Origin of the sequence: Pseudoalteromonas sp. SWYJZ19 (assembly GCF_015864375.1) — a bacterium.
GTDB lineage: Bacteria > Pseudomonadota > Gammaproteobacteria > Enterobacterales > Alteromonadaceae > Pseudoalteromonas > Pseudoalteromonas arctica.
On record NZ_JADYXI010000010.1, the window covers coordinates 115,343 to 173,013 of the forward strand.

47 protein-coding genes and 1 tRNA gene (2 of these 48 running past the window's edge) are annotated in these 57,671 nt (G+C 41.2%); 39 read left to right on the forward strand and 9 right to left on the reverse strand.

Annotated elements, in window-relative coordinates; genetic code table 11:
- The 12 genes from I6F45_RS11735 to I6F45_RS11790 all read left to right on the forward strand — a co-directional run.
- Positions 1-572: the 3' portion of a hypothetical protein gene (locus I6F45_RS11735; protein WP_197160592.1), read on the forward strand. The gene continues 6,154 nt to the left of window position 1, outside the view; only the last 572 of its 6,726 coding nucleotides appear in the window; the start codon falls outside the window, past its left edge; it ends in the stop codon at positions 570-572.
- A gap of 51 nt (positions 573-623) precedes the next feature.
- Entirely contained in the window at positions 624-998 is a 375-nt protein-coding gene (locus tag I6F45_RS11740; protein WP_165735024.1) for a D-Ala-D-Ala carboxypeptidase family metallohydrolase, read from the forward strand.
- Entirely contained in the window at positions 998-2,815 is a 1,818-nt protein-coding gene (locus I6F45_RS11745) for a hypothetical protein (protein WP_197160593.1), read from the forward strand. Before I6F45_RS11740 ends, I6F45_RS11745 begins: the two co-directional genes overlap by 1 nt.
- Before the next feature lie 92 nt (positions 2,816-2,907).
- A complete protein-coding gene (locus tag I6F45_RS11750) occupies positions 2,908-4,761 on the forward strand; it encodes a phage tail tip fiber protein (protein WP_197160595.1) in 1,854 nt (617 codons plus the stop codon).
- Positions 4,758-5,141, forward strand: a complete 384-nt coding sequence (locus tag I6F45_RS11755) for a hypothetical protein (protein WP_165735021.1) — start codon at positions 4,758-4,760, stop codon at positions 5,139-5,141. Before I6F45_RS11750 ends, I6F45_RS11755 begins: the two co-directional genes overlap by 4 nt.
- A gap of 12 nt (positions 5,142-5,153) precedes the next feature.
- Positions 5,154-14,486: a hypothetical protein gene (locus I6F45_RS11760; protein WP_197160597.1), complete on the forward strand. Its 9,333-nt coding sequence runs from the start codon at positions 5,154-5,156 to the stop codon at positions 14,484-14,486.
- Complete coding sequence (locus I6F45_RS11765; RefSeq protein ID WP_197160599.1) at positions 14,486-14,845, forward strand: hypothetical protein; 360 nt, start codon at positions 14,486-14,488, stop codon at positions 14,843-14,845. The genes I6F45_RS11760 and I6F45_RS11765 overlap by 1 nt, the downstream gene beginning before the upstream one ends.
- A 77-nt stretch (positions 14,846-14,922) precedes the next feature.
- On the forward strand, positions 14,923-15,276 hold the full coding sequence (locus tag I6F45_RS11770; protein WP_165735018.1) for a hypothetical protein: 354 nt from the start codon (positions 14,923-14,925) through the stop codon (positions 15,274-15,276).
- A 2-nt stretch (positions 15,277-15,278) separates the two neighbouring features.
- Entirely contained in the window at positions 15,279-15,470 is a 192-nt protein-coding gene (locus I6F45_RS11775) for a hypothetical protein (RefSeq protein WP_197160601.1), read from the forward strand.
- Complete coding sequence (locus I6F45_RS11780; RefSeq protein WP_197160603.1) at positions 15,460-15,615, forward strand: hypothetical protein; 156 nt, start codon at positions 15,460-15,462, stop codon at positions 15,613-15,615. Before I6F45_RS11775 ends, I6F45_RS11780 begins: the two co-directional genes overlap by 11 nt.
- Before the next feature lie 124 nt (positions 15,616-15,739).
- Positions 15,740-16,921 carry a site-specific integrase gene (locus I6F45_RS11785; RefSeq protein ID WP_197160611.1) on the forward strand — a complete coding sequence of 394 codons (1,182 nt, stop codon included), beginning with the start codon at positions 15,740-15,742 and terminating at the stop codon, positions 16,919-16,921.
- Between the two features lie 210 nt (positions 16,922-17,131).
- Positions 17,132-18,157 (forward strand): energy transducer TonB, encoded by a 1,026-nt coding sequence (locus tag I6F45_RS11790; protein ID WP_165742269.1) that lies wholly within the window; start codon positions 17,132-17,134, stop codon positions 18,155-18,157.
- Positions 18,158-18,264: 107 nt separating this feature from the next.
- On the opposite strand, the gene I6F45_RS11795 is transcribed toward I6F45_RS11790, so the two are convergent.
- Entirely contained in the window at positions 18,265-18,681 is a 417-nt protein-coding gene (locus I6F45_RS11795) for an MgtC/SapB family protein (protein WP_024590122.1), read from the reverse strand.
- A gap of 213 nt (positions 18,682-18,894) precedes the next feature.
- Between I6F45_RS11795 and I6F45_RS11800 the strand changes: the two genes are divergently transcribed.
- Together I6F45_RS11800 and I6F45_RS11805 are read left to right on the forward strand one after the other, a co-directional pair.
- Positions 18,895-20,412, forward strand: a complete 1,518-nt coding sequence (locus I6F45_RS11800) for a BCCT family transporter (RefSeq protein ID WP_331458694.1) — start codon at positions 18,895-18,897, stop codon at positions 20,410-20,412.
- Positions 20,413-20,484: 72 nt separating this feature from the next.
- Positions 20,485-20,823, forward strand: coding sequence for a hypothetical protein (locus tag I6F45_RS11805; protein ID WP_165727437.1), 339 nt, complete (start codon positions 20,485-20,487; stop codon positions 20,821-20,823).
- Here the strand turns inward: I6F45_RS11805 and fghA are convergent.
- Positions 20,777-21,619 (reverse strand): S-formylglutathione hydrolase, encoded by an 843-nt coding sequence (fghA, locus tag I6F45_RS11810; RefSeq protein ID WP_197119184.1) that lies wholly within the window; start codon positions 21,617-21,619, stop codon positions 20,777-20,779. The genes I6F45_RS11805 and fghA overlap by 47 nt on opposite strands.
- Before the next feature lie 72 nt (positions 21,620-21,691).
- Entirely contained in the window at positions 21,692-22,813 is a 1,122-nt protein-coding gene (locus I6F45_RS11815) for an S-(hydroxymethyl)glutathione dehydrogenase/class III alcohol dehydrogenase (protein ID WP_007375333.1), read from the reverse strand.
- 134 nt (positions 22,814-22,947) lie between these two features.
- On the opposite strand from I6F45_RS11815, the gene I6F45_RS11820 reads away from it, so the two are divergent.
- The 7 genes from I6F45_RS11820 (at position 22,948) to hflX (ending at position 30,975) form a co-directional block, all read left to right on the forward strand.
- Complete coding sequence (locus tag I6F45_RS11820) at positions 22,948-23,820, forward strand: LysR family transcriptional regulator (RefSeq protein ID WP_197119183.1); 873 nt, start codon at positions 22,948-22,950, stop codon at positions 23,818-23,820.
- A 147-nt stretch (positions 23,821-23,967) separates the two neighbouring features.
- Complete coding sequence (locus tag I6F45_RS11825; protein WP_165727440.1) at positions 23,968-25,185, forward strand: lipoprotein-releasing ABC transporter permease subunit; 1,218 nt, start codon at positions 23,968-23,970, stop codon at positions 25,183-25,185.
- On the forward strand, positions 25,178-25,876 hold the full coding sequence (gene lolD, locus I6F45_RS11830; RefSeq protein ID WP_165727441.1) for a lipoprotein-releasing ABC transporter ATP-binding protein LolD: 699 nt from the start codon (positions 25,178-25,180) through the stop codon (positions 25,874-25,876). The genes I6F45_RS11825 and lolD overlap by 8 nt, the downstream gene beginning before the upstream one ends.
- Positions 25,866-27,110 carry a lipoprotein-releasing ABC transporter permease subunit gene (locus I6F45_RS11835; RefSeq protein ID WP_165727442.1) on the forward strand — a complete coding sequence of 415 codons (1,245 nt, stop codon included), beginning with the start codon at positions 25,866-25,868 and terminating at the stop codon, positions 27,108-27,110. Before lolD ends, I6F45_RS11835 begins: the two co-directional genes overlap by 11 nt.
- Positions 27,111-27,227: 117 nt before the next feature.
- Complete coding sequence (locus I6F45_RS11840) at positions 27,228-27,701, forward strand: DUF1456 family protein (protein WP_002960721.1); 474 nt, start codon at positions 27,228-27,230, stop codon at positions 27,699-27,701.
- 373 nt (positions 27,702-28,074) lie between these two features.
- Positions 28,075-29,427 (forward strand): NADP-specific glutamate dehydrogenase, encoded by a 1,353-nt coding sequence (gene gdhA / locus I6F45_RS11845; protein ID WP_165741898.1) that lies wholly within the window; start codon positions 28,075-28,077, stop codon positions 29,425-29,427.
- A gap of 198 nt (positions 29,428-29,625) precedes the next feature.
- The gene (hflX, locus tag I6F45_RS11850; protein WP_010554468.1) at positions 29,626-30,975 is read left to right on the forward strand and encodes a GTPase HflX; all 1,350 of its coding nucleotides are present in this window, start codon (positions 29,626-29,628) and stop codon (positions 30,973-30,975) included.
- Positions 30,976-31,075: 100 nt separating this feature from the next.
- Here hflX and I6F45_RS11855 read toward each other — a convergent pair whose 3' ends face one another.
- Positions 31,076-32,809 (reverse strand): AMP-binding protein, encoded by a 1,734-nt coding sequence (locus I6F45_RS11855; protein ID WP_165741330.1) that lies wholly within the window; start codon positions 32,807-32,809, stop codon positions 31,076-31,078.
- A 185-nt stretch (positions 32,810-32,994) separates the two neighbouring features.
- The gene (locus tag I6F45_RS11860) at positions 32,995-33,441 is read right to left on the reverse strand and encodes a DUF3010 family protein (RefSeq protein ID WP_007582681.1); all 447 of its coding nucleotides are present in this window, start codon (positions 33,439-33,441) and stop codon (positions 32,995-32,997) included.
- A 355-nt stretch (positions 33,442-33,796) separates the two neighbouring features.
- Between I6F45_RS11860 and thrS the strand changes: the two genes are divergently transcribed.
- The 10 genes from thrS (at position 33,797) to I6F45_RS11910 (ending at position 44,459) form a co-directional block, all read left to right on the forward strand.
- On the forward strand, positions 33,797-35,707 hold the full coding sequence (gene thrS, locus I6F45_RS11865; protein ID WP_197119182.1) for a threonine--tRNA ligase: 1,911 nt from the start codon (positions 33,797-33,799) through the stop codon (positions 35,705-35,707).
- A 59-nt stretch (positions 35,708-35,766) separates the two neighbouring features.
- Positions 35,767-36,327, forward strand: coding sequence for a translation initiation factor IF-3 (gene infC / locus I6F45_RS11870; RefSeq protein ID WP_002960714.1), 561 nt, complete (start codon positions 35,767-35,769; stop codon positions 36,325-36,327).
- A 212-nt stretch (positions 36,328-36,539) separates the two neighbouring features.
- Positions 36,540-36,740 (forward strand): 50S ribosomal protein L35, encoded by a 201-nt coding sequence (gene rpmI, locus I6F45_RS11875; protein ID WP_002960713.1) that lies wholly within the window; start codon positions 36,540-36,542, stop codon positions 36,738-36,740.
- Between the two features lie 15 nt (positions 36,741-36,755).
- The gene (gene rplT / locus I6F45_RS11880) at positions 36,756-37,115 is read left to right on the forward strand and encodes a 50S ribosomal protein L20 (RefSeq protein ID WP_002960711.1); all 360 of its coding nucleotides are present in this window, start codon (positions 36,756-36,758) and stop codon (positions 37,113-37,115) included.
- 487 nt (positions 37,116-37,602) lie between these two features.
- Entirely contained in the window at positions 37,603-39,420 is a 1,818-nt protein-coding gene (locus I6F45_RS11885) for a M14 family metallopeptidase (RefSeq protein WP_165727445.1), read from the forward strand.
- A 1-nt stretch (position 39,421) separates the two neighbouring features.
- Positions 39,422-40,063, forward strand: a complete 642-nt coding sequence (locus I6F45_RS11890) for an MBL fold metallo-hydrolase (protein ID WP_024592375.1) — start codon at positions 39,422-39,424, stop codon at positions 40,061-40,063.
- Positions 40,064-40,170: 107 nt separating this feature from the next.
- Positions 40,171-40,629: an Lrp/AsnC family transcriptional regulator gene (locus I6F45_RS11895; RefSeq protein ID WP_007375323.1), complete on the forward strand. Its 459-nt coding sequence runs from the start codon at positions 40,171-40,173 to the stop codon at positions 40,627-40,629.
- 128 nt (positions 40,630-40,757) lie between these two features.
- On the forward strand, positions 40,758-42,314 hold the full coding sequence (locus I6F45_RS11900) for a SulP family inorganic anion transporter (protein ID WP_010554472.1): 1,557 nt from the start codon (positions 40,758-40,760) through the stop codon (positions 42,312-42,314).
- A 251-nt stretch (positions 42,315-42,565) separates the two neighbouring features.
- Positions 42,566-43,642: a sensor histidine kinase gene (locus I6F45_RS11905; protein ID WP_007582687.1), complete on the forward strand. Its 1,077-nt coding sequence runs from the start codon at positions 42,566-42,568 to the stop codon at positions 43,640-43,642.
- Positions 43,635-44,459, forward strand: a complete 825-nt coding sequence (locus I6F45_RS11910) for a LytR/AlgR family response regulator transcription factor (protein WP_197160613.1) — start codon at positions 43,635-43,637, stop codon at positions 44,457-44,459. The genes I6F45_RS11905 and I6F45_RS11910 overlap by 8 nt, the downstream gene beginning before the upstream one ends.
- A gap of 68 nt (positions 44,460-44,527) precedes the next feature.
- On the opposite strand, the gene pyk is transcribed toward I6F45_RS11910, so the two are convergent.
- Entirely contained in the window at positions 44,528-45,964 is a 1,437-nt protein-coding gene (gene pyk, locus I6F45_RS11915) for a pyruvate kinase (RefSeq protein ID WP_007582689.1), read from the reverse strand.
- Positions 45,965-46,341: 377 nt separating this feature from the next.
- On the opposite strand from pyk, the gene gndA reads away from it, so the two are divergent.
- Positions 46,342-47,715, forward strand: coding sequence for an NADP-dependent phosphogluconate dehydrogenase (gene gndA / locus I6F45_RS11920; protein WP_165740831.1), 1,374 nt, complete (start codon positions 46,342-46,344; stop codon positions 47,713-47,715).
- A 69-nt stretch (positions 47,716-47,784) separates the two neighbouring features.
- Here gndA and ansA read toward each other — a convergent pair whose 3' ends face one another.
- Positions 47,785-48,795, reverse strand: coding sequence for an asparaginase (gene ansA / locus I6F45_RS11925; protein ID WP_007582693.1), 1,011 nt, complete (start codon positions 48,793-48,795; stop codon positions 47,785-47,787).
- Positions 48,796-48,877: 82 nt separating this feature from the next.
- Entirely contained in the window at positions 48,878-50,743 is a 1,866-nt protein-coding gene (sppA, locus tag I6F45_RS11930; protein ID WP_197160615.1) for a signal peptide peptidase SppA, read from the reverse strand.
- Positions 50,744-50,962: 219 nt separating this feature from the next.
- On the opposite strand from sppA, the gene I6F45_RS11935 reads away from it, so the two are divergent.
- From I6F45_RS11935 to I6F45_RS11965, 7 genes are all read left to right on the forward strand, one after another.
- Complete coding sequence (locus I6F45_RS11935; protein WP_197119180.1) at positions 50,963-52,924, forward strand: oxidoreductase; 1,962 nt, start codon at positions 50,963-50,965, stop codon at positions 52,922-52,924.
- 93 nt (positions 52,925-53,017) lie between these two features.
- Positions 53,018-53,701 carry an HvfX family Cu-binding RiPP maturation protein gene (locus I6F45_RS11940; RefSeq protein WP_007582701.1) on the forward strand — a complete coding sequence of 228 codons (684 nt, stop codon included), beginning with the start codon at positions 53,018-53,020 and terminating at the stop codon, positions 53,699-53,701.
- A gap of 130 nt (positions 53,702-53,831) precedes the next feature.
- Complete coding sequence (locus tag I6F45_RS11945) at positions 53,832-54,380, forward strand: NAD(P)H nitroreductase (RefSeq protein WP_007582703.1); 549 nt, start codon at positions 53,832-53,834, stop codon at positions 54,378-54,380.
- Positions 54,381-54,583: 203 nt separating this feature from the next.
- Complete coding sequence (locus I6F45_RS11950; RefSeq protein WP_007582705.1) at positions 54,584-54,961, forward strand: hypothetical protein; 378 nt, start codon at positions 54,584-54,586, stop codon at positions 54,959-54,961.
- A gap of 158 nt (positions 54,962-55,119) precedes the next feature.
- Positions 55,120-55,210: transfer RNA gene (locus I6F45_RS11955), tRNA-Ser, on the forward strand.
- A 53-nt stretch (positions 55,211-55,263) separates the two neighbouring features.
- On the forward strand, positions 55,264-55,650 hold the full coding sequence (locus I6F45_RS11960; RefSeq protein WP_024590139.1) for a hypothetical protein: 387 nt from the start codon (positions 55,264-55,266) through the stop codon (positions 55,648-55,650).
- A gap of 69 nt (positions 55,651-55,719) precedes the next feature.
- Complete coding sequence (locus I6F45_RS11965) at positions 55,720-56,340, forward strand: FKBP-type peptidyl-prolyl cis-trans isomerase (RefSeq protein ID WP_165727452.1); 621 nt, start codon at positions 55,720-55,722, stop codon at positions 56,338-56,340.
- Positions 56,341-56,708: 368 nt separating this feature from the next.
- Here the strand turns inward: I6F45_RS11965 and I6F45_RS11970 are convergent, their stop codons facing one another.
- On the reverse strand, positions 56,709-57,671 hold the final stretch of the coding sequence (locus I6F45_RS11970) for a TonB-dependent receptor (RefSeq protein ID WP_165727453.1). 1,407 nt of this gene lie beyond the right edge of the window; the window shows 963 of its 2,370 coding nt (coding positions 1,408-2,370); its start codon lies beyond the right edge, outside the window; it ends in the stop codon at positions 56,709-56,711.

Here is a 57,671-nt window from a genome sequence, read left to right on the forward strand (position 1 = left end):
CAGCGGGTAAACGCTATCGTGATGCTGTTCACCAATTTGTGAATGAGGCTGTTACGAATCCGCGTGCTACTCAGCTCCCATTAGTGGCGAATGACCCACGTTTCCTGCTTGTCACCACACTTAAGAAGTTCTTCTATGGCTTCTACGATAACGTGCACAAGTCATTAGCAAAAGGCTTCAAGGACAAGGACAGCAGTGTCAATCCTATGATGGCTGTTGCTGTAACCGCTGCGGTTGCCGTGCCTCTTGCGTTGGTTGCAGAGACTATCCGTGAACAGATTCGATACCCGTTTGGTCGTCCTAAATGGCAGGGCGAACGTAACATAGGGGATTGGGGCGGCGCTGTCTTTGCGGCTACTGGACTTCTCGGTCCTGCGACAATGGCAGAGTCAATATATGCGGGCACTACATATGGTAATCACCCCGTTGTGGCGGCAGCAGGGCCGAGTGCCCAATTCGCTGTGGACGTTGCTACGCTTGAAATGCAGCCGAGCCGTATTGTCCCGCTTGCTAACCAAATCCCTTGGCTTGCGCAACCAATCAATGAGGGGGTCAAGAATTTGATTAAATAAAGTAGTAATACTGTTACAATGCCCTAATAGTAATACTAATAGGGCATTATCGTGGCAGAACCAAAAACAAAACATTTCGCAGCTAGCGAACTACGATGCACGTGCGACATTTGTAAGGGTGAAATACCTAATGAATGTGACCCGTTTGCACTCAGTATGCTGCAAAAAATACGTGAAGATGTAGGCGCATTGGGCTTGTCTAGTGCGTTCCGATGCGCGCAGCACCCAGACGAAGCTCGAAAGGCTAAGCCTGGTCAACATTTTAATGGCGTGGCATTCGACATTCGCGTGGGATGGGGTGTTAAACGTATGCGTATTGTTGCGCTTGCACTTAAGCTTGGCGCTAAGGGCTTCGGCTTTGGCAACTCCTTTCTACATATTGATTGGCGCTTGTCGGCTGAACCAGTGTCGTGGACGTATAGCTAATGAAAATCCTCTTCAATGCGTTCTTGGGCACTGCACCAAAGTTTGATGATGAACAAGTGCCCGACGGTTACGCTACCGTATCGCATAATACTAAATCTGAGCGGGGCATTCTTGAGCCGTGGGCAATGCCTGTGTCGCTTGGGCAGTATGGCCGCAGCAATGCTAAGTCTATGTTCAAGTACCGCAATGAATGGTTCTCTTGGCCGCAAGTTACATACGCGGTTAAAGCGCCTCTTAAGAATGATGCGTACGACTTTGTTGTTATAGCTTCAAAAGATACTGACCCACAAGTCGCATACAACTTGGACGCAGAAGAAGGGGGAGGGCCATACCCAGCGGCCTCTTATCCGCTCAATGTTCCAGTGCCTTTATCTATTGTCGGAGTGACAACGGGTGATGCTGAAAAGTGGGTATCAGAAGCGGTGGCGAATGGTGATGGCGGTGAAGAAATGCCGCCTGACTTTGAAGAAGGAACGGACAGCAATGGCGATGGAATCATTGGCGTTCGTCCTTTCACTGACCCTGAGGTTAGCGAGTATGACCTGTCAGAAGTTGTATACGCTATTTGTTATGTTGATGCGTGGGGCAGATTAAGTGCGCTGTCTGCCCCGACCGATTTAGTGACTATCCGTGAGTGGGAATATATAAACACAACAGCGGTTACGCTTACGTTGCCAGATGTTCCAGACTCTTTACTTTCGGCTGATCCACTTCGCAAGACAACAGCTAAAACCCGTATCTACCGAACCAACTTGGGCACATCGGGCAAGAGTGTGTTCCAGTTCGTTGCTGAAATTCCTAGCACACAGTTAACGTATGTGGATAGCGCTTACAGTGGCGACTTACTTGATGCCCCTATCAACGAGGATTGGGTGGGCGCACCTGACACCAATACTGCGCTTTTCCCTAGTGGCGCAATGGAAAAGATTGCAGTCATGGGCGCGGATATACTTGTCGGCCATAACAAACGAATCTTATGTTTTGCAGAGCCAGAAGCTTTCTACGCGTGGCCTGTGAAGTATTACAAAGTGTTCCAAGAAGACATTGTGACTATCCAACCATCGGGTTCAAACCTTGTTGTGTTAACTACGGGCGTTCCCTACATAATTCAAGGCGTTCACCCTGAGTCAATGGACGCGGCTAGACTTGCTGATCCAGTTCCTTGCTCAAGTCCACACGGCTCGACTGAGGTGGCGGGGGCTGTTTACTTCGCGAGTGAGGTCGGCCTATTCCGTATTGAAAGCTATTCAATGGCTAACGTTAGCACGGGCTTTATCGAGTCTGACGAATGGCGCGCGCTTGACCCATCTACCATGCGATTAGCGAACTCAGATAACAAGGTGTTTGTTCATTGCCCAACGGTCGGCAAAACGTTTGTGTTTGATGCGATTGATCCAAATGCGGGCATACGAACCGTTGACATCAGCGCTGAATCATTCGTTGAGCTTGAGGAAACAAACGACCTTGCTTACATCGACACTGATAGCCGAGAGCTTATGTTGTTCGATTCTAGTAGCGATGCTGTTATGCCTGTCGAGTGGACTTCAAAAACGTATGTGTTCAATGACCCAACGTGTTTCAACATTGCAAAAGTACGTGCGAACCAATACCCCGTGCGTCTTCGTGTTGAGTATGACCATGCACTTACAGGCGAGATTGTTAGCTACACGAAAGAGGTTGCTAGTCCTACGTTCTTCTACTTGCCATTCAATAGCCGTGCGTTCAGATGGCGTGTGGGTGTTGATCCAATTAGCCAAGCTGTCCCGCTAGAAATACGTGATATTCAATTAGCCCAAGCGCCAGAGGAACTTGTATGAGCCGTGCTTTACCCCCTGTTCCGCGCGACGCATCCCGCTCTGTCCAACAGTTCCTTTCGGCGCTGCGTGAAACTGTACAGATTCAAGCGGGCATGGGGCGTGGCAACTCTTTAGATAAAGCGGTTACGTTCCGTGACTTTAAACAGGCTGTTGGCACAGTGGATATGCGCCAGCTAATGACCAAGACTGAATCGGGTGTCGTCACAGCATTCAATGACCCTCGACCTAGCATACCGACTAATGTTGAAGTGTTCGGCATGTTCAACATGGTAGGCCTCGAATGGGATAGGCCTAGTGCTTCGTGGTATGCGTTCACAGAGGTTTATCGTGTAGACCTAGCAAATGCTATTGATGATACGCCTGTGTTCGCTGACGCGGTGTTTGTTGGCTCGTCATCGACAGGCTTTTACTCAGATATGGTAGAACCTTCTAAATCGTTCATCTATTGGGTTCGACATGTTAACCGTGATTACGTAACAGGCGATGTGCATTCACCTGAGGGCACAAAAGGCACTACGTCCGATACCCCTGAACAGGTATTGATTAATTACAGCAATGAGATTGCACAGGGCGAAAACTTCAAATGGTTGCGCAGTGACTTAAGTGTGTTGGACACCCTAAACAGATCGCTTCAAGGCACTGGCCTAGGTGACTCGAATCTGTCGGCATTGCTAGGCGATAGCGCGTCAGTTAGCGATATGTTGGCCGAACAAGCGCTCAGTGGTGCAATTTCAAAACATGTGCAAAGTGAGACTATTCAGCAACAATTCGCCAAGAACTATGCTCGCCTATCGGGGGGCATTCATGCAGCGGTAAATGCAGACGAAGCCTATGTTCTTCGTATCCAAGAGCTTGAATCTAAGTGGGAAAACGACCTAGGCAAATCAATATCGGCAAAGATTACTGAGTTCGATACCGTACTGTCCAGTAGCACGGGCGGCATTGCACAGTCTCTACGCAACTTCACTGTTGATTACAACGGTACGAACGTAACGCTAGACCAACTTGCAACGGCCTCCGCTTCTGAGGGCAACAAGTACAACGCGCAATGGGGCGTTAAAACTAAGGTTGGCGACCTACAAGGCGGTGTGGGGTTCTTGAACGATGGGAACAAGACTAGCTTCGTCGTTGATGCTCAGTCATTTACGGTAACGGGCGGTGGGTCAAAGCTATTCCCGTTCATCATTAAAGATGGCAAAACGATAATCGACAAAGCATTTATTCAAGATGCTGAGATATATAATCTGTTGGCAGCGAACATCACCGCAGAGCGCGTAAAAGTTGGCCTGTCGTTTAGCTCGCCTAAGATTAAGGGTGGCTCAATCGAAGGTGCTAGCCTAAGTATCGGTAGCCGATTTAGCGTAACGCAAGAAGGTGTAATGCGCGCTAAAGACGGGTTCTTTGAGGGCAACTTGGCTGCGACAAATGGCTACATGAAGAACGTCCGCATTGATGAGTCTTGCACCATTGAAGGGACGTTGAAAGCCAAGAACATCGAGGGCGATATTGTAGACCGTACAGTTGTTGTTATCCAAGATGATTTCACAGTACATAGAAACGAGAAGTTCGCCCTTATCTCAGGAAAAGTGTCGCCCGGTGTAATAGGTGCTGAAAGTGATCGGGTTCTTGTTGTAAGCGGCATAGCACTTGACCATCAAGGCGGTGGCGGTTCATCAAGTAACTTTGACGTATACCTGTTGCTCGATGGCTCAGTAGTCCAAAAATTCCATTCACATAACGCGAACGAAGAAGGTTCGGTAACGGTTCAGCTGGGCTGCAATATTCCTGCAAGTACCGCAGAACATACGTTCGCCGTTGTTCTTGTTCCAGACGTAAACGACAACATTCTAGTCCAGCAGTCAGCGATTGTTGCGGACGTATTCAAATCGGGTAACACGTTCAATAGCGTGAAAGGCCTTTACATGTATGAGGTAGATTTTCTATGAGCACTAGCAGATGGTACAGAACGGGTGTTATCACAATGACGAAAGACAGCGATGTGGTAAAGGGTGTTGGGACGTATTGGAAATCAGCGGCAAATAGACCTGTTGAGGGCGATATGTTTTCACTCGATAACCGTGTCTACGAAGTGACCGAAGTCATTGATGATTCTACAATTCGTATTGATAGACCGTACAACTTAATTACTAAATCGAACATGTTGTATGGTATTATGCGCAGTGTGTCAGCAACCACAAACACTCGACTTGCAGCACAAGTCAGTGACACATTAGAGAAGCTAGGGAATCGAGTCACCGTTTCCACCACTGCGCCGAGTGCGGGGCAGGGTAAAGATGGTGACATTTGGATTGTCGCAGCTCCCTAATGGAAATCTTCAATGTCGGCTATAAAAGTAAATGGGACTTGGCAACAAGTCGCATCGGTAAAAGTTAAGAGAAACGCGGTATGGGTTGACCATACGGCGTTTTATTCTAGGTTAGAGGGTGCTTGGCACGTAATCGACCTGAATGCAGAGGCCGTAGGCCCCGCTTACCATGTGTGGAAAGCCTACGCTGATGATGAACAAGGTAACGGCATAAGCCTATTGCCAGAGGGCAAAGAATATATAGGCTTTGCAGTAGGCCAAACTACTGAACAACCCAAACTAGCTGACCCAAGTATTTTCGATTGGTCGCTAATCAAAGGTACTGACGGTGAAGACGTTGATCCAGAAGTCCTCAATGAAATACTCACCAAACAAGATGACATTGCCGTTGCGGTCGATGATGTAGAGTCACGCCTTAAGGCCGCAGATGGTGGCTTAGCCTCGGCACTTGCGACTGCGGAACACAACTTCACTGTATCGCTAAATAAGGCTAATGCCCTTATTGTAACTACTGACGAGCGCATTACAGATGGCGTATCTCGCATTGATACGGCTGTCGAAGGGCTGGACGCAACTATTAAGTCTACGGACACTCGTCTTACGTCTAATATTGCATTGGCTGATTCTAAAATTGCATCGGCTGCTACCGCAATCGGTAACGTTCAGAACGACATTACAGGTCTTTCATCATTAACGGGTTCGCACGGTTCGGCTATCACTGACCTTGAGACGACTACGGATGAACAAGCCCAACGTGTAAGCGTTCTTGAGACTAGCGATGGTGTGAGCAAAGCACGTGTTACTACGCTTGAAAAAACCAGCGTAGGCCATGCATCGCGTTTATCTAATGTTGAAACCAAATCAACTACCGCAGTAGATAAAGCAGATGCCGCGCAAGGCTCAGCAAACGCAGCAAATACGAGAGTGACAACTATAGCGAACAGTGTCACAGGCCTTGAAGAAACTAGCGAAGGTCATGCATCACGTTTAACTAATGTTGAAACCAAATCAACGAGCGCAGTCACTAAAGCAGATGCCGCACAAGGCTCAGCAAATGCGGCGAACACTAAGGTAGCAACCGTAACGAGTCGTGTCACAGGTCTTGAAGAAACCAGCACAGGCCATGCGTCACGTTTAACTAACGTTGAAACCAAATCAACGAGTGCCGTTACTAAAGCAGATGCCGCTCAGTCCACGGCAGATAGTGGTGTATTTAAGGCCGATACGGCACAAGGCACAGCGAACTCAGCTACAGCAAAAGTATCGTCAGTAACGAATCGTGTGGGTACGCTTGAAGAAACTAGCACAGGCCATGCGTCACGTTTAACTAATGTTGAGACCACATCGACTACCGCAGAGTCTAAAGCAGATGATGCTCAAGATGCGGCAGACTTGGCACAGGCCACGGCTGATAGTGGTGTTCTAGACGCTGGTGCTGCGCAGGGTACAGCCAACGCGGCGACTACTAAAGTAACCTCTGTAACGAATCGTGTTGGAACGCTTGAAGAAACCAGCACAGGTCATGCGTCACGTTTAACCAATGTGGAAACCACGGCAACGACGGCAACCACCAAAGCAGATGATGCGCAGGACACGGCGGATAGTGGTGTTAGTAAAGCGAACGCGGCACAAGGCACAGCTAACTTAGGTGTTAGTAAAGCAAATACGGCACAAGCCAAAGCTAACTCGGTTGATACGAAGGTTACGACTGTAACGAATCGTGTCGGAACACTTGAAGAAACTAGCACAGGCCATGCGTCACGTTTAACTAATGTTGAGACCAAATCAACTAGCGCAGTTACTAAAGCGGGTGACGCACAGGACACAGCAGATAGTGGTGTTAGTAAAGCGAATGCGGCACAGGCCAAAGCCAATGCGGCAACCACTATCGCAACAGCAGCTACGAACCGTGTATCTACGTTAGAAGAAACCAGCGAAGGTCATGCGTCCCGTTTATCTACAGTAGAAACCACAGCAATTACAGCGGTTACTAAGGCTGATGATGCACAAGACACAGCGGATTCGGGTGTCGGTAAAGCAGCGGCGGCTCAGTCTACTGCGAACAGTGGTGTCAGCAAAGCGAATGCTGCACAGGCAAAAGCTAATTCGGCAACGACTAAAGTAACGGCAGTAACGAATCGTGTTGGAACGCTTGAAGAAACTAGCACAGGTCATGCGTCACGTTTAACTAATGTTGAAACGACGGCAACCACTGCAACCACTAAAGCAGATGATGCACAAGACACGGCAGACAGCGGCGTGGGTAAAGCGAATGCAGCACAGGCCAAAGCGAACTCGGCTGATGGTAAAGTAAATACAGTCACGAACCGTGTCTCATCGCTTGAAGAAACGAGCGAAGACTACGCAACACGTTTCACTAGTGTTGAAACCACTTCGGAGAGTGGCGTAAGTAAAGCAAATGTGGCGCAAAGTACCGCTAACAGTGGTGTGAGTAAGGCAAATGCAGCACAAGTTACAGCAAACAGTGGTGTTTCTAAAGCGAACGCAGCTAAAGGCCTAGCAGATGAGGCGCAAGACACTGCGGACAGTGGTGTAAGTAAAGCAAATGCAGCGCAGGCCAAAGCAAACTCGGCTGATAGTAAAGTAAATAAAGTCACGAACCGTGTTGGTACTCTTGAAGAAACTAGCACAGGCCATGCATCACGTTTAAGCACTGTAGAAACGAAAGCGACTACTGGTGTTAGTAAAGCAAATACGGCGCAAAGCACAGCAAACAGTGGTGTAAGCAAAGCGAATGCAGCACAGGACACAGCGGACAGTGGCGTAAGTAAAGCTAACGCAGCACAGGCCAAAGCAAACTCGGCTGATAGTAAAGTAAATACAGTCACGAATCGTGTTGGTACGCTTGAGTCAACAAGCACAACGCATGCATCACGTTTAAGCACTGTAGAAACGAAAGCGACTATGGGTGTCAGTAAAGCCGACGCCGCACAGCTTAAGGCGGATTATGTAGGGCGCACCGTAAGCAATGTTGACCAAAAAACTAACCTACTCAAAATGGAACAGTGGATTCCACAAGTTGATGGTCAGCTAGCGGGCTTCCCACGCAATGGGTCATCCACAGAGAGCAAACGTATAAGCGGTATCGGACCTTATGGCTCAACGGTATTATGGAAAAGTGTAAGTGCTGGCGATGATGGATCAAATGGCGGTTGGACTGACGCTTCGTTCCCAGCAGATAGAACCAAGACCTACCGTTTCGTTACTTGGTATATGCGTGATCCAAATGCGCCTAAGGGTGTGGGCTCAACGTACCTTGGCACAAATACGTGTCTAAGTCTTAGTGGTAAAACGAACTCTAATCCGTACTTTAAAAGCTTTAGGACATCTAGCCTTGACTCGTGGGGCATTAAGCAGGGCGAATGGTACTGCATCATCGGTCACATGCACTTCGAGGGATACACGGGAGGCGTAGACAGTTCAACGGGTGTCTATAATGAACGTGGCGAGAAGGTAGCGGGGGCAACCGATTACAAGTTCTACCCAACGGCGACGTCTATCCGACATAGAGCATATTACTACTATGAAACGGTTAAGGGCGCTACGCAGTTCTTCGCTGAACCACGACTCGAAATAGTTGATGGCACGGAACTCCCACTGTCAGAGCTACTTACTACTGTGCGTTCTACGGCACTTAAAGTTGAAGACAAGGTAACAGCAGCAAGTAATCGTGTTTCAACGCTTGAGGAAACCAGCACAGGCCATGCGTCACGTTTATCTACCGTAGAGACGAAAGCGACTACGGGTGTTAGTAAAGCAAATGCGGCACAAAGCACAGCAAATAGTGGTGTCAGTAAAGCGAATGCGGCACAAAACACGGCGAATGCTGCAAACACTAAGGTTACTGCGGTAACGAACCGTGTATCAACTCTTGAAAGCACAAGCTCAACTCATGCGTCACGTTTAAGCACTGTAGAAACGAAAGCGACTACTGGTGTCAGTAAAGCAAATGCGGCACAAAGCACAGCAAATAGTGGTGTCAGTAAAGCGAACACTGCACAAAGTAAGGCTAACACCGCAACGACTAAAGCGGACACGGCACAGGACGCGGCAGAAGCTGCACAGGGCACAGCTAATACAGCAAAAACAAATGCTACTTCGGTATCGAATCGTGTGTCTACATTGGAAAGTACCAGCACAACACACGCGTCACGTTTAAGCACTGTTGAAACGAAAGCGACTAGTGGTGTCAGCAAAGCAAATACAGCACAAAGCACAGCAAATAGTGGTGTTAGTAAGGCAACAGCCGCGCAGAACACAGCTAACTCAGGTGTCAGCAAAGCAAATACAGCACAAAGCACCGCAAATACCGGTGTATCGAATGCAGCTAAGGCGCAGGCCAAAGCGAACTCGGCTGACAGTAAAGTTAATGCCGCAACTAATCGTGTGTCTACTCTCGAAACATCTGATTTGGACAAAGCGCGCCGCATATCAACGGTCGAAAGCATTGCGGCCAAGTCGTCAGAATACACGCTTAATTCAGCTAACAATGTTGTCCCAGATGTCCACTCAGCCTTGGATAGTAGCGCGGATTCGGGTGCTGCGAACCTTAAAGCAGGGTTTAGAGTTACGGGTTCTCGCGATGGTTTCTCCCGTGAGTTCTTTCAAGTTAACCCAGACCGTAGTTATGAGATCCGTGTACGTGCCCGCCAAGCGGTAAACTCGTCTGATAACTCAAATCGTTTGTATGCGGGTGTTGCGCCTTATGATGCAAACAAAAAAGAAGTCGCTCGCCCTAGTGGTGGAGCTGGAACGTACCTTTACGCCGCAGCATCACCTAAGATATTACCGACCGATGGAACATGGCGCGAATACTCGGCCATAATGACGGGCGTTGGCATGAGTTCACGAAACTTTCGTGAGGGTACGCGCTATGTGCGCCTTATGTTCATCGCTTCTCATATTGGCAAAGGCTCACCTGTAGTAGATATTGAATACTTAGAAATCCGTGATGTTACAGAGGTTAATGCCGTTGACAGTCGCGTAAGTGTTATCGAAACAGCGTCAAATGCTAATGCTAGTCGTATTGAATCAGTGAATGCTAGCCAAGGTAAGGCCGTTGCTTCGGCCAAAGATATAGCCCGTGCATACACAGATACCAAAACGAATGTCCTCAAGGCCGAGCGTGTAATCAAAGCAGATGCTAACGGTAAAGTATCGGGTGTTCATTTACTGTCTAAAGGCAGTGGTGTGGACGCGGGTGGTAAGCTTTACTTCCAAGCGGATGAAATTGCTATCGTGCCGCCTAACTGGAATGGTAGTAGCGAATTGGACAAGTCTAAGTTCCCGTTCTACTTCTCAGAAGACCGTAACTACATGTACCTTGACGAAGCCGTTATTCGTCAATTATCAGCAGAAACAATCGACAGTGGGCGTTTAGCGGTTGATGGTATTGCTATACTTTCGGACGACATTACTATGCCGCCTGGTGCAATCCGCGAACACATGATTGACCCTGCGTTTAAAGATGGCATAGTACGTGTTAGCCCTGATGGTGTCGTACTAGGGGGCACACAATCTGTTACTTCAAAGGGTGTTGGGTTTAACAAGAAAATCTCAGTTCCCGCTCTTAAGTCGGGTGGTAGCGCCCAAAAGATGAACTTTAGTGTTAGTGGCCCTAATGAAGCAGGCCTTAAAGACGTAGCATTTGATGTGACAATGAAGCTAAACGGCGCGGCGCATAACTTTACAGTAGGTAAAGCCACAATTCGTCTGTCAGCTAACATCAATTACTCAACAGAGGAAGGTGGTCACAGACTTTACCGCACATCGTTCAACTTCTCGGAACAAGTTATCTTACCCGCGCCGACTAAAGGATTAGAGTACACGTACGAGTTCACCATCTCGAACATTACGTTTAATCCTAAAAGTGTTGTCTCTTACAATTATGCTGACAAGCTGTTTTTTGCTGTTAGTGTTTCAGAACCAACGGTATCAAGTGGTGGGTTCATAACAGACGTTCGCTGGAAAGATGTAAAAGAGCAGCCAAGCTATTTGGGTATCGACACATCGGGCAGTTCTTCATACCCGCGCATGTTTCCTGCTAACAATCCTGCTAGCTCAAATAGTTGGGTGCGTACAACTAGTGCGGGCTTACTGCCGTATGCTAATAACAAAAGTAACTTGGGCACAATTTCGTGGAAGTTTAAAGAAGTCCACTCAGTTAACTTTTATGAAAATGGCGTATCGCTAGGCAGCAAGTATCTAGGCAAAACGACCACAGCGGTTAATGCTGACAAGCTAGATAATATTAACTCGTCACAATTCCTTAGAAGTGACAAGGGCGGGAGGGTAGAAGGTCAGTTGACCATTAGGCACACTAACGTTCAACTAAACCTAATGGATTCCACGTTCGAGGATAACTACTGGCAGTTTGACCATCAAAACGGCATTTTGGGATTCCGATACAATGGTGGTGAAATAGCTTTTCAACTCAATAAAGGGGGAACAGCAGCGTTCACGCATGAGGTCTCTGCACCTTCCTTTTCAGAGGGCGGCACTAAGCTGTCGTCAAAGTATCTAGGCAAAACGGCTACAGCGACAAATGCTGTAAGCGCTTCAAATGCTGACAAGCTATCTGGCAAATTGGCTTCGTCAACGGGAACAGCTAATTCGATTGCATTACGTAACTCAAGTGGTGACACGTTTAGTCGGTTGTTCAGGTCTACGTACCAAAATGAAAGCTCTATTGGTGGCGCGATAGCATTCAGGAATAGTACGAGTGACAACTACATCCGCTTTTGCTCTAACATGAGTGCTGTCCGTGCGTTTGTTGATGTTTACTCTAAGGGTGAAGGTAATGCTCGTTATGCCGCAATAGGCCACACGCATGATGGCCGTTACTACACCGAAGCAGAGGCAGACTCGCGTTTCGTTAATTCTGTTAACGGAACTGCGACGGGAACGCTTAAAACAAAAGCAATCAATGCGGAGTCTACGCTGAGCAATCCATTCAGATGGCAGCGTTCTTCTAACTCTCAAGTTGGGCAAGACGATAATGTGTCTGTTTACCTTGATGACTCAAATATCTACTTCACGCATAACAATGATGATGATGGAGACGCGTCAGGCTATCACTTTAGATTTATGTCGGGGGGCAACGCGGTCTCACTACTGAGCTTTTATTCAGGTGGCATTACCTATAGAGGCAATGCTATTTGGCACTCTGCAAATGATGGCAGTGGTTCGGGTCTTGATGCAGATAAGCTAGATGGATTACACGCCAGTTCATTCTCGCGTAGTGACCACGGACACACAGGCCTTAGCTCAAATGCGTGGGGTGGTATCACTTCAAGAACTGCGGGAGGGGTTATAGAATTTGGCCCCGCAAATGGATCATACGCGCACATATACACTGACCGTCCATCGTTCTACTTCAACAAAGAGCTAACTGTTAACGGCAGCCAAGTTTACCACACTGGCAATAAACCTAGTCCTGCGGCGATTGGCGCATTAGCGCTTACGGGCGGGCTTATTACAGGTGATTTAAGCGTAAAAGCTACTACACACTTCGTCGCACCTAATGGTTCTAAGCAACGTGTTGACACTCGTAATGAAGGCATAGAGGGGCGCGCCCACTGGTACGGCCTAGATAGCTCGGGGGGAACTCGTAGGTTCATGCAAGCTTGGTATGATGGTTCTTCATATGTGAATGTTGATGTGGTTGGCAAAACCGTTCTATTCGGTGGTGCGGTTGATGTTCAAGGCGGGTTAAAACAGGATGGTCATACTATTCTGAATGGCAGTGACACATGGATTAGAACTGAGGGCGAACACGGCATCTACTTTAGTTCTTTCGGTGGCGGCCTCTACATGACCGACGCAACATGGGTTCGCACCTACGCAGGTAAGTCCTTCTTCTCGTCAAGCACTAACACGTTGGAATCAATCAAAACGGATGGTGGTATCCGATTCAAGCACCAGCTTTATAGCACTAATCCAACGGGCGAGGGGGGCATCGTTGGTTACTATGCAACATTGGGCTCTAGCAAGGATCAAATGATATGGACTATCGGATCTGACTGGCGTACTCACGCTAAACATTATGGGCTTGGCTACCACTACGGTAGTGAAATAGACGGTGGTAATAAACACCAACTCGTTCTCAAGCAAAATGGCGTTATTGGTACTTACTTAGCGATGAATGGGCATGCCCGTTTTAACGGGGTCGTGAATGCTAAAGCTACTACGGGTGTCATCTCAAGGGTTATTACGTACGATGACTTCCTCCCATCTACGCCGCCTGCTGGGCTTGAAAACACTATCACGGCTAGCTGGATTGGTGCGGGCGCTATCAACGCAAGACACCTACAGGTTAATAGCCTAGTAAACAATGGTGGTTCATACACTAGCCTTAAAATCGCCCCTGATGCTGTGCGCCCTATAGCTTTATCTAGGACTGACTCAGCAGGCAAGGAAATATCGCCAATATTCTATGTGGATACAAAGGGTAACGGTTTCTTTGATGGTAAATTATCTAAAAACACGGTTGATATTGAGTCCATCCAAGATGAGGCTCGTAGACAGATAAACCCGTATTACGTGGGTACTGTGGCAGGTGGTACGCAAAGTGGTACTGATAAATCCTTGAACTCGGGGGGTACTTACGTACTGCCCGCTATAACAGTTCTAGGTGGAAAGGTTAATCTCTCATGGGTTGTAAGTGGCTCAACGAGTTACCGTAACGGATCAGGAAAACAAGCCTACTCGACACCTAACTGGCGCATAGAGGTTTTCCGAGGTACAACTTCCAATACTCGAATCGTTAACCGTACCTACACAGGCACATCTTTTCAGCATCTAGACAACGAGTATGGCTCACCTAGTTATGGTCGTTGGGAAGGAAGTTCTTCTATACATATTGATGACCAAATCAGTGATAACTATGCAGCAAGTGGTCAGAGGTACACCATACGTGTAACTCGCCTTAGTGGTACTTCGATGGCTATTTTGGTACGTAGCTTCACGGGTAGTTCGCCTGCGTTCAAGCGTATTGAAATGAAGTACGATTACACATCGCTTTACTACAACGCTGCGGGTCTTGCGAATGGTAACATTACGCTGGCTGACGACTACGACAAATACGAGTTCTTGGCCGTTGAAGGTTCAGAAGATAATGACGATGTTATGGGTATTACTTTGATCCCTACGTACACGATAACAGCCGACGTAGGTAAATTTGATGATAAGCAATTCATGCTATCTAGCCCGCTTTACGATAAATACTGGCGTGTGTCGCTGCAAGGTAAGCGTAGTCTTATCGAGCGCGGCGAAAACAGCCTTATCCGTCGTATATGGGGCGTGAACATTGTGGAGAAAGTATAATGATTGTTAATCATGCCCCGAAGACCGAAGAAGTGTTTGATAAGGCGTATGTCGATATTGCAACGTGTAGGTCAGTTCAAGTGTGGCCTGTGCCAGAAGACTTAGAAAATTGGTACGAAATAGATTTCGACCCGACGTTCAAGTACATGGGTAAAATCTATGACCCAAACACTGGCACGTGGGGGGCTGTTGTGCCAACCATTGAGGTGCATAACGCTAAGATGGTCAAGGCTCGTCAAAAGGATTATGCCCAAACTGATAAGCTGTTCATGGAGTGGCAGTTTGACCAGACTGATGAAGCTAAAGGCAACTGGCTAGAGGCCGTTGCACGCGTAAAAATGGACTTTCCTTTTAAATAGGTTTAACAGTGTTACTACTATTTTAGTTAGTAGTAACGCGTTATACTCGCAGCTCAATAACAACAAGAGGTTCTAAAATGTTCACAGCACCATTCACAGACCCACAAGGGACTACGTTCGCAGCAGCAGTATTCCAAGTTCTTCGTTCAGAGTTCACCGCGAACACTGGCGAAAACTTTACGTATGACATTCGTGAGGCTATCGGCACTGTAAACAATGAGACAGCTAACTTTAGTCTTAACTACCGCATTGGCTATTGGCCTGCGCAGGAAGATAAGGACGCGGGTTCACCGCCGTATATTCTGATTGATCCTACTACTTACAACTCAGATTTCGCTAGCTATACATTAGACTCTGAGACGTACACAGGCCTAACCGCCGAAACAGCAGCGGAAACACACTGCAAACTAGAAGTAATTGGAGTCGAGTAATAATGGAAGAACAACAAAATGCACAAGCAGAAATAATCCGACTAAAAGCACGTGTTCTTGACTCACTGGACGAGGCCAAAGGCCTAAGTGAAGTGTTGGGCACAATCGCTAAACGTGTCGGTTTTGAAGGCCAAAGTTTGGCAGAGCTTGTGGAAGCTGTGCCCGTAATTCAGGTAGAGACCAATGCTGAGTAAACTGTTAGCGTTCTTGATGACTCGCTTAGTAACAACAGAGTTCCTTGTAAAACTCGCGTTGTTTGCGTCTGAAAAGCTTGTTAAGAGTTCAAAACCAAAATGGGATGACGAGCTACACGCAATGGTCGAAGAAGCCCTCAAGTAGACCGATTGGTTTAATAACCCCGCCTCAATAGGCGGGGCTTTTTTATGCCCAAACAAATAGACACCATGATCCCCGTGCTTTAACCTACTCGGTGGGGGGTAATCACTATCAGGAGTATAGCCGTATGAGTGATTTAGATTTACCCAAGGGTGTAACAGTGCATAGAGACAAACTACGCATTGCTTTTCGCCCACCAAATGAAAAGAACCAGTGGCGACGAACGCTAGGAATACCACCGACTAAGGCAAATATCAAGGCTGCCGAACAAATGCTAAACGCTATAAGGCGTGACATTACGCTTGGTCAATTTGATTTATCTCGGTACTTTCCAAATGATCCAAGTTTGAAAAAGGACGAGCGCCGGTTGGAGTTTATTATTCGTGAGCATTTTATTGAGGCCAAACGTGGCAAGGTCAAAGGCTCTACTCATAATACGTACAGCATTAGGGCTGAGTGGGTAATTGAGCATTTCGGGCATATAGACGCGGCAAATATTACACCCACAGAGGCTATGCGTTTGCGCGACGATATAATTAAAATGTCGCCCTCAACAGAGTTCGCATCGTTCCGCTTGTGGCTTGTTCGATTTGCCATTACACGAGCAGTTAGGTCATTAGTTATCGAATCCGATAATTTTGGCCGTATGCTGGACGGTGTGGAGTCAAAGTCCAAGGCCTTAACAATGGAGGGACTTCACAAGAGCATAGACTCGACTGAGGTCTTTACAATTGATGAAGCCGAACGGATAGCGAAGGCCTTCAACAGTGAAAGTCGTAAGCGATTAGTCACATTTATGTTCTGGTCGGGATTAAGACCAGGCGAAGCATCAGCACTAAGGAGGGAGGACGTATGTCTACCGTATATCACTGTGAAACGCACTTTAACCCAAACAGGGGCGGAGCAATCACCGAAAAGTGGCCGAGCAAGGAAAATCTACCTTCCATCTTCCGCGAGATTGGCCTTAGAACTAGAATTGCAGACGCACGATTCCGAGAGAGCATGGGTGACGAGCAGGGGAGTCCCTTATACAACGTCGAGGCTGTTCACGCAGAAACATTGGAAGCAGACACTTGATAAGGCAGGCTTAGCCTACTTGAGACCCTATGCAACTCGACATAGCTTCGCCAGTTGGATGCTAAAAGCTGGTGAACCTGAGTCGACAGTAGCCGCCCATTTAGGGCATACTGACACCGCAATGATTCGTAAAGTGTATGGCAAATTCATCCCCGATGCTGAACCAGTTTGGGCGCTGGATGACCCCACTAAAAAAGAAGTCTTTAGAAAATCAATGATTTCAAGAACTTAAGGTCATTGCTCCTATAAAGATATGTTTTAAGCACACATACTTGTTAGCAAGGCGCTTTTTAAGCGCCTTTTTTAATGCCTCAAATATATTTACTATTAAGTTTTTTCTAAGTAAAGCTCATTAAATAAACTAATCTTTTGTGTTTACACTTGCTTTTATGTTGATCGTTTGTTTTTATTATATAAACACTATCTAGGATGGATAAAACTGATGAAAAAACTCATATTAGCGCTTTCTTTAACTTGTACTTTTACTCAACTCTCTGTTTTTGCTGACGACTTTATTCCTGCAGAAGTAATTAATAAAAACTACGATCAGCTCACTAATACTTCTTCGCGCGCTTCGAGGTTAGAGGGGATTAATTTGAGCAGTTACTTGGTTGATAAAAGCGGGCAGGTTAGTGATATAGAAATTGTAGCTACGGTTGGGCAAAAAAAGTACCAAAGAGAAGTAATGGATTACGTGTCTAAGCTCAACTACAAAAGTGCAAAATTAAATGGTGAGACTATACCTGTAGCAAAAACCATTACTGTAAGTTCGCAAAATTTACATATTAATTTTTCAAACGATAAAGCGTCTCGCGGCTTTTTTAATGATTATGAGCAAGCTAGTAAATTAATCGACGAAAAGAAATACGATGAAGCTAAAAGCCGTATCGATGAATTAGAAAATGAACATACAAAAAATACGGTTGAGATTGTTTTGCTTGCATGGCTTAAAAGCCAGCACAGTTATTTTGTGCAAGACTGGAAGAGCTTTGATCAGCATATCTACGAAGCGTTTTTATTTAGAGCTAATCTACCGGATCAAATTCAAAAACGTGTGATTAAAAACGCTTTACAGTGGTTTATATCAAAACAAGATTATGTACGTGCTTATGATGCAATAGATGCACTAGGCAATATTGAATCCATAACCTTTACAGAGCAAAACAAGGAACAGTTGTTAACTCAAGTGAACGATATTTATAAAAACTCGGGAGATATTAAGCAACAATTTAGTTTAGCTTCAGAACAAGCTGTAATGCCTATGATGTCGAAGTCTGAAGTTAAATTAGAATCAGAATTACCACTGAGCAAAGTGCAACTTAGATGCGAAAACAAAGTCGTTGACTATGACACTAATACAATTGATAAAATTGTTATTTCGAAAAATGATTTGCGTTGTGGATTATTAATAAAAAGCGCTCAAGCACAAACAATTACACTTAAGCAAAGCGGTGAAAGCTTTTTATAAAAATTGTAACTCCCCACATATAAATTATGGGGAGTTATTGCATTAATAAGTCTTGGCTATTCAAACAATGCATTGGAATTTTGCTGCAATACTTATTAAAAAAACTGTTACTTAAACTTTTTTACATACCTAAGCGTTATAAAGTTAATAATGGCAAGTAAAATTGCTATTTCGTAGCGGCTGTACGCTACGGCTATACCAATTAAGCCCATATTCCAAATACTGGCTGCGGTTGCTGTGCCGGAGGTTGATTTGTTATTTTTCAAAATTGCGCCACCGCCAATAAAACCAATACCAGTAATGATGCCTTGCAACATTTTTGATTGAGCTTCTGCGCCATCTAAAACCGACATAGCAATTAATGCATACCCACACGATGCAACAGCAACAAGAGGAAAGGTACGAAGGCCTGCGCCATCATTACTACGCTCTCTGTCGTAAGCCATGGGTAGTGCAAGTAGGTATGCAATACCTAAGTGTATTAAGTTATCGATGATTTCATTCCACTGTAAATCAATTTCCATTATTGAGCCTGTGCTGGTTAACTTTGTTAATAATAAGCAAACAGCAAGCCATAGAATAAATGACTATTAATCAATTAGTTATTGTTAATACCTGTATTTAACAAGAATTATTGAGGAAACTTTTACATGTTTTTATTACTATTTTACGCAATAGTTAATTTGATCTGAGTTTTAAAGCCCCGTATTCTTTTATCCAGACTAAAAGACACCTATGTGAATCTCTTGCCTTTAAATAAAACATTAAGCACACCCACTAAGCTTGAAAAAACAGCCTTACTATTTTGCGTTGGGTTATCTGTTATTGCTTTTTTATTTCCTGAATTACTCACAGAGCACTTACAACCCGCTATTAATAAAATTTTAGGTTATTTAGGCTCGCCATTTTTTATATTGGTAAACTTGTTACTTTTTTCTGTGATAGCTATTGCTATAAGCCCATTAGGGCAACGAAAAATAGGAGGAGCGCAAGCACTTGTTGAGTTTAGTACCTTTGGTTGGCTTTCTATGTTGTTTGCAGCAGGAATGGGCTCAGGACTTATATTTTGGGGAGTAGCAGAGCCTGCACTACACACGGTTAATTCGCCTTTAAAGCAAAGCTTGTATCCTAACAATCAAACAAGTGGTTTGGCACTTACCTTAGTTAATTGGGGCGCGCATGCATGGGCGCTCTATGCAGTATTTGGCTTGTTATTAGGTGGGCTTACTCGCAATAGTGGTAAAGCGGGCGATATTAGTGCTCCTGTGATCAGTGCAACTAAAGGCGTTATTAATCGGGCTTGGCAGTTACAGTTGAGCTTTAGCATTAAATTAATTGCCATACTTGCAATATTTTTTGGTGTCGTGGGCACAATTGCTAATTCAACTTTATTACTGCGTAAAGGGCTCGAGCTTGAGCTAGGGGTTGAATCTGCTTTATTTTCGGGGTTTATTATAATTTTTCTAATTGCGCTGCTTTATACCATTTCTGCAAAGTTGGGGCTTAAAAAAGGAATTCAAACTCTAAGTAAGTTTAATGTGTTTTTAGCATTTTCACTTATAGCATGGCTATTAATTTTTGTGCCTATAAAGCCAATTATAGACATAGCTGTAGGAGGAACATTGGATTACATTCAGCTCATAACCACAGGTACATGGCAGTTTGAAAGCGTACTTAATGACCCCGCATGGGCAACAGGTTGGACATACAATTACTATTTTTGGTGGTTAGCTTGGGGCCCGTTCGTTGGTGTGTTTTTGGCAAAAATTAGCCAAGGACGGCCGGTTTGGCAATACATTTTAGGTGTTGTATTTGTACCAACTTTTGTGACAATTATTTGGTTTAGTGTGTTTTCGGGCTCTGCAATTGCGTGGGATCAAACGCACAATGCAGGCATTTTAGTGGCTATTAAAGCCGATTATACGCAAGGGCTGTTTGTATTTTTTGAGCAATTAGGGTGGCAAGGCGGTTTATTAATTTGGTCAAGTTTATTACTGTTACTCATTTTTGTAGCCACATCAGCAGACTCTGCTGTTTTGGTTATTCGCCAATTAAGTGGTGCAAGTGAAGTTCAAACATGGAGCTTGTATGCTTGGTCGTTTGCACTAGGTTTATGCGCTTTTGTTTTGCTAGTACAAAATAATGAACCATTAAACAGAAGCGTTGCTATTATTGGAGCGCTTCCTTTTTTGGTTATTTTTATTTTACAGCTGGTGGGTTTTATTAAAGAGTTCATACGTGAATTTAAGCACTAAGGCTTACATTTTTTTACAATGCTATTTTTAAAATTGTATATAATTTAGGTAATTATATTGGTGGGGTTAATAATGCGTACTTTATTGATTATTCTATTTACAAATGTATTAATTGGTTGCGCTGCTGCGGGTATAATTTTAGATGGGGCAGCGCGCTCTCAACCTGGCCCAGTAAATGCGGGGCCTGTTGTAAAAGATAAAGAGGGCTTTAGCTTTACTAAACTCGGTGTTGAAGCCGATATGGCTATAGTTGAATTTATTAAAGGTAAGGGCAATAACAATACGGTACAAGTATGCAGGCAAGTGAGTAAAGTATTGAAAGAGTGTGTAGAGTTAGAAAAGTCATCCCTACACACTAATGAGCCTATGCAGTTAAAAACTGATGATGAAATAATAAGTGTTGGTCAATAAAACTGCTTATAAAAAAGTAACTATGATCATAGCCTGCTTGCATTTCAAGTGTAAGCGGATAGCCTTTTTTATCAGCAATAGCGACTAAGCTTTCTGGCTTAAGTTGCTCTTGTAAAAAGCCATCAGCATCACCTTGACTCACTAACATGGGTAAGTAATGAGCTTGCTCTGCGTTTTTCATCAACTCGCAGCTATCATATTGTGCCCAAAGCGCTTTATCATTTCCTAAATAACCAGTAAATGCTTTTACACCCCAAGGGGATTCAATCGGATTTACAATAGGGCTAAAAGCCGAGGCACTTACAAACGCAGTCGGGTTTTTAAGTGCAGCCATTAATGCACCGTGTCCGCCCATAGAGTGACCACTAATTGCTTTTGTGCTTGTTATTGGAAAATGTTGTTCAATAAGTGCTGGTAATTCACTAACAACATAATCGTACATATTAAAATGGGTGTTGTAAGGAGCTTGCGTGGCATTTACGTAAAAGCCTGCGCCTTGTGCAAAGTCGTAGCTGTCTTCATTAGGTACGTTCTCGCCACGCGGGCTAGTGTCTGGCGCTACAATAGCAATACCCAGCTCTGCTGCTTTTTTAAATGCACCGGCTTTTTGCATAAAATTTTCGTCTGTACAGGTTAAACCCGATAACCAATAAAGTACCGGTACTTTGTTTGTCTCACTTGCGCCAGGTGGTAAAAATACGGCAAAGCGCATAGTGCTATGTGTACTTTGCGAGCTGTGAGTATATTGTTTATGCCAACCGCCAGACACTTTTACACTTGAGATATTTTCTAACATACTTAATCCTTAAAAGCCGTAAACTTAAAAGTATTACGGCTTATTAATAAGCTATTTTACGAATGCAGTTTATTAGTAATGAATGACTGTACGAATACTTTTGCCTTCGTGCATTAAATCAAACGCTTCATTAATATCTTCAAGGCCCATTGTGTGAGTAATAAAGTCGCTAAGAGCAAATTCACCCGCCATGTAACGCTCAACAATTTCAGGAAGTTGTGAACGGCCCTTAACACCACCAAATGCACTACCACGCCATACACGCCCAGTTACTAGTTGAAACGGGCGGGTTGATATTTCTTGGCCTGCACCCGCCACCCCAATAATTACTGACTCTCCCCAACCTTTGTGGCAACACTCAAGCGCTGAGCGCATTACGTCAACATTACCGATACATTCAAACGAGTAGTCAACGCCGCCGTCTGTCATTTCAACAATAACTTCTTGAATTGGCTTGTCGAAATCTTTTGGGTTAATTAAATCAGTTGCACCTAGTTTTGTAGCTAAATCGAATTTAGTGGTGTTTATATCAACACCAATAATACGACCCGCACCGGCCATTTTTGCGCCAATAATCGCAGACAAACCAATACCGCCTAAGCCAAATATAGCAACAGTGTCGCCAGGCTTTACTTTAGCTGTGTTGGTAACTGCGCCCATGCCTGTTGTTACACCACAGCCGAGTAAGCAAATCTCTTCTAGTGATGCTTCTTTATTTACTTTAGCGAGTGAGATTTCTGGCAATACAGTGTACTCAGAGAACGTTGATGTCCCCATGTAGTGATAAATTGGTTGGCCATCTTTAAAAAAGCGTGTAGTGCCGTCTGGCATTAGGCCTTTACCTTGTGTTTCGCGCACGGCTGAACACAGGTTAGTTTTACCTGAAGTACACATTTTACATACGCCACATTCTGCAGTGTATAAAGGAATAACATGATCCCCAACTTCAACACTCGTTACGCCTTCGCCAACAGCATAGACAACACCAGCGCCTTCGTGACCTAAAATAGCAGGAAATATGCCTTCAGGATCTTGGCCTGATAATGTAAATGCATCGGTATGACACACACCTGTAGCGGTAATTTTTACCATTACTTCGCCTTTTTTAGGCATCATCACATCAACTTCTTCAACACTAAGTGGTTGATTAGGACCCCAAGCAATGGCAGCTTTTGATTTAATAAATTCAGACATGTGTTTTATTTCCTTTAACTGGCTATTAAAAAATAATTGTAGACCCAATTTGCTTGGGTGATGTGCTTATTGTATTTGTTTCTCAAATAATGATAATCTCAATTTTATTAAAACACTTTTACAGTATGGTAATAATGGCGCGTTGGGATGGAATAGATGAGTTTATAGCTGTAGGGGAGGAGGGCAGCTTTACTGCGGCTGCAAAAATGCTTGGGCTTTCGGTTGCGCATATTAGCCGCCATGTTACGGCGCTTGAGAAACGTTTAAATACCCAGCTTTTAACCCGTACTACTCGTAAAGTGGTTTTAACTAAAGAAGGCGAAGTGTATTTACATCAAATAAAGCACTTACAACATGCTATGGATGAGGCAACTCAAGGTCTTGCCACGCACCAAACTACACCAAAGGGTAAAATTAAGCTCACAGCCCCTGTTATGTATGGGGAAACGTTCATTATGCCTATAGTGCATAATTTTATGAAGGATCATCCCGAGGTAGAAGTTGTTGCCACACTAAGTAACGAGCAAGAAAACTTATTAGAGGGCGGATTTGATTTAGCAATAAGGCTTGGGCACTTAAAAGATTCGAGCTTAAAAGCGCGTAGGTTAAGTGCGCGGCGGTTTATTATGTGCGCGGCACCACAGTATTTAACGCGATTTGGTGAGCCGCATACTTTAGGCGAGCTAAACAGCCATGAATGTTTAATTGGGAATAGTAGCTACTGGCGCGTAAACGAAAATGGGCGCGATAAACACATTAAAATAGCGGGGCGGCTACAGTGTAATAGTGGTTGGGCGCTGGTGGATGGCGCAAAAAAGGGGCTCGGTATTGTACAGCTCCCAGACTACTACATTGAAAACGAAATTAACTCAGGGCAATTGGTGCCTATTTTAACACCCTATCAACCACAGCAAGAAGGGGTATGGGGCGTATATCCACCAAGGCAGTTTGTGGCCACTAATGTACGGGTATTGCTCGATTATTTAGTTAAAGGGCTGAAAACTTAACCGCGAATTAATGGTTAAATACATATTGCTGTAAATATAGCCAAGTATCAGATTTTTAAATTATTTCTTACATTTTACGCCATACCCAAAGGCACTTTTTTCGTGCTACTATTGCTCAATACTTTTACGATAAGTGTTAAAAATAATATGTTTCAACCGGTTAGCTTATTTATAGGGCTTAGATATAGTCGCTCCTCTAAAGGAAATGCGTTTATATCGTTTATTTCGTTTTTTTCTATTGCCGGTATCGCTATTGGTTTAATGGCATTATTTACGGTAAGCAGTGTAATGAACGGGTTTGAAAATAGCCTAAAAACCAATATGCTTGGACTTATTCCACATGTTGAAGTTAGCGCAGGTAAAAACACTGCCACCCAAATGAACACCCTTAAAACCGACCTCGAACAATCTCCTTATGTTGATCATGTAAGCTTATATCGCCACGGCGAAGCTATTGTGCAAACAAATAAAGACTTGCACGGCGTTTTATTACAAGGCCTTTATAACGACAGCGGTTCTTTGTATAAAATTACCGATAAAATAGTGCAAGGCGATTGGAAAACTGTATTAAACAAAAATTACAACATTGCTATAAGCCGTTATTTGAGTCGTAAATTAGGCGTTAGCGTGGGTGATAAGCTTCGCGTTATTATGCCTAATGCTTCAACGTATACACCTCTTGGGCGAGTACCCAGCCAGCGTTTATTTAAAGTTGCCGCAATATACGAAACCGGATCTGAGATAGATATGGCACTTGCGTTTACGAGTGGCGCTTCGCTACAACGGGTATTAAAGCTGGATAAAAACACCGCCCCAAATTTAAGTGTTTCATTGCACGAACCTTTCGAACTAGATGAATTTATTGAAGCAAGCCAACGTATTTTAAAAGATCACAATTACAGTGATTGGCGCAGTACCCAAGGTACTCTATTTGCAGCCGTTGCTATGGAAAAGCGCATTATGTCTATGTTGCTTGCCCTCATTGTATTGGTGGCTGTATTTAATATTGTATCGGCATTAACCATGATGGTAAGCGAAAAACAAGGTGAAGTAGCCATACTACAAACGTTAGGTTTAACACCTTCGCAAGTGCAAAAAGTGTTTATGGTGCAAGGCCTATATAACGGCGTAATTGGTACTGCAATAGGCGCATTTTTAGGTGTAATATTTAGTTTATATATAAATGAGCTACTTGCATTAGTGGGCTTAAACTTATTGGCGGGTATAGAGCTTCCGGTAAAATTTGATATTTTGAGTTTAGTAATAATAGCGTTTGCCAGTATTGCTATGAGCTTTTTAGCTACCTTATATCCTGCGCGTAAAGCCGCAAAAGTAAAACCAGCAGAGGTATTACGTTATGAATGATTTAGTAATTAGTTGTGAAAATTTAAGTAAGGTTTATCAAGATGGCAGCAACCAAGTTGAAGTATTAAAAGGCGTTGATTTAGCGCTTCAGCAAGGTGAAATGCTCGCTATTGTGGGGAGTTCAGGCTCTGGTAAAAGTACGCTTTTACACATACTTGGTACATTAGATACCGCAAGTTCGGGTAGCGCTAAAATCAAAAACCAAGAAGTTGCCAAGCTTTCGCGAACAGAGCAAGCCGCATTTAGAAACCAAAACTTAGGGTTTATCTATCAATTTCATCATTTATTAATGGAGTTTAGCGCGGTAGAAAACGTAGCTATGCCATTATTAATTAAAGGCTTAAGTGCAAAAGAGGCTAAAGTACAAGCGCTCGATATGCTCGAAAAAGTAGGCCTTGCACATCGCAGCTCGCATAAACCGTCTGCGCTTTCTGGTGGAGAGCGCCAACGCGTGGCAATAGCCCGTGCACTGGTTACTAAACCTGCGCTTGTGCTTGCTGATGAACCAACCGGTAATTTAGATAAACAAAATGCGATTAAAATTTACGATTTAATTAATGAGCTTAACCAAAGCTTAAACACCAGTTTTGTGGTAGTTACACACGATTTAGAACTTGCCGATAAGCTAGGCAAAATAGCTTATTTAGACGATGGAAAACTAGCTATTAAAGAGTCGCAGCATGTTGCTTAGTGCATTTTTAAGTAAACGTTTTAGAGCCTATTCAGGCCACAAAGATGAAAAAAACGGCTTTGTTAGTTTTATCGCTAAAGCGTCGACTATTGGTATTTTATTAGGTGTCGCGGTTTTAATTGTGGCGCTGTCGGTAATTAATGGTTTTGAGCAGCAACTAGTACATAGATTGCTAAGTGTTGTGCCGCAGGTTGAATATGTAGCACCAAGTAGACCCATTGCAAATTGGTCGCAAAAAGTTGAGGATTTACAAACACAACCGCATGTAACAGGGGCTGCGCCATTTATTGCAGTGAATGGGATGGCGCAATATAAAAGCCAGCTAAAAGCGATAGAAATTCGAGGTGTTGAGCCATCGCTCGAGAGTAATGTATCGGCGGTAAACCAGTTTACCAGTGGTAAATTAGTGAGTCAGTTAGCCCTTGACGATGTAATTTTAGGTAAGCAAATAGTAAAACAGTTAGATGCAAGAGTAGGCGACAACATTACGTTACTTATTCCGCAAATAGGCCAAAAAGGTCAGTCATTATTAGCGCCTAAACGCGTAACACTTAACCTTGCAGGTGTTATAGAAATGGGAGGCCCCATTGATAGTACAGCTGCATTTATACATCTTAATAAAGCGCAGCAAACATTGGGTTACGATGAAACTCAAGTAACAGGGCTGCGGTTAAGTGTTGATGATGTGTTTTCGGCGCACCAAATAGCGCTAAAAGTGGGCCAAACTATTGACGACTACGTGTATGTTTCCAGTTGGTTCAGAACCCAAGGCAGCCTTTTTCAAGATATTCAAATGGTACGTACCATTGTTTATATTGTGGTGTTTTTAATTATAGCGGTAGCCAGTTTTAATATTGTGTCCTCTTTAGTGATGGAAGTACGCGAAAAACAAGGCAATATCGCAATTTTAAAAACCATGGGCGCGAAAGACAGTACTATTTTAGCCACCTTTGTAATGCAAGGCTTAATGCAAGCATTTGTAGGCGTGGCACTAGGAACACTAATTGGCGTGGTATTAGCGCTTAATATAAGTGAGCTTTTTACGTGGATAAGCCAATTATTTGGAGCCAATCCACTTGAGGGCGTTTATTTTATAGAGTTTTTACCAAGTAAATTAGTACTTGAAGACATTGGTATTACAGTGATTGTTACGTTTGTGCTTGCGATACTTGCCACTATTTATCCTGCATGGCAAGCAACGCGCGTAGATCCTGCCAAGGTGCTTGGTAACTAGGTATAAGAAGCTCAGATAAAAATTAATAGGGTGGTATTAGTAAACCTGTTAAACTAGGTGCTTATTTAAAATTAAGCAATAACTGCTTGGTTGCTATACCTCACTTTGGGATTTACTTTGACTAATAACGATATTTTACGCCGCATTCGCTACACTTTTAACTTAACTGATACTGCTATGGTCAATGTTTTTGCATCAGCAGAGCATACGGTCACCAAAGAGCAAGTAATTGCATGGTTAACTAAAGAAGGTGAAGAGGCTTTTACCCCAATAAGTGATACTGAGTTTGCTAGCTTTTTAAATGGGTTTATTAATACCCAACGTGGCAAACGCGAAGGTGAGCAACCAGAGCCTGAGAAGAAGCTAAATAATAATATTATTTTCATGAAGCTACGTATTGCTTTAAATATGAAAGCAGAAGATGTTATAGCAACACTTGCACTTGTTGATTTTGATTTAAGTAAACATGAGTTAAGCGCATTTTCTCGAAAAGTAGATAACAAACATTACCGTGTTTGTAACGATCAAATATTACGTTTGTTTTTAACTGGCGTACAAAAGCAGCACCGTCCAGAAGAGTCTGCTGAGTAACTGGTTTTAGCTAATTAGTTTTTAGTTAGTGGGTTTTTTGCGAGCGCAATGCAGTATAAAACCCATTAATTGTTATATTTTTAAACAAACCCACACCTAACCTAATACTTCTAAAATTCCCTTTTGAAAATATAAAAACTCACTTGGCACTGTTCCGTTTTTAAATTTGTGAATTTAAATTCATCTTTAATAAATAAAAATCAAACTTCCAATCAAAAATAATTCACGTAGCTCGCGTTAAACATCTCAATTTTTCATGCTAAGGTAATAGTTAATTATATTAAATTAAGACATTAAAGCATGAATCATAAACTTGATCACGTTTACTTTAACATCTGATAAATACTTTTATTATTAACACGGAAGAATAATTATGAATTATATCCATAGCACAATCGCACAATTAAAAAATAGTAGTCCTGCACAATGCGAGTTTTATCAAGCTGTTGAAGAAGTACTTGAATCACTCGAACCTATCTTAGAAAACTCAGAAAAATACAAAAAAAATGCCATTATACAACGCTTAGTTGAGCCCGAACGCCAAATTATGTTTAGAGTTCCCTGGGTTGATGACGAAGGCAATATTCAGGTAAATAAAGGCTACAGAATTGAGTTTAACTCTGCACTTGGCCCCTATAAAGGTGGCTTACGTTTTCACCCAAGTGTGAATGCCAGCATAATTAAGTTTTTAGGGTTTGAGCAAATATTTAAAAATGCTTTAACAGGTTTACCGATCGGTGGTGGTAAAGGCGGGGCAAACTTTGATCCCAAAGGGCGCTCAGATGCTGAAATAATGCGTTTTTGCCAATCATTTATGAGCGAGCTCTATCGCCATATTGGTCCTACAACCGACGTACCCGCTGGAGACATTGGAGTAGGGGCAAGAGAAATAGGTTACTTGTTTGGTCAATATAAGCGTTTGACTGGGCGCTATGAAGGTGTTTTAACAGGTAAAAGCTTATTGTGGGGTGGATCGCTTGTACGAAAAGAAGCCACTGGATACGGCGCTGTTTATTTTGCTGACTACATGCTGCAAGCGCGCGGCGATAGCCTACAAGGTAAGCGCTGCTTGGTCTCGGGCGCAGGTAATGTTGCTATTTATGCTATGGAAAAGCTTTATCAAATGGGGGCAACACCAGTAAGTTGCAGCGACTCTCGTGGCACTGTGTATCATGAATCGGGTATAGATTTAAATCTTATTAAATGTTTGAAAGAGCAATCGCGTGATTGCTTGAGCGTATATAAAAAAACTCACCCCGATGCTATTTATATTTCTGCAATTGACTACCCTAAAGATGGGCACGCTGTTTGGCGCTTTAATGCTGCCGCTGCTTTTCCGTGCGCCACACAAAATGAATTAACACAGGCAGACGCTAACGCATTATTATCCGGCGGTTGTTTATTAGTAAGTGAAGGCGCAAACATGCCTTCAACAAAAGAGGCTATTGATTGCTTTATTGCTGCAAAAATTGCGTATGGGCCAGGTAAGGCCGCCAATGCTGGCGGCGTTGCAACAAGCCAATTAGAAATGGCGCAAAATGCGAGCATGCAAAGTTGGACCTTTGAAGAAGTTGATGAAAAGCTAAAACAAATTATGAAAAATATATTTGTTACCGCTAACGACACCGCTACAGAATTTGGTGAGCCTGGAAACCTTTTATTAGGCGCTAACATTGCAGGCTTTAGGCGCGTTGCAGATGCAATGATTGAGCAGGGTGTCGTTTAATATTAAAGCTGAACAATAAGGCTTTAATATAATGTGATTTTAAAACTAGCCATAAAATTGAGTATATTATGGTTAGTTTTAAATATTAACGCCATTAGTGAACTATAACCCTATAAAGCTGGGCTATAACAGCGTAGGATCAAGTTACTTTCGAATGAAAATTAGGTTTGCACTTTAGGTGCATTAAGACAAAAAATTATGCAACTAACTGCAAAACCATCACTTCCTAATGCGTTACTTATTTCTATTAGTACACCACAATTTAAAGGTGACGAAGCAACAGAATCGCTTGCAGAGCTTGCTCGTTTGGTAACTACGTTAGGCTTTAAAGTAGTAGGTACACAATCGCAAAAGCAAAGTTCTACCCAAAAAGTTAATGTACTGGGCTCAGGAAAACTAGCTGAAATAGCACACCTTACCGGCAATAAAGGGATGGTTGAAAACGAGCAAGAAGATGATTTACTTGATGAAGACCCTTTAACCGAAATATCCTCAGAAATTCCATCAGACGAACTTGATTTTGCATGTGCTGATGTAGTGGTATTTGACTGTGATTTAACGCCTTCTCAACTGCGTAATGTTGAGAACCAGCTTGGTGTAGAAGTATTTGATCGCACCGGTATTATCATTGAAATATTTAGCCGTCATGCGCGTACTAAAACTGCAAAATTACAAGTTGAAATTGCTCGCCTTAATTATGTCGCGCCACGACTGCGTGAAACATCAACAGGTGATAAAGAACGCCAAATGGGTAAAGGTGCGGGTGAAACCACACTTGAGCTAAATCGCCGTAAGGTGCGCGATCAGTTAGCAGAATTAAAGCGCGAACTTGTTAGTGTTCAAGATGTAATGATGGACAGACGTACGCAGCGCTCTGAGCTATTCTCAGTGGCTTTAATTGGTTATACCAATGCGGGCAAGTCATCAATGATGCGCGCAATTACAGGTAGTGATGTAGAAGGCGAAAATAAACTCTTTGCAACGCTAGATACCACTGTTCGCGCGCTGTATCCGATTACCCAGCCTCGTATATTGGTTTCAGATACGGTTGGTTTTATTAAAAAATTACCTCATGATTTGGTTGCTTCATTTCATTCAACGCTCGCTGAGGCACATGATGCGTCGTTATTGTTGTATGTTGTAGATGCTTCAGATCCTTCTTTTCGCTCACAACTTGAAGTAGTACATAAAGTACTGGCAGAAGTTGGGGTAGAAGGTAGCAAAAAATTATTAGTACTGAATAAGTCAGACCAATTAAGTACTGATCAACAGCAGTCGCTAATGGATGAGTTTCCTGATGCGATGATGACCTCTACGCGTAATCCAGATGATATTAGTAAATTGCACAAATATATTATTGGCATTGCTCATGAGGACATGATTGAAGAAGAGATTGTTATACCGTACACAGCCAAAGGTATCGTGGGCGAAATCCGATCGAGTATGAGTGTTGTTAAAGAAGAATATGAATACAGCCATATTAAATTAACAGTGCGCTCGAGTGCGATTGATTTAGAACGTTTAAAAAAGAGAATGTTAGATTTATAATAAATTTAGTATACAAAAAGCACAGCCAATTGGCTGTGCTTTTTAATCGTTACTTGAGGTAGATTTATTATTCAGAGTTCAGATTTTTTGTAGAGAAAAATTAGGAGAAGGCTTTGTCGCTTAGCTCTTCTTGCATTTGCTCACGCATTTTAAATTTTTGCAGTTTACCTGTTACTGTCATTGGATAGTTTTCTACAAAACGGATATGTCGTGGCATTTTAAAATAGGCTAGTTTGTCTTTTAAAAACTCACGAATTGCTTGCTCATCAAGCACAGCGTCTTCTTTTGGTTGGATCCAAGCGCACACTTCCTCGCCATACCTTTCATCTGTTATACCAAATATGGCAGCATCTTGAATGCCCGGGTAGGTGTAAAGCACTTCTTCTATTTCGCGCGGGTAAATGTTTTCGCCGCCACGAATAATCATATCTTTAATACGGCCAACAATAGTGACAAACCCTTCTGTATCCATGACACCTAAATCGCCAGAGTGTAGCCAACCGTTGTCATCTATTGTGGCTTTTGTTTTAGCATCGTCATTCCAATAGCAGCGCATTATACCTGCACCTTTACTACACACTTCGCCAGGTTGACCAATTTGTTGAATGTTACCCAACTCGTCAATAATTTTAACCTCGGTATGGGCAAGTGCGCGGCCAACCGTCGTTACTTGCCGCTCTATTGAAGAGTCTGTTTCGGTAATGTTGTTTATGGGGCTGCACTCAGTTTGCCCGTAAGCAATCAGTACTTGATGCATGTTCATTTGTGTTTGTACTTTGCGCATTACTTGCTCTGGGCATGTAGAGCCTGCCATTACACCCGTGCGTAAAGTACTTAAGTCATAATCGTTAAAATTACTTAGCTCAAGCTCACTAATAAACATGGTAGGTACACCGTGCAGCGCTGTACATCCTTCTTGTTGAACTACATCTAGTGTGGTTTTTGCATCAAACGAATCGCCTGGATAAATGGCTGCTGCACCTTTACTAACACACAACAAGCTACCCAATACCATTGCAAAGCAATGATATAACGGGATGGGGATACATAACTTGTCATCGCTCGTAAAGTGCATAGATTCGGCGACGAATAGCGCATTATTTAAAATGTTTTTATGAGTGAGCGTTGCGCCTTTTGGGTTACCTGTTGTGCCTGATGTAAATTGTATATTGATGTCTTGCTCAGCATTTAAGTTTGCACCTATTGCTTTTAATTCAAGCTCATGTGCTGATGTTGGCAAGTTAATAACATCATTAAAAGAGTACATACCAGGAGATGCTTCATCGCCAATGCGGATTATATTTTTAAGAGTGGGCAGTGCTTTTAAATTAAGTGTGTCTTTATCGCAAGTTGCAAGTTCTGGAGCCAAACCATTGAGCATTTCTAAATAATCACTGCCTTTAAAGTTTGATGCTGTGATTAGAGTAGAGCATTCAACACTATTTAAGGCGTATTGTAATTCGTTAGGGCGATATGCAGGGTTGATGCAAACCATTATTGCGCCAATTTTTGCGGTTGCAAATTGGGTTAAGCACCACTCAATATTATTAGGAGACCAAATACCAACACGCTCGCCTGGTTTCACGCCAAGTGCCAGCAACCCCATAGCAAGTTGATTAACTTCTTTTTGAAATTCTTTATACGTTAAGCGAATACCCTGGTGATGAACTACAACAGCTAACGCCTCTGGATTTTTGTCGACAATAAAGTCAAAGTACTCCCCGATAGTCGAATTTGTTAAAGGTGTGCTTTGTATACCTTTAAAATAGCTTTGCGATAACGGTAAGTGATTTATTTGTTCTACTTCTTTTACCGCAATAGTGTGTGTGTGCATTGCTCTCTCCATGAAAATGTGTGTGAGTTATGTAAACTACAAAGTTAAAATAAACACATATTGTCGACAAAGAGAAGTGCAGTTAGACTAATGTATAATTAGATTAATAAAATCTAATTATGTTTTTTAGATACAAAAAAACGCGTCTTACACTGTAAGTACGCGTTTTTAAACGAGCAATAACTTTACATTTCGTCGCTGCGGTATGTTTTTTTCATTATGTAAACGTAAGCGTTTACAAATGCATTTTCTTGGTACTTTTTAAGACCAGTTTCTTCAAAATCAATAGGAATAGGATTACGCTTTACCTGTTCTTTAATTTCAGTTGTGGTAAATAAACGTACATCTAAATTGTCGATTAATTGAATCGCAGTTTCCATTTTGAATCCTTTTGCGCTGCCAGCAAATTTACCTTTAGGCTGACGCTCACGGATTGCAACAGAATCAATTTGGTAATCTTGCATTAGTTTTGCAAAATCGAATTGAAATTTACGCATTACTTCAGTGTCGTTACCGTTACCTAAGGTAAAGCGTGTTTGGCGCACATCGCGAATATCAAATACGTCATTATCTTTACTTAAAATACAAAGTAGTACATCACTACCGGTAATTTCTACACCACATGTTCTCATGTCTATTCTCTAAAATAACTTAATTACGCAGTATTATACGCAACACACATTAAAATGCGAGTGTAGGTATAGTTGTAGGTGCGTAATTAGTGCGTTGATGCTTTTATATTTTAATGAAATTATTTTTTTTGCTCTAAAAGTTACATTTTGTGCTCAAAACGGGTGGATTTCACCCCTTAAAACTTGTAATTAAATGCGCAGCACGCGACAATATATCTTTGTAGTTGAATAGACTCTGCATCTACATTTGTTAGTCAATGCTTATTCGTAAAAGCGTTGTCGAGTCATTCTCATTTAATTTATTAAAAATACACGTGATACATTGTAGGTGTCACCACTGTAGCAAGGATTTATAATGCCAGTTATTACTCTTCCAGACGGAAGTCAACGTAGTTTTGAAAACCCTGTAAGCACGCTTGATGTTGCAAACGATATTGGCCCTGGTTTAGCTAAAGCGACCATTGCGGGTCGTGTTAATGGCGACCGTGTTGATGCATGTGATTTAATTAGTGAAGACTCTCGTCTTGAGATCATTACCGCTAAAGACGATGACGGCCTTGAAATCATTCGTCACTCTTGTGCTCACTTAATTGGTCATGCAGTTAAGCAACTTTTCCCAGACGCAAAAATGGCAATAGGTCCTACCATTGATAACGGTTTTTACTACGATATCGATATGGAACATTCATTATCACAAGATGATCTTGAAGCAATTGAAAAGCGTATGTTGCAACTTGCAAAAACCAACTACGACGTAGTGAAAAAAACAGTAAGCTGGCAAGAAGCACGCGATACATTTGAAGCGCGTGGCGAAACATACAAAATAGAAATTCTGGACGAAAACATCGCTAAAGATGACCACCCAGGGTTATATCATCACGAAGAATATGTAGACATGTGTCGTGGACCTCACGTTCCTAACATGAAATTTTGCCAAAACTTCAAAATAATGAAAGTTGCGGGTGCATATTGGCGTGGTGATTCAGAAAACAAAATGCTACAACGCATTTACGGCACAGCGTGGGGCGATAAAAAGCAACTTAAAGCGTATTTAAAACGCCTTGAAGAAGCTGAAAAACGCGATCACCGCCGTATTGGTAAAGCGCTTGATTTATGGCATTGGCAAGAAGAAGCGCCAGGTATGGTATTTTGGCACAACGATGGTTGGAGCATTTACCGCGAGCTTGAAGAATTTGTACGTGAAAAATTACGCGAATATGAGTACGAAGAAGTAAAAGGTCCAATGATGATGGACCGTTCACTTTGGGAAAAATCAGGTCACTGGGAAAAATATTCAGAAGCAATGTTTACCACTGAGTCTGAAAAGCGTGAATACGCGATTAAACCAATGAACTGCCCAGGACATGTGCAGATCTTTAACCAGGGTTTAAAATCGTACCGTGATTTACCACTTCGTATGGCTGAATTTGGTTGTTGTCATCGTAATGAACCATCAGGTGCACTACATGGTTTAATGCGTGTACGTGGCTTTACCCAAGATGATGCTCACATTTTCTGTACCGAAGAGCAGATAATGGACGAAGTTTCAGCGTGTATTAAGATGGTTTATGATACATATGAAACATTCGGATTTGAGAAGATTGTAGTTAAGCTATCTACTCGCCCAGAACAACGCATTGGTGAAGACCATATGTGGGATAAAGCAGAGCTTGCTTTAGCCGAAGCACTTAAGCTAAACGATATTGAATTTGATTATCTTCCGGGTGAAGGCGCGTTTTATGGTCCAAAGATTGAATTTACTTTATACGATTGTTTAGACAGAGCGTGGCAGTGTGGTACAGTGCAATTAGACTTTGCATTACCGGGTCGTTTAGGCGCTACTTATGTAGCAGAAAATAACGAACGTCGTACACCTGTAATGATACATCGTGCTATTTTAGGTTCTATTGAACGCTTTATTGGCATTTTAACTGAAGAGTACGCTGGTTTATTCCCGACGTGGCTTGCGCCAAAGCAAGTGGTAATTATGAATATTACCGATAAACAGGCTCCTTATGTTAAAGAAGTTGTACAAAAATTAAATAAACTTGGAATTAGAGCCACTGCTGACTTGAGAAATGAGAAGATTGGCTTTAAAATCCGTGAGCATACACTGAAGCGTATTCCATACTTGCTTGTTGTTGGCGATAAAGAAGTTGAACAACAAGAAGTAGCAGTGCGTACTCGCACAGGTGAAGACCTAGGCAAATTTAATGTCGATGATTTTGTAGCTAAAATTAGCGAAGAAATTAAAAATCGACAGTAAAAATCGAGCGTGTAAGGCATTAACAAACAGCCAATTACACGCTTATATTATTGATATTCTTGGAGGAACGTACTATTAGAGGCGGCAAGAAAGGGCAACAAACAGCTCAAAAAAATCGTATTAACGAAGAAATTACAGCGCAAGAAGTTCGTTTAATTGACATTGAAGGCGAACAAGCTGGAATTCAGTCATTACAAGACGCGCAAACTATGGCCGATGCAGCGGGTGTTGATCTTGTTGAGATCAGTCCAAACGCTGAGCCGCCTGTTTGTAGAATCATGGATTACGGTAAGTTCATCTTTGAAAAAAGCAAAGAACTAAAAGAGCAGAAGAAGAAGCAAAAGCAAATCCAGATAAAAGAAATCAAATTCCGTCCTGGTACGGATGAAGGTGATTATCAGGTTAAGCTTCGCAACTTACGTAAGTTCTTAGAAGCTGGCGATAAAGCTAAGATTACTATCCGCTTCCGTGGTCGTGAAATGGCTCACCAAGAAATTGGTATAGAATTATTAAACCGTATCAAAGCCGATTTAGAAGAACTTGCAGTAGTTGAGTCTTTCCCAAATCGTGTTGAAGGTCGCCAAATGGTTATGATGATGGCGCCTGTTGCTAAAAAATAATTTTTAAGCGATAATACGCACCGAAATTAGCTCAGGTCTGCAAGTAATATGCGAATATTCACCTGAGTTAACCGGTATTAAAGTAAGATTGCGGCATTTATGCTGGGTCTTCACCGGAACATGGCAGTAAGTTAGGCCTAAAAGTGGAGCTATAGAAATATATCTCACGCCTGCTTACTAATTTAAAAGCAATACAATTTGGAGTTATTGCAATGGCTTATAAGCTAAAAAGTCACAGTGGCGCTGCTAAGCGTTTCAAAAAGACTGCTTCTGGCGGTTTCAAGCGTAAACAAGCGCATCTTCGTCATATTCTGACTAAGAAAACTTCTAAGCGTAAGTTACACCTACGTCCTAAGATGATGGTTCATAAAAATGACCATGGTCTAGTTTCACGTATGTTACCGTTCGCTTAATAGGGGTTTTTAGAAATGGCAAGAGTTAAACGCGGCGTTGTCGCACGTGCACGTCACAAAAAAGTTTTAAAACAAGCAAAAGGTTACTACGGAGCACGTTCACGTGTTTACCGCGTAGCTTTCCAGGCTGTTACTAAAGCGGGTCAATACGCTTACCGTGACCGTCGTGCGAAGAAACGTACTTTCCGTCAATTATGGATTGCACGTATCAATGCTGCTTCACGTCAAAATGGTCTGTCTTACAGCCGTTTTATCAATGGTCTTAAAAAGACATCTGTAGAAATCGATCGTAAGATCCTTGCAGATATCGCTGTTTATGACCAAGTTGCATTCGCAGCGCTTGTAGAAAAAGCAAAAGAAGGCCTAGCCGCTTAAGCTTTTTCATATAAGTATTAAAAAAGGAGCCTATGGCTCCTTTTTTTGTGCCTGTAATTTAATAACTTACACTTTTTTATAGCTGAGCTAAATTGGCTTTTTCAAATTAATACCCATCTACTTATATGAGCTCTATTTAGCGATAAAAAATTACGTTAGAGCAGGGCGAAATTCACTATTTAGTTGTTCTTGGCAATTGCTCCATCATTACTCACTCTCCTGGATCCATGCAGACGTATATCAGACATTTTTGACGCTGTTAGCGTCAGATGTAATCCCTTAAATTGATTAAGTATTTTTACGAGTTGGTATAAATAGTTATGTAATGAATTACTGTACATTAATAATGTTATATAGCCTTAAAAGACAGGTGTGAATGAGTGAGATGTAGTTGGCTGCATTTTTTTGTTGAATCACCGCAGTTTCCTCATTATAAAAAATTTAGTTGATATAATTTATATAATTAAGGCGTTTGTTAGAGAATTTTATGTTTGCAAGTTTACTATTTTTATCTGCAAGTGTGGCGTATGACGCACACTTACCTCCATTAATTGAGTGGCAGGGGAAAAGCGTAGAGCTTTTACAAAAACAAGGGCCGCTAACTACTGATTTTGAGCTGTCAGCAGGTGAAGCGTCGCCAGATTATGCAAATACAATGGCATTTGTTGATAGGTTAGTTGCTGCAAACCCTACTCAGTTTCAATCTCAAACCATTGGCTATAGTAATAGCAAGCGTGCAATAAAAATGTTGATTGCCAGTGAGCAAGGCTTTTTTGAAGCAAGGCAAATGGCTAATAGCACTAAGCCAACTATTTTTATCCAGGCAGGAATACATTCTGGTGAAATAGACGGTAAAGATGCCATGTTTATGTTACTCAGAGATATAGCGACGGGTAAGCGCCGTGACATTTTAAAAAAGGTAAACATATTATTTATTCCTATTTTAAATGTAGATGGACACGAACGTAGCAGTGCATTCAATCGCATCAATCAACGGGGCCCTACAAAAATGGGCTTTAGAACAAATGCTAATAACCTTAATTTAAATCGTGATTTTACTAAATTAGATACCCCAGAAGTTAGAAGTGTTCTAAAGGTTATTAACGACTACAACCCAAATTTATACATTGATGTACACGTAACCGATGGCGCAGATTACCAATACGATGTGACTTATGGCTACAATCCGGTATTTTCAAGCGAGTCGCCTGCGGTATCTGATGCACTAAACCAGTTTTTTAAACCTCTGATTGACGATACGCTAGCTAAGCAAGGGCACATGCCAGGGCCACTTGTTTTTGTTATGGACAAGCGCGACTTTAAAAAAGGATTAGCGGGATGGGTTGCTACGCCGCGCTTTTCAAATGGTTGGGGTGATTTAAAGTCATTACCGACTATTTTAGTTGAAAATCATTCATTGAAGCCTTACAAGCAACGTGTATTAGGAACTTACGTATTTTTAGATGGTGCTATTACTGCGCTATCAAAGCACAGTCATGAATTAGCTAATGCAGTAAAAAAAGAACAGGAATTTGTTCCTAAACAGTTAATAGTAAAGCGTGGCTATTCCAAGCAAGCTGATACGATTGCGCAGTTTAAAGGTATTGAGTATTCATCAAGCATGAATGCGCTCTCAGGCCAAAATGAAGTGAAGTATTTGGGTAAAGCACATACATATACCGACTTACCTATTTATTGGCAAAAAGATGTACAACATACAGTTGAAGTACCTAAAGCTTTTTTTATTCCGCCTGTATATCGCAATATTATTAAGAAACTAAAGTTACATGGTGTCTCTATTAATAAACTTGAAGGGGCAAACACACAGCCTTTAAAAGTAGCAAAGGTGGCAGACTACACGTTTGATAAAGCACCATTTGAAGGCCGTTTTAGAGTGTCAGCAAGTTTTGATTATGTCCCTGCTATAAATGTAGATTTAGATGGTTGGTATCAAGTCAATACTCAACAAAAAGCAGGTGAGCTTGCTGTGCATTTATTGCATCCTGAAGCACCAGATTCGTTTTTTGCATGGGGGGAATTTAATACTATTTTTCAGCGTACTGAGTATATGGAAAACTATGCACTAATTCCGTTTGCACGCCAAATGCTAAAAGACAATCCAAAGCTAGCGCTTAAGTTTGATGAAAAGCTTAAAGATAAATCGTTCGCAAGCGACGCTGATGCGAGACTAAACTGGTTATATGAGCAAAGTCCATTTTATGATCAAGCGTACTTAAAGTACCCAATATTGATGTCATTTGAAGAAGAAGTTGTTATTCCAGATCAAAAAAGTAAAGAAATCTAATATGCAAATTATAACCATACCCGTCACTGCATTTGCACAAAATAGTCGTATTATTTGGTGTAGTGAAACTAAACAAGCCGTAGTCATAGACCCAGGTGGCGACCCTGATAAAATAGTAGCTGCCCTTAATGAGCATAAACTAGAATTAAGTGCTATTTGGTTAACGCACGGGCATTTAGATCATGTGGGTGGGGCTGATATTTTACGTAATCAATTTAACGTACAAATTATTGGCCCACAAAAAGATGAGTACTTCTGGTTTGAAAACTTACCTATGCAAGCACAAATGTTCGGGTTTAAACCCATTGAGCCTTTTTACCCGGATATTTGGCTAAACCATAACGACACCGTTAGCGTAGGTAAACTTAGCTTTTTAGTGAAGCATTGCCCAGGGCATACACCTGGTCATATTGTGTTTTATCAACAAGACAATGAATGCGTTATTGTAGGTGATGTTATTTTTAAAGGCTCAGTAGGGCGAACTGATTTCCCTAAGGGGAATAGCGAACAACTTATAGAGTCGATTAAGACGCATATTCTAACCTTACCTGATAATACTAAAATATTGGCAGGGCATGGGAGCGACACTACGGTTGGATTTGAAAAACAAACAAATCCTTTTGTGAGTGGTAAGTTTGGTTAAGTTACTTATTTGAAGTTTGGTAAACTGCATAAAAATTAAAAATAAGCAGACTGAGTTTTAAAATGGTTGTATAATTTAACCAGTTTATTTGATAAATAAGAAATAAAATGTCTCTAAATCACGTAGATCGCCAAATATTGGCACTTTTACAACAAGATGCTAGTTTATCAACCGCAGAAATTGCTGATAAAGTAGGCTTGTCTCAATCTCCATGCTGGCGTCGAATTGCCAAGCTAGAGCAAGATGGTTATATAAAAAGCAAAGTGGCTCTTTTAGATGAGAAAAAACTTGGCTTTGATATGCTTGTATATGCACATGTGCGTTTATCAAATCACGGTAAAAAGAACCTTGCTGAATTTGAAAAACTTATAATGAGTTATGATCAAGTAACAGAGTGTTACACCATGGCTGGAACAATGGACTTTATGCTACGCATAATTTCACAAGGCATAGAAGGTTATGAGCACTTTGTACGCGATAATTTACTAAGCTTAGAATATGTACAAGAAGTACATTCTAATGTAACAATGACATGTGTAAAACGTAGTACTTCCCTCCCTTTATAAAAGCACTTCTTTTAAAAGCTAAACCTCTTTTAGTTTAGTTTAACCACATAATGACAATTGTTAACTGAGCGCTAATTTGGTAGAATTTAGCGCTTTTTTGATACCCATTACACCATTTGAGGAACTCAATGTTTAACTTACTCAGTAGGGCGCCTAGCTCTGCTAAAAACGATATTTTATCTGGATTAACTGTGGCGCTAGCCTTAGTTCCAGAAGCTGTTGCGTTTGCCTTTGTTGCAAATGTAGAACCTTTAGTTGGTCTATATGCCGCGTTTATCGTTGGTTTAATTACGGCTATATTTGGTGGCCGCCCTGGTATGATTTCAGGTGCAACCGGTGCACTAGCTGTTGTTATGGTAAGTTTAGTGCTTGATCATGGTGTTGAGTATTTATTTGCGACCGTATTGCTCATGGGCATACTGCAGATACTCGCGGGTGTATTTAAACTCGGTAAGTTTATCCGCATGGTTCCTCATCCGGTAATGCTTGGTTTTGTAAACGGCTTAGCTATTGTTATTTTTCTCGCTCAGTTAGGACAATTTAAAGTGCCTGATGGTATGGGCGGACAAGAATGGATGACGGGTAACCCGTTATATATTATGCTTGGTTTAGTGGCTTTAACGATGGCTATTATTCAGTTTTTACCTAAACTAACAACGGCTGTACCCTCTACATTAGTCGCTATTATTACAGTGACCGCTTTAGTTATTGGTTTGGATTTAGAAGCGCATACTGTAGTTGATTTCTTAAAAGGAATGACAGGCGACGAAGCTGCAACAATTGCAGGCGGTTTACCTCAGTTTCATATTCCTATGGTGCCGTTTACTTTCGAAACGCTACAAATTATTTTTCCTTATGCACTTATTTTAGCGGCTATTGGTTTAATTGAATCATTATTAACGCTTAGCTTAATTGACGAGATTACAGAAACTCGCGGTCATAGTAATAAAGAGTGTATAGGCCAAGGCGCTGCAAATATTACTTGTGGTATGTTTGGTGCTATGGGTGGTTGTGCAATGATTGGTCAATCAATGATCAACATTAACTCAGGTGGTCGTTCTCGCTTATCGGGTATAAGTGCTGCATTGATGTTGCTTGCGTTCATCATATTCGCTTCAAGCTTAATTGAGATGATCCCACTAGCTGCACTTGTTGGTGTTATGTTTATGGTTGTATTAGGTACGTTTGAATGGGCCAGCTTTAAAATGATGAAGCGTGTGCCTCTATCAGACGCTTTCGTAATAGTACTTGTATCGGGTGTGACTGTTATTACCGATTTAGCGATTGCAGTATGTGTAGGTGTTATTGTATCTGCATTAGTATTTGCTTGGCAGCATGCTAAGCACATATACACAACTAACTATATTGATGAAGAAGGCGCTAAAGTATATGAGTTACATGGCCCGCTTTTCTTTGGTTCAGTTAAAAACTTTGCAGAGTTATTTGATGTTAAAAATGACCCTAAAAATGTAATTGTTGAATTTAAGCATAGCCGCGTATCTGATCACAGTGCAATAGAAGCAATTGACACACTTGCTGATAAGTACACAAAAGCAGGTAAACAACTTCACTTACGTCACTTAAGTAAAGACTGTACGCAGTTGTTGCATAAAGCACGCGATTTGGTTGAAGTGAATGTGATTGAAGATCCAACATACAAAGTAGCATCAGACAAACTAGCTTAATTTACACAAAGCTATTTATATTTAAAAAGCGAAAGGTGAATAACCTTTCGCTTTTTTAGTGTATCTACTATTTGTTTGCGGTAAGACTATTAAAAAGCAAGGTAGGCTGTAGTGCTATGCAAACTCATAAATCTATATAATAAGACTATCTAATTTTATTAAAATTAGCCCTACATAGGTAAAAATAATAAAGAATAACAAGCGCCTATTTTATGGAATTAGTCTTTAACTATACGGAGTAAACATCTATTTTGAACTGGCAATCTTTAGTCGATAACAGACAGCGCTTTTTTTGGCTTTTGCAAATTGCAGGCTGGATTGGTTATGCGTTAGTAAATTATATTGGCTCTAAAGTATTTGAAATGCGTGATATATACGTATTTGTTATTTTATTAAATGCTTACGCTGGTTGCTTAATGACAGTACCGCTTAGGTATATTTACCGTAAAATTTGGAATGCCTCGCCTTGGGTATTAATGATTGTGGTATTTGGTGCCTCTTATGTAACAGGTACTTTATGGGCTGTCGTTCAAAAATTTAATTTGTGGGAAATATACCGCCATGGTTATAGACCAGAGGAGTGGTTTTATTACCTGCAGCAAGGTTTAGATTCGGTTTATATTATTTTATGTTGGAGTGGTCTGTACTTTGGCGTTAAATATTATCAGTTATTACAAAGTGAGCGACAAAAAGCACTAAAAGCCACAACTATGGCACACGAAGCGCAATTAAAAATGCTTAGGTATCAGCTTAATCCCCATTTTTTATTCAATACACTTAACGCTATTTCTACTTTAATTTTGGTTAAAGAAAACAAAGATGCTAACTTAATGGTAGCAAGGCTAAGTGACTTTCTACGTTATACATTAAATACCGATCCAATAAAGAAAGTACCGCTAGAGCAAGAGTTACATGCGCTCATGCTTTACTTAGAAATAGAACGTGTACGTTTTGATGAGCGATTAAAGGTAAATGTAGATATAAGCGAGCAAGCTAAAGAGGCTTTAGTACCGAGCTTAATTTTGCAACCTATTATAGAAAACGCGATTAAATATGCTATTGCCCATCTAACAGAAGGTGGAGTAATTGATATAAAAGCACAGGTATTTGCGAATGAGTTATTACTAGAAGTGGGCGACAACGGCCCAGGTACTGACATACTCGATGGCCAATTAGTTAACGCTCAAGGCGTAGGTGTCGCTAATACCAAAGATAGATTAAAAACGTTGTATGAAAATAATTATTCGTTTGTATTATCACATAATACGCCAAGTGGATTAAAAGTTAATCTGCGAGTACCTTTTGAGAAGGCTGTGAAAAATGACTAAAATAAAAACACTCATTGTTGATGATGAACCGTTAGCACGAAAAGGTTTAGCGGTAAGGCTCGAAGAATACTCTGATATTGAAGTAATTAAATTGTGTAGTTCAGGCGCTGATGCAATTGAAATGTGTCAAAGCGAGAAAATTGATTTGGTTTTTTTAGATATTCAAATGCCAGGTATGAATGGCTTTGAAGTAGCAAGAGCCCTTAGCGAAAGCTCAAAAGCATTACCAGCGATCGTATTTGTAACGGCCTTTGACCAGTTTGCTGTAAAAGCGTTTGAAATTCATGCTCTCGATTACATTTTAAAACCCGTTGATGATAACAGACTAAAACAGGCGGTAGAAAAAGTGCATACCTACTTAAAAACGCAGCAAGACAACGCCCATAAGAAAAAGCTAGCGAGTTTTGTAGCCGGTATTACTGGTAACAATTGCGAAGAAATACTTAAAAAATTAGCCACTGGCGATATGCTAACAGACAGACGTTACCCAGAATCGCTTGCTGTAAAAGAGCAGGGTGAAATTATACGGGTACCTGTAGCGACTATCCAATGGGTTGATGCAGCAGGTGACTATATGTGTTTACACTGTGAAGACGGACAAACGCATATTCTACGTAAAACAATGAAAGAGCTTGAGCAAGAGCTCGACTCTCAGTTATTTGTGCGTGTGCACCGCAGCGCAATAGTAAATACAAAACAAATTAGTAAACTGGTTACACAAGTAAGTGGTGAGTATTTATTAGTACTTGAAAATGGCCAAGAATTAAAAGTGAGCCGTAGCTACCGAGATAAGGTTAAAGCGGCATTAGCAAGTTAAAGCCAACGCTTTTATTACAGACACAAAAAATGCGAGCTAAGCTCGCATTTTTTATATTCGGCGTTTAATTACGCAACAGTTACAATTTTCATTGTGTTAGTTGCGCCCACAGTTTCCATTGAGTCACCGTGAGTAATGATTACTGTATCGCCAGACTGTAAAGACCCTTGAGAAACTAAAGTATCAAGCGCGGCTTTTACCATACCGTCTTTTTCAGTTTTTGTAGAATCAAAAAATACTGGGTAAACACCACGATAAAGTGCTGTTTGACCTAATGTACTGGCATGACGTGAAAGCGAGTAGATTGGTAAGCCTGAGCTGATACGCGACATTAATTTAGCCGTACTACCAGATTCAGTAAGTGTGATAATTGCTTTAACAGAATCTAAGTGATTAGCTGCATACATAGCAGAAAGCGCAATTGATTCAGCATTGTTAGAAAAGCGACTATCTAAACGGTGTTTAGAAACGTGCGTTTCTTTTTGCGATTCAGCGCCTAAACAAACGCGTGCCATAGTCGCAACTGTTTCTTCAGGATAATCACCTGCAGCTGTTTCAGCTGAAAGCATTACAGCATCTGTTCCATCAAGAACAGCATTTGCAACATCCATAACTTCTGCACGTGTAGGCATAGGGTTATCGATCATCGATTCCATCATTTGCGTTGCTGTAACTACAGTACGGTTTAATGAACGAGCACGACGAATAATTAGTTTTTGCTTGCCCATAAGAGCAGCATCACCAATTTCAACACCTAAATCACCACGAGCAACCATTACTGCGTCAGACGCTAAAATGATGTCATCAACAGCTTCTTGGGTTTCAACGGCTTCAGCACGTTCAATTTTAGCAAGTAACTGTGCTTTTGAACCAGCAGCTTCAGCAAGTGAGCGTACGTAGCGCATATCGTCGCCACTACGTGGGAATGATACGGCAATGTAATCTACGTCAATTTCAGCGGCAGTTATTAAATCTTCTTTGTCTTTTTCAGTAAATGCTGGAGCAGTTAAGCCACCACCTAAACGGTTAATACCTTTATTGTTAGATAAAACACCGCCAACAGTGACTGTACAATGCACTAAATGCCCAGCTACTTCATCAACACTTAATTGAATAAGGCCGTCATTTAGAAGTAGTAAATCGTTAGGGCTTACATCGTTAGGTAATTCTTTATAATCAATACCTACAGAGTTTATGTCGCCTTCGCCTTTTTCCATTTTTGCATCAAGGGTAAATTTTGCACCCACAGCAAGCGTTACTTTACCTTCTTTAAAAGTAGAAACGCGGATTTTAGGGCCTTGAAGGTCAGCAAGGATAGCAATATGCTTGCCTAATCTTTTTGCAATATCGCGTACAGCTTGTGCACGGTCTTTATGATCTTGGGCAACACCATGTGAGAAGTTTAAACGTACTACATTAGCCCCAGCGATAATAATTTTTTCTAAGTTGTTATCTCTATCGGTAGCAGGTCCAAGGGTAGCGACTATTTTTGTGCGTCTTAGCATCAATTTCTCCTGTTTGCTTGGTGAAAGCATGTTGACGTTATTTTGTTGACTTAAAATATCTATATTAGAATAAAATATTTTAGTTATGTGCAAACTTCAAAGGTTTGCCACTATTTTATACAAAACTATTGTGTCATCATTATGACACCGGTGTCAGAATGCGTCAATGATCTTAATTTCAATTAGCTTTGCTTTTAGTCACCCCGAGACCATTGATGTTTGATATAATTACGTAGCTTATTTATCTGTAATAAAAAAGCATGTTGTATTGACTCATAATTAGTATTTTATGACTGCATGAGTATAATGCACGCGGTATTATTTAATTTATACACTGAATTTTCTAACCAAATAGTTGTTACCGAGGAGGACACTAGATGCAAGTTGCATTAGTAGGGTTAGGCGTTATGGGAAAAAATCTTGCCCTAAACTTGATTGAAAAAGGGATAACGCTAGTCGCTTATGACAAAAACCCACATGCGGGTGAAGAGTTACTAAGTTGTGCTAAATCTCAAGGCATGGCTGATAGGCTTCACATTGTCTCTGATTTAAGAGACATGGTAAGGCGTTTAGAGGCACCTCGTTCTATTTTATTACTTGTTCCTGCTGGTGAGTTAGTTGATACAGTTTGTAATGAACTTGTAGAGGCCGGCGTTAACTGTGACGATATGATTGTCGATTGCGGTAATAGTAATTATAAAGACGGTATAACGCGTAAACTTAAATACCAAAATAAATTTGAATTTGCCACTATGGGAATTTCTGGCGGTGCAGAAGGCGCTCGCCATGGTCCTGCAATGATGGCAAGTGGTTCTGAGGGTGGTTGGGAACGTATTGAGCCATGGTTTGAAAAAGTAGCTGCTAGCTATAATGGCGACTCGTGTTTTGCACGTGTTGGTCAATCAGCAAGTGGTCATTTTGTAAAAATGGTTCACAACGGTATTGAATACGCACTTATGCAACTTATTGCAGAAGTGTACCAATTACTTCGTTTAGGCACTAATCGTTCTCCAAAAGAAGTGGCTGAGATATTTAATGACTGGTCAGAAGGTCAATTAAATAGCTATTTACTGTCTATTTCTAGCCACATATTGTCACTTGAAAATCATAATAATGTACCGCTTGCGGACTTAATTGATAATAAAGTTGGCGCTAAAGGTACTGGTCTTTGGACTGCGCAAAATGCACTAGAACTTGGTATCGCAGTTCCTTCACTTGTTGCTGCTGTACAAGCTCGTCATTTAACTAATGCATGTAATACAACGGCTGCACAAGAGATGACGTATGCATCTAAATCAACTAACAATGTTGAAATTGATTTAGAAGAGCTAAAAGAAGCGTTCTTACTTGCAAGCTTACTAGCGTATCGCCAAGGTTTAGCGTTAATTAAAGGTGCATCACGTACTCATCAGTGGAAAGTTGATTTATCTAAAACGCTTCAAACGTGGCGTTCTGGTTGTATTATTCGTGCTGACTACCTTGATAGCGTTGCACAAGGTGTTGAATTTATTGATACCCTTGAGAAAGAGTCTAACTCTTTGCGCAAAATTACCGGACAAGCAATAATGACTGGTTTAGCATTCCCTGTATTGGGTGCTACACAAACGTATTTAGCAACATTAACCACACCGAGTAATGGGCATTTAGTTCAAGCCCAGCGTGATTACTTTGGTGAGCACGGCGTTAAAACCCATAGCGGTGAAACATGCCATTTAACTGACTTAGTAGATATCGACGCTAAAGTTAGGTAATAAACAGTTGTTTAAAACGATAAAGGCACGCTATTTAGCGTGCCTTTTGTATTTTAGGCGCGGTGAGATTTAACGGCTTAATTCACCACGTAAATTGTCTTGCATTAAATGACGAATCGTCTCTACTTCTAGCTTTTGGCTAAATAAATAATGTAATTTAGTTAAACACGCTTCAAGGGTCATATCGTATCCACTAATAACACCAATATTTAACAGTGCATTACCCGTTGCATAGCCGCCCATATTTACATGGCCTTTTAAGCACTGGGTTAAATTAACAATAACGACGCCACGTTTACTTGCTTCTTCAAGTATTGATAAAAAGTTAGGATCTTGCGGTGCATTACCTACACCAAAACTAAGCAACACCAAGGCTTTAATATTGCCATTAACTAAGCTTTTAACCACTTCTTGACTAATACCAGGGTATAAATAAAGCACACCAATGGGTTGAGGTGTAATAGGAGTAACTTGCAGCTCATTTTCAACATAAGGACTAAGTTGGCCTTTAATAAGTTGAATACTAATACCCGATAACGCTAAGGGATCAAGATTAGGCGACGCAAATGCATTAAATCCATCGGCGTGGGCTTTAGTTGCTCTGTTACCTCTAAACAGTTGGTTATTAAAAAATAGACTTACTTCTGCAATTGGATAATTTGCCGCTAAATACATTGCATTCAGAAGGTTTACTTGACCATCTGAGCGTAATTGAGAAAGCGGAATTTGTGAGCCAGTTACAATCACAGGTTTAGTTAGGTTTTCGAACATAAACGATAGTGCTGAGGCTGTATACGCCATTGTATCGGTGCCATGAAGCACAACAAAACCATCATAATCTTGGTATTTATCTTTAATGTCATCAGCAATAAGTTGCCAATGCTCAGGAGACATATCTGAAGAATCTATAAGAGGGCAGTATTCGTGAATATCAAACAAAGGCATTTCATCACGGTTAAACTCTGCGTTGTTCACTACGGTTTCTGTTAAAAAACCTTCAGCAGGAATATAACCTCGACTCGATTTTTTCATACCTATAGTACCGCCAGTATAAGCGATATAAATGCGTTTACGTTTCATAAAAAAAGCCCAGTAAAAAAACTGGGCTTAGTATAACGTTAAGTAACTTTAAATACAGCTGATTAGGTAAAGCTATGCACTTTTATTGTGCAACATTACACACTAAACAACGTGCATATACACCTTGTGGATCGTTGTAATCTTTAAGGTTTTCAACTTCAGTACTTAATTGGTTAATAACGCTTTGCAAGTTAGCTTGCGTTGCTAACACAGATGTTTTTTGTGTTTGTAAACCAAGCATCGATTTAATAGACGTGTTACCAAAAATATTTTGAATCATTTTTTCTTGCGAGCTTAAATCTTGTTTAATGGTTTTAACTTCATAGTGATTAAGTTTTGCAAGTGCTGCAGCTGCTTTTATAGCATCTTGTTTATCACCAAGTTTGTCTACTAAACCTAGTTCAAGTGCTTGAGATGCAATCCATACGCGGCCTTGGGCAATTTTATCAACTTGCTCAGGCGTCATATTACGGGCATCAGCGACAACGTTTAAAAAGCGACCGTATGCTTCTTCAACGCTCATCTGAATTACTTGACCCATTTTTTCGTTTAGGGGACGAGTGATAGAAAAACCAGCCATTTCGGTTGTTGCAACGCCATCTGAATAAACACCAATTTTAGATAAGGTTTTTTCAAATGTCATAAACGTACCAAACACACCAATCGACCCTGTAATAGTACTCGGTGCTGCCCAGATTTCGTTTGCAGCAGAGGCAATCCAATAACCACCTGATGCAGCTACAGAGCTCATAGAGGCAATAACAGGCTTACCAGCAGCTTTAAGCGCTAATACTTCTGCACGAATAACTTCAGAGGCAAACATACTACCGCCACCTGAATCAATGCGCAGTACAACCGCTTTAACTTTGTCATCAAGGCGTGCTTTACGAAGTAGGGCTGCTGTAGAGTCGCCACCAATTTCGCCAGCTTTACGCTCACCATCCACAATTGTACCTTTAGCAACTACAACGGCGACTTTTTCGGTAATAGGGTTATCAAATTCAATCGGTGGTTTAACCAAGCTTAAGTATTCACGAAATGAAACTTGCTTAAATGTTTTGCCATCTTCTTGTGCGCCAACTAAATCAATCAATTGTTTGCGAACTTGTTGATTTGTTTTTAAAGAATCAACCCACTGGTGGTCAAGTGCATATTTACCTGCATCGCCATCTGCAGCTTTCATTTTTTCAAGATATACGTCCATTGTCTCGTCGAAATTTGACTCATCAAATGGGCGAACCGCAGCAACATCTTGTTTGTATTCACTCCAAAGAGCGCCCAACCAAACACGGTTAGCTTCTTTGGCTGCTTCAGACATGTCGTTCCGAATGAAAGGTTCTACTGCTGACTTAAATGTACCAACACGGAAAATATGCTGCGTTACTTCAAGCTTTTCAAGTGCATCTTTAAAGTAAAGCGGATACATGCCGTAACCTTCAATACCTACGCTACCGTATGGGTGCATAGCTATTTCATCAGCATGTGATGCAATATAGTATTGTGCTTGGGTATAGTAATAACCCGATGCAATCACTTTTTTGCCAGCTTGTTTAAATGCATCAATAGCATTGGTAATTTGCTTAAGTTTGTTTAAATGTGCTTTAGGCATTTCTTGTAAATCAAGCAGCATCACCGTAATGCGATCGTCTTTAGTCGCTTCGTTTATTACTTCAACAATATCGTCGAGTAATATTTCGCTTGGCGCTTCAGAACCAGAAGTTGCATCACTAATTGCAGCTTCGACCGGATCTATGTATGTTTTTTCTTCAACAATAGGGCCATTTAGGTTAAGCCTAAGCACAGAGCCATTTTCAACTATTATTTTATCGTCGTCACTTGAGAGTGACACTAAGAAAACAATTACCAGTAATAAAAACAGAATGTTGAGTATTAAACGACGAGAAAAGTTAATTCCAGCCCAAATACCTTTAAATACCTTTGCTATCAAAATAGCTCCTTAATTTGGTACAGTTAATACATTAGTTCCATCTTAGCCTAGAATAAAAATAAATTTAACTGCTAAATCGTAACGAAGTGTTTATGAGGTGCTATTAATACATGTTTTTATGGCTTTTTTTAATTAAATGAAGGCACATATTGCTTATTACTTGCCATTAAAGCAGAATTAGCTAATGTATACAGGTTAGACCAGTTGACGGGGCACAAGATGTTAGAACAACAATTACAACTAAAACACACACAATTACGTAACCGCTTAGTGATGGGCTCAATGCATACAGGCCTTGAAGAGGGATGGCATAACCGCAAACGCTTACGTGCATTTTACGAAGCACGTGCAAAAGGCGGCACTGCAATGTTAATTACGGGCGGATACAGCCCAAATTTACGTGGCAAATTAACACCTATTTCATCTTCATTTAATAGTTATTACGATGTATTTAAGCACCGCGCTTACACAGATGCTGTGCATAAACACGGCGGAAAAATTTGTTTGCAATTATTACATGCTGGACGTTATGCGTACCATCCATTCAATCAGGCACCAAGTGCAATAAAAGCACCTATTAATCCTTATAAACCTAAAGCTATGACGCTTGGCTCGATTAAAAAAACAATTAAAGACTTTGCGCACTCTGCCTATATGGCTGAAAAAGCCGGCTACGATGGCGTTGAAGTTATGGGTTCTGAAGGGTATTTGATTAATGAGTTTATGGCGCCACACACCAATAAACGTGAAGATGAATTTGGTGGCAGCCTAGAAAATAGAATGCGACTTGCGCTTGAAATAGTTAAAGCTGTAAGAGCAAAAGTATCTGAGCAATTCTTAATTATTTTTAGATTGTCGGTCATTGATTTAATCCCAAACGGTTCAACACCAGAGGAAGTTGTCATACAAGCTACCGAGCTTGAAAAAGCGGGTGTTGATATATTTAACACAGGTATTGGTTGGCACGAAGCGCGTGTACCAACTATTGCGAGTATGGTGCCGCCAGGTGCATTTAAAGAAGCATCAAAACGTTTAAAAGACGTGGTGAGCGTGCCAGTGATTGCTGTTAACCGAATTAATACTCCAGAAATTGCTAACGATATTTTAAATGCAGGCGAGGCTGATTTAATTTCGATGGCAAGGCCGCTACTTGCCGATCCAGAGTTTTTTAATAAATACGCAAATAATCAATCTAAGCAAATTAATATTTGTATAGGGTGTAACCAAGGTTGTCTAGATCACGTATTTAAAAATAAACGTGCTACGTGTTTAGTTAATCCACAAGCTGCATTTGAGCTAGATTACCCGTTAGAGCAAGCAACCAAAGCTAAAAACGTATTAGTAGTCGGTGCAGGCCCCGCTGGTTTATCGGCAAGTTGTTACTTGGCTCAAAAAGGGCATAACGTCACGTTAATTGATCAAAAACCGCAAATGGGTGGCCAATTTAATTTAGCTATGCAAATACCAGGTAAAGAAGACTTTAACCATACTCTTACTTACTTCACTAATGAGCTTGAGCGATTAAAAGTAACTGTAGAGCTTGGTAAAGCTTATGACGATTCAATGCTTAAAAACTATGATGACATCGTATTTGCAACTGGCGTTAGGCCGCGTGAAGCCTCTATTAAGTGTAGCGATGATAAGCGTGTATTTGCTTATGACGAAGTTATACGCGGCGAAGTAGAGCTGGGTAAATCAATTGCTATTTTAGGTGCCGGTGGTATAGGTTTTGATATGGTTGCGTTTTTAAGCGAACATAAATCGCAAACTATTAGCGAGTTTAAAACGCAATGGGGGATTGAGTGTGAAGCCCAACCTCATAAAGACGAACGTCAATTGTATATGTTAAAACGCAGTACGGGTCGTTTTGGTAGCGAGCTTGGTAAAACAACGGGTTGGATACATCGCCAAGTTGCTAAGCAGCATGGCGTTAAGCAAATTGCTGATTGCCAATACCAAAGCTTTGATAAAAGCGGACTAACTATTAATGTTGCTGGTGAAACTCTAGTACTGCCAGTAGACACTGTTATTGCCTGTATTGGCCAGGTTTCTAATAACGAAGTGCTAGAAAATTACACAGATAACGCAAAGGTACATGTTATAGGCGGAGCTAAACTAGCTGCAGCTATTGATGCTAAACGCGCTATTTTTGAAGCACTTCAGGTCGCTAGAAGTATTTAACCTTTGTAAATAAATTGAAATAGTTTATCAATTCATGCGGTCTTTGCTGTTTATAGTCTATAACTTAATAAACAGTGAACACACAGGATACGCATGAATAAACTAACCAATCTTTATGATGCAATATTGGGTAAACTATCATTTTTAGATGGTTTACCTGCATTGCTATTTCGCTTGATTTTAGCCCCTGTTATGATCATTGCAGGTTATAACAAACTTGCTATAAGCGGTGAGACAGAAGGTTTCTTTGATAACTTTTTAGCATCTCCAGATGTAGTTCAATGGTTTGGTAATAATGAATGGGGTTTAGGATTACCGTTTCCTGACTTACTAGCTTTTTTAGCTGGCTGGAGTGAATTTTTAGGAGGTTGGTTTTTATTACTTGGCCTTTTAACTCGCTTGGTCAGTATCCCACTTATGTTCACAATGGTTGTCGCTGCAACCTCAGTGCATTGGCATAATGGTTGGTTTGCAATAGCACCAACTAATCCAGAAACAAGTGCTGCGCAAGTGCTCGATTGGTTATCAATTCCGGGCGCTAAAGAAAGCCTTGAAAACTCACTAGAAGTACAAGACCGAATAGGTAAAATTCGTGGCTTAGTTGAAGAACACGGGTTTCCTGATTATCTATACGAAAAGGGCAAGCCGTCTATTTTAAACAACGGTATAGAATTTTCGGCAATTTATTTTGCTATGCTTCTTAGCTTGTTTTTTATGGGCGGTGGGCGTTTTGTTAGTATAGATTACTGGTTAAGGCGAAATATTGTAAAAGAATAACGTATTTAATCTACTTTACTAACGGCCGCATAGCTTAACCCTTTGCGGCCGTTTTGCATTTTAATTTCTCGGTATTTATTTTTTAAGGGTTTAAATGTTACTCTAGCGTTTTGAATTTTGAGGAATCGTTATGAACGCTATCGAGCTTTTACTTACCCGCCAATCAGACTCTAAACTAACAGAGCCGGGCCCTACGCCTGAGCAGCTCGACATAATTAAGCAAGCAGCATTACGTGTTCCTGATCATGGCTGTATAGCACCGTGGCAGTTCATTGTTGCTCAAGGTGATGCACGCAATAAACTGGGTGAAATTTACCATCAAAGTGCAGTGGCAGAGCAACAAGAAGAAAAAGTAATTAACCGTGCTAAAGAGCTTCCCCTTCGTGCGCCTATGATTGTAATAGCAATTGCTAAATATCAAGAACACCCAAAAGTTCCTCGAATAGAACAAGTACAAAGCGCAGGCTGTAGTGTATTAGCGATGCAACAAGCTGCATTTGCCCAAGGGTTAGGCGGTGTTTGGCGCACAGGCTACTTTGCACAAAGTAGCGCGGTTAAAAAAGCGCTTAACTTACATGAGCAAGATGAAATAGTAGGGTATTTATATATAGGTACACCCGAAGTCGATTGTAAAAAGTCGCCTCGCCATAAGCCAGAAAACTATTTTAGTAATTTGTGAAATAGTATGAACTTTGCGCAACTTACATAGTCATAATTCATTAAGGTTACAAAGAGTATTATTTAAAAGTTAATGACTTGGCTGTAAGAAGCGCTTGGAAGCACTAAATTTACTAAATCTTCTTCAGTTTGTTTTTTAATCGGTTGTTTTTTGATACATTATGGAAAGTCTTAATAAAAATAACGATAAAGAAGACGAAAACTATGGGAAATTTATTTTTACGTGAAAAAGAGAATTGGCTAGCATGGTCAATTTGGGGAATCATTGGTGCTTTTGTAACACTGTATGTTGCAATGAGCACAAATGCATCACACTTTATAGCCGGTTCAGCGATGGGTATGCTTGTGTTGTTAACATGGTGGATGCACCAGTCCAAACGTTTCGACTTTGGGCGTGCATTTAAAGTATGTTGCTACGTTTTATCGCTTAGTGTGCTACCTGCTTTTATGTTTGTTGTAGTACCAAGTGATGATTTAAATCGATTCGATTTAATTTTTCAAGGCGTTACCTTTACCGCACTGAGTATATTGGCTTGTTTAATCTGCTCTTGGATTGCACGTAGACCTAAACAATATTATTAATGTGTTTAACTTTAGTCCATTAACTACACTTTTATTAAAGTGAAGAGCTTAACAAAAGAACAAAGTGGGTCTATTTTATCCAATATGTTAATATTTTATATTAATTTCTATTTAGCTCTTTACAAGTTATGTATTTAGCCATATTATTCGCGCCGTGCGGAGAGATGGCAGAGTGGTCGAATGCACCGGTCTTGAAAACCGGCATGGGTTTATAGCCCATCTAGGGTTCAAATCCCTATCTCTCCACCATTATTTAAAAAAAACCGCCTTATGGGCGGTTTTTTGCTTTGTGGAGTTTCTAAATGACTAAAGCAACAAACCTACCAACCTCGCAGAAATTAATAAAACATCTTTTATTATGGACGGTATTTGGTTACTGCTATCAAAGTGCTATTAGCTTATTAGTAAAAATGGCTATAGACGCTCAACCAGAGTATCCATTAATTACCGGTTTAATTTATGGTGTTGGTTTTAATGTTTTAGCTGCCCATCTTATTACCAAATACGATAAGCATTGGCCAGTTATTGGCTCTGTTTTTATTGGTTGTATAGGGCTGCTTGTAGTGCCATTTTTACTGTTTGGCGAATCAGGATTACTAACAATGCCTCTACTTGTTGGAATTTTATTCAGTTTGCCGCTTTGTAGTTATATTGTTGGCCTAATTAAGCTAAAACTCAGCAAAAACTAGCCCCAAACGCGGTTTATTTTGTGATAGCATAGTCGCGTCTTTTAACTAACAAAACGTGAAAAACACATTATGTCAGATAATTTTACTACAGATGCTGAAAAAGCAAGTTACGGTATTGGCTTACAAATGGGTGAGCAACTTAAGTCTAATCCTTTTGAAGGCTTAAACCTAAATTCAGTATTTGAAGGCATGAAAGATGCGTACGCTGGTAGCGCATTTCAAGTTGAGATCCCTGAGATCCAAGCTGCATTTGAAAAAATAAACGAAGAGATTCAAGCTCGTCGTGAAGAAGAGTCACAAGTACTTTCTGCAGAAGGTATTTCATTCTTAGAAGAAAACGCAAAACGTCCTGAAATCACAGTAACTGAGTCTGGTCTTCAATACGAAGTACTAGCAACTGGCGAAGGCGAAAAGCCAACAGCTGAGTCTACAGTACGTGTTGATTACCACGGTACACTTATTAACGGTACTGTGTTTGATAGCTCATACGAGCGCGGTCAACCAGCTGAATTTCCAGTTGGTGGCGTGATCAAAGGCTGGACTGAAGCATTACAAATGATGCCTGTAGGTACTAAATGGCGTATCTACGTTCCTCATGAGCTTGCTTATGGTGAACGTGGCGCAGGTGCTGCAATCGCACCTTTCTCAACGCTTGTATTTGATGTTGAGCTACACGAAATCATTTCTTAAATTAAATACATTTTAATTTAAAAGTGTAAAAAGCCGTATTCAATTTGAATACGGCTTTTTTGTGTTTGTAATTTAAGAGTTTTATACCAATTAGCTTAATTAAGTGATCTATTTTTCGCTAAGAAAATTGTGTCGATAACAAGGCAAAAATTTCGTTGTTTAGTTGTTACCACTAATTGCTTTTGCATTGCTCTACCTCCTGCATCCATGCAGTCGTATATCAGAAATTCTTAACGCAGTTAGCGTCAGGTTTAATCCTTCAAATCGATTAAGTATTACTGCGTGTTGATATTATATATTCTAAAAATAAAAAACCGCCTTAATAAAATGCGGTTTTTAAATATATAAACTAAAGAGCTTGTCAGCTATTAAAAGTAGCCACGGATACCAAAGCGGAAGTTTCTGCCAGGTAGTGGGGCTTTATCTTTAATAAATGAGCTATGCACAAAGCCTAACTCATCAGTAATGTTATCCACGTTTATATAAAGCTGTGCATCTACACTGCCTAAACCTAATTGGTAATTAGCTTGTGCATCAAATAACGTATAGCCGTCCGTTTTTGTTTCAAATGCAGTTACATCGTTTTGATCAAAGTAATGAGTACCTGTAAGCGTTAGTTGTAAGTCACCTAAATCGTACTGTAACTCAGAGCCTAATTTATTGGCAGGGATACGCGGTAAGTTGCCTTCGTCGTCTTTTAGTTTTGCACGAGTTGAGTCACCAAATACTTTAACCATAGCGCTTGGGGTTACTTGGTAATGTGCGTCAAACTCAATTCCATAAAGCTCTGCGTCTTTACTTGTAAACTGATAAACCGCAACAGCATCGTCATGTGCACCAATAGCTGATTCTAAACCATCTTCTTCATCGTAAACTAAACCTGTATTTTCTTGGAAATAAAAGTTCTTAATATCGTTATAGAAAAAGTTAACGGTGTAACCAAAATCACCGCTAAAACGTCTAAAGCTTAAATCTAGGTTTGTTGAGGTTTCTTGCTTGATATTCTCTGGCTCAAAATGTGCTTCATTACCCTCAATGTTATAACCAAGGCCAAGCTCATACGTACCTGTTGCAATGTGTAAACCATTTGATAAAAGCTCTGCAGAAAGCGGAGCTCTTTCTGAGTGAGAAATACTTGTCGCAATACTATGACCCGGCTTGTACTGCCAAATGGCACCGGCAGAGGCGCTTAAATTGGTAAAGCTTTTATTGTATCCAATAGCTTCTTCGTCGCTATGATCTATTTCTACTTCATCGTGGCTATGTTCGTGTGCCGTGATTTGGCTTTCAATTTTGTAATCTTCTACACGTGCACCAAGCTCTATTGTCAC

What these genes read in the sequence shown, in the direction of transcription:
- I6F45_RS11745 (WP_197160593.1), top strand. Translation starts at nt 998, where the DNA reads ATGAAAATCCTCTTCAATGCGTTCTTGGGCACTGCACCAAAGTTTGAT.
- I6F45_RS11750 (WP_197160595.1), top strand. Translation starts at nt 2,908, where the DNA reads ATGGGGCGTGGCAACTCTTTAGATAAAGCGGTTACGTTCCGTGACTTT.
- I6F45_RS11755 (WP_165735021.1), top strand. Translation starts at nt 4,758, where the DNA reads ATGAGCACTAGCAGATGGTACAGAACGGGTGTTATCACAATGACGAAA.
- I6F45_RS11760 (WP_197160597.1), top strand. Translation starts at nt 5,154, where the DNA reads ATGTCGGCTATAAAAGTAAATGGGACTTGGCAACAAGTCGCATCGGTA.
- I6F45_RS11765 (WP_197160599.1), top strand. Translation starts at nt 14,486, where the DNA reads ATGATTGTTAATCATGCCCCGAAGACCGAAGAAGTGTTTGATAAGGCG.
- I6F45_RS11770 (WP_165735018.1), top strand. Translation starts at nt 14,923, where the DNA reads ATGTTCACAGCACCATTCACAGACCCACAAGGGACTACGTTCGCAGCA.
- I6F45_RS11775 (WP_197160601.1), top strand. Translation starts at nt 15,279, where the DNA reads ATGGAAGAACAACAAAATGCACAAGCAGAAATAATCCGACTAAAAGCA.
- I6F45_RS11780 (WP_197160603.1), top strand. Translation starts at nt 15,460, where the DNA reads ATGCTGAGTAAACTGTTAGCGTTCTTGATGACTCGCTTAGTAACAACA.
- I6F45_RS11785 (WP_197160611.1), top strand. Translation starts at nt 15,740, where the DNA reads ATGAGTGATTTAGATTTACCCAAGGGTGTAACAGTGCATAGAGACAAA.
- I6F45_RS11790 (WP_165742269.1), top strand. Translation starts at nt 17,132, where the DNA reads ATGAAAAAACTCATATTAGCGCTTTCTTTAACTTGTACTTTTACTCAA.
- I6F45_RS11795 (WP_024590122.1), bottom strand. Translation starts at nt 18,681, where the DNA reads ATGGAAATTGATTTACAGTGGAATGAAATCATCGATAACTTAATACAC.
- I6F45_RS11805 (WP_165727437.1), top strand. Translation starts at nt 20,485, where the DNA reads ATGCGTACTTTATTGATTATTCTATTTACAAATGTATTAATTGGTTGC.
- fghA (WP_197119184.1), bottom strand. Translation starts at nt 21,619, where the DNA reads ATGTTAGAAAATATCTCAAGTGTAAAAGTGTCTGGCGGTTGGCATAAA.
- I6F45_RS11815 (WP_007375333.1), bottom strand. Translation starts at nt 22,813, where the DNA reads ATGTCTGAATTTATTAAATCAAAAGCTGCCATTGCTTGGGGTCCTAAT.
- I6F45_RS11820 (WP_197119183.1), top strand. Translation starts at nt 22,948, where the DNA reads ATGGCGCGTTGGGATGGAATAGATGAGTTTATAGCTGTAGGGGAGGAG.
- I6F45_RS11825 (WP_165727440.1), top strand. Translation starts at nt 23,968, where the DNA reads ATGTTTCAACCGGTTAGCTTATTTATAGGGCTTAGATATAGTCGCTCC.
- lolD (WP_165727441.1), top strand. Translation starts at nt 25,178, where the DNA reads ATGAATGATTTAGTAATTAGTTGTGAAAATTTAAGTAAGGTTTATCAA.
- I6F45_RS11835 (WP_165727442.1), top strand. Translation starts at nt 25,866, where the DNA reads ATGTTGCTTAGTGCATTTTTAAGTAAACGTTTTAGAGCCTATTCAGGC.
- gdhA (WP_165741898.1), top strand. Translation starts at nt 28,075, where the DNA reads ATGAATTATATCCATAGCACAATCGCACAATTAAAAAATAGTAGTCCT.
- hflX (WP_010554468.1), top strand. Translation starts at nt 29,626, where the DNA reads ATGCAACTAACTGCAAAACCATCACTTCCTAATGCGTTACTTATTTCT.
- I6F45_RS11855 (WP_165741330.1), bottom strand. Translation starts at nt 32,809, where the DNA reads ATGCACACACACACTATTGCGGTAAAAGAAGTAGAACAAATAAATCAC.
- I6F45_RS11860 (WP_007582681.1), bottom strand. Translation starts at nt 33,441, where the DNA reads ATGAGAACATGTGGTGTAGAAATTACCGGTAGTGATGTACTACTTTGT.
- thrS (WP_197119182.1), top strand. Translation starts at nt 33,797, where the DNA reads ATGCCAGTTATTACTCTTCCAGACGGAAGTCAACGTAGTTTTGAAAAC.
- rpmI (WP_002960713.1), top strand. Translation starts at nt 36,540, where the DNA reads ATGGCTTATAAGCTAAAAAGTCACAGTGGCGCTGCTAAGCGTTTCAAA.
- rplT (WP_002960711.1), top strand. Translation starts at nt 36,756, where the DNA reads ATGGCAAGAGTTAAACGCGGCGTTGTCGCACGTGCACGTCACAAAAAA.
- I6F45_RS11885 (WP_165727445.1), top strand. Translation starts at nt 37,603, where the DNA reads ATGTTTGCAAGTTTACTATTTTTATCTGCAAGTGTGGCGTATGACGCA.
- I6F45_RS11890 (WP_024592375.1), top strand. Translation starts at nt 39,422, where the DNA reads ATGCAAATTATAACCATACCCGTCACTGCATTTGCACAAAATAGTCGT.
- I6F45_RS11895 (WP_007375323.1), top strand. Translation starts at nt 40,171, where the DNA reads ATGTCTCTAAATCACGTAGATCGCCAAATATTGGCACTTTTACAACAA.
- I6F45_RS11900 (WP_010554472.1), top strand. Translation starts at nt 40,758, where the DNA reads ATGTTTAACTTACTCAGTAGGGCGCCTAGCTCTGCTAAAAACGATATT.
- I6F45_RS11910 (WP_197160613.1), top strand. Translation starts at nt 43,635, where the DNA reads ATGACTAAAATAAAAACACTCATTGTTGATGATGAACCGTTAGCACGA.
- pyk (WP_007582689.1), bottom strand. Translation starts at nt 45,964, where the DNA reads ATGCTAAGACGCACAAAAATAGTCGCTACCCTTGGACCTGCTACCGAT.
- gndA (WP_165740831.1), top strand. Translation starts at nt 46,342, where the DNA reads ATGCAAGTTGCATTAGTAGGGTTAGGCGTTATGGGAAAAAATCTTGCC.
- ansA (WP_007582693.1), bottom strand. Translation starts at nt 48,795, where the DNA reads ATGAAACGTAAACGCATTTATATCGCTTATACTGGCGGTACTATAGGT.
- I6F45_RS11935 (WP_197119180.1), top strand. Translation starts at nt 50,963, where the DNA reads ATGTTAGAACAACAATTACAACTAAAACACACACAATTACGTAACCGC.
- I6F45_RS11940 (WP_007582701.1), top strand. Translation starts at nt 53,018, where the DNA reads ATGAATAAACTAACCAATCTTTATGATGCAATATTGGGTAAACTATCA.
- I6F45_RS11945 (WP_007582703.1), top strand. Translation starts at nt 53,832, where the DNA reads ATGAACGCTATCGAGCTTTTACTTACCCGCCAATCAGACTCTAAACTA.
- I6F45_RS11950 (WP_007582705.1), top strand. Translation starts at nt 54,584, where the DNA reads ATGGGAAATTTATTTTTACGTGAAAAAGAGAATTGGCTAGCATGGTCA.
- I6F45_RS11960 (WP_024590139.1), top strand. Translation starts at nt 55,264, where the DNA reads ATGACTAAAGCAACAAACCTACCAACCTCGCAGAAATTAATAAAACAT.
- I6F45_RS11965 (WP_165727452.1), top strand. Translation starts at nt 55,720, where the DNA reads ATGTCAGATAATTTTACTACAGATGCTGAAAAAGCAAGTTACGGTATT.